Source organism: Pseudomonas sp. W17, assembly GCF_040268305.1.
GTDB classification, from domain to species: domain Bacteria; phylum Pseudomonadota; class Gammaproteobacteria; order Pseudomonadales; family Pseudomonadaceae; genus Aquipseudomonas; species Aquipseudomonas protegens.
On record NZ_CP158490.1, the window covers coordinates 4,237,147 to 4,294,817 of the forward strand.

General features: G+C 66.4%; 42 protein-coding genes (2 of these 42 only partly in view). 20 read left to right on the forward strand and 22 right to left on the reverse strand.

The features are described from left to right. The 8 genes in view from ABCR88_RS19535 to ABCR88_RS19570 are tightly spaced (at most 23 nt apart) and all read right to left on the reverse strand, a layout consistent with a single transcriptional unit that may run on beyond the window. Positions 1-76: the beginning of an isochorismate lyase gene (locus ABCR88_RS19535; RefSeq protein ID WP_325984838.1), read on the reverse strand. It extends 248 nt beyond the left edge of the window; the window shows 76 of its 324 coding nt (coding positions 1-76); its start codon is at positions 74-76; the stop codon falls past the left edge of the window. Positions 77-99: 23 nt separating this feature from the next. Then, positions 100-879: an alpha/beta fold hydrolase gene (locus ABCR88_RS19540; RefSeq protein ID WP_350403145.1), complete on the reverse strand. Its 780-nt coding sequence runs from the start codon at positions 877-879 to the stop codon at positions 100-102. After that, the gene (locus ABCR88_RS19545) at positions 876-1,991 is read right to left on the reverse strand and encodes a saccharopine dehydrogenase NADP-binding domain-containing protein (protein ID WP_350403146.1); all 1,116 of its coding nucleotides are present in this window, start codon (positions 1,989-1,991) and stop codon (positions 876-878) included. The genes ABCR88_RS19540 and ABCR88_RS19545 overlap by 4 nt, the downstream gene beginning before the upstream one ends. Continuing rightward, on the reverse strand, positions 1,988-7,411 hold the full coding sequence (locus ABCR88_RS19550) for an amino acid adenylation domain-containing protein (protein ID WP_350403147.1): 5,424 nt from the start codon (positions 7,409-7,411) through the stop codon (positions 1,988-1,990). Before ABCR88_RS19550 ends, ABCR88_RS19545 begins: the two co-directional genes overlap by 4 nt. Continuing rightward, positions 7,408-10,878 carry an amino acid adenylation domain-containing protein gene (locus ABCR88_RS19555; protein ID WP_350403148.1) on the reverse strand — a complete coding sequence of 1,157 codons (3,471 nt, stop codon included), beginning with the start codon at positions 10,876-10,878 and terminating at the stop codon, positions 7,408-7,410. The genes ABCR88_RS19550 and ABCR88_RS19555 overlap by 4 nt, the downstream gene beginning before the upstream one ends. Next, entirely contained in the window at positions 10,868-12,634 is a 1,767-nt protein-coding gene (locus ABCR88_RS19560; RefSeq protein ID WP_041118726.1) for an ABC transporter ATP-binding protein, read from the reverse strand. The genes ABCR88_RS19555 and ABCR88_RS19560 overlap by 11 nt, the downstream gene beginning before the upstream one ends. After that, entirely contained in the window at positions 12,631-14,376 is a 1,746-nt protein-coding gene (locus ABCR88_RS19565) for an ABC transporter ATP-binding protein (protein WP_325984842.1), read from the reverse strand. Before ABCR88_RS19565 ends, ABCR88_RS19560 begins: the two co-directional genes overlap by 4 nt. Continuing rightward, complete coding sequence (locus ABCR88_RS19570; RefSeq protein ID WP_350403151.1) at positions 14,369-16,036, reverse strand: AMP-binding protein; 1,668 nt, start codon at positions 16,034-16,036, stop codon at positions 14,369-14,371. The genes ABCR88_RS19565 and ABCR88_RS19570 overlap by 8 nt, the downstream gene beginning before the upstream one ends. Positions 16,037-16,410: 374 nt before the next feature. Here ABCR88_RS19570 and ABCR88_RS19575 point away from each other — a divergent pair, with 374 nt between their 5' ends. The 7 genes from ABCR88_RS19575 to ABCR88_RS19605 all read left to right on the forward strand — a co-directional run bounded on the left by ABCR88_RS19575 (position 16,411) and on the right by ABCR88_RS19605 (position 24,846). After that, a complete protein-coding gene (locus tag ABCR88_RS19575; RefSeq protein WP_011061777.1) occupies positions 16,411-17,313 on the forward strand; it encodes an AraC family transcriptional regulator in 903 nt (300 codons plus the stop codon). Between the two features lie 177 nt (positions 17,314-17,490). Continuing rightward, a complete protein-coding gene (locus ABCR88_RS19580; protein WP_350403154.1) occupies positions 17,491-19,722 on the forward strand; it encodes a TonB-dependent siderophore receptor in 2,232 nt (743 codons plus the stop codon). Between the two features lie 7 nt (positions 19,723-19,729). Further along, a complete protein-coding gene (locus ABCR88_RS19585) occupies positions 19,730-20,611 on the forward strand; it encodes a PepSY-associated TM helix domain-containing protein (protein ID WP_123430593.1) in 882 nt (293 codons plus the stop codon). Beyond that, positions 20,598-21,731: an ABC transporter substrate-binding protein gene (locus ABCR88_RS19590; RefSeq protein WP_103290086.1), complete on the forward strand. Its 1,134-nt coding sequence runs from the start codon at positions 20,598-20,600 to the stop codon at positions 21,729-21,731. Before ABCR88_RS19585 ends, ABCR88_RS19590 begins: the two co-directional genes overlap by 14 nt. After that, positions 21,728-22,795, forward strand: a complete 1,068-nt coding sequence (locus ABCR88_RS19595; RefSeq protein WP_053159148.1) for an iron ABC transporter permease — start codon at positions 21,728-21,730, stop codon at positions 22,793-22,795. Before ABCR88_RS19590 ends, ABCR88_RS19595 begins: the two co-directional genes overlap by 4 nt. A gap of 8 nt (positions 22,796-22,803) precedes the next feature. Next, entirely contained in the window at positions 22,804-23,622 is an 819-nt protein-coding gene (locus tag ABCR88_RS19600) for an ABC transporter ATP-binding protein (protein ID WP_350403157.1), read from the forward strand. Positions 23,623-23,625: 3 nt separating this feature from the next. Next, positions 23,626-24,846 carry an MFS transporter gene (locus ABCR88_RS19605; RefSeq protein WP_350403159.1) on the forward strand — a complete coding sequence of 407 codons (1,221 nt, stop codon included), beginning with the start codon at positions 23,626-23,628 and terminating at the stop codon, positions 24,844-24,846. A gap of 188 nt (positions 24,847-25,034) precedes the next feature. On the opposite strand, the gene ABCR88_RS19610 is transcribed toward ABCR88_RS19605, so the two are convergent. The 5 genes from ABCR88_RS19610 to ABCR88_RS19630 form a co-directional block, all read right to left on the reverse strand. Next, positions 25,035-26,213 carry a sugar transporter gene (locus tag ABCR88_RS19610; RefSeq protein WP_350403161.1) on the reverse strand — a complete coding sequence of 393 codons (1,179 nt, stop codon included), beginning with the start codon at positions 26,211-26,213 and terminating at the stop codon, positions 25,035-25,037. Positions 26,214-26,345: 132 nt separating this feature from the next. Then, a complete protein-coding gene (locus ABCR88_RS19615) occupies positions 26,346-26,945 on the reverse strand; it encodes a TetR/AcrR family transcriptional regulator (RefSeq protein ID WP_011061785.1) in 600 nt (199 codons plus the stop codon). Between the two features lie 144 nt (positions 26,946-27,089). Then, the gene (locus ABCR88_RS19620) at positions 27,090-27,977 is read right to left on the reverse strand and encodes an alpha/beta hydrolase (RefSeq protein ID WP_210694030.1); all 888 of its coding nucleotides are present in this window, start codon (positions 27,975-27,977) and stop codon (positions 27,090-27,092) included. Between the two features lie 20 nt (positions 27,978-27,997). Continuing rightward, positions 27,998-29,053 carry a sugar phosphate isomerase/epimerase family protein gene (locus tag ABCR88_RS19625; protein ID WP_011061787.1) on the reverse strand — a complete coding sequence of 352 codons (1,056 nt, stop codon included), beginning with the start codon at positions 29,051-29,053 and terminating at the stop codon, positions 27,998-28,000. Positions 29,054-29,255: 202 nt separating this feature from the next. Then, positions 29,256-30,995, reverse strand: coding sequence for an amidohydrolase (locus tag ABCR88_RS19630; protein WP_315869405.1), 1,740 nt, complete (start codon positions 30,993-30,995; stop codon positions 29,256-29,258). A gap of 106 nt (positions 30,996-31,101) precedes the next feature. Between ABCR88_RS19630 and ABCR88_RS19635 the strand changes: the two genes are divergently transcribed. The 4 genes from ABCR88_RS19635 (at position 31,102) to ABCR88_RS19650 (ending at position 35,031) form a co-directional block, all read left to right on the forward strand. Next, a complete protein-coding gene (locus tag ABCR88_RS19635) occupies positions 31,102-32,016 on the forward strand; it encodes a LysR family transcriptional regulator (RefSeq protein WP_011061789.1) in 915 nt (304 codons plus the stop codon). A 353-nt stretch (positions 32,017-32,369) separates the two neighbouring features. Further along, positions 32,370-33,353 (forward strand): DUF1852 domain-containing protein, encoded by a 984-nt coding sequence (locus ABCR88_RS19640; protein WP_015635975.1) that lies wholly within the window; start codon positions 32,370-32,372, stop codon positions 33,351-33,353. A 27-nt stretch (positions 33,354-33,380) separates the two neighbouring features. Next, positions 33,381-34,415 (forward strand): methionine synthase, encoded by a 1,035-nt coding sequence (locus ABCR88_RS19645; protein ID WP_350403166.1) that lies wholly within the window; start codon positions 33,381-33,383, stop codon positions 34,413-34,415. 106 nt (positions 34,416-34,521) lie between these two features. Beyond that, a complete protein-coding gene (locus tag ABCR88_RS19650) occupies positions 34,522-35,031 on the forward strand; it encodes a flavin reductase family protein (RefSeq protein WP_019094510.1) in 510 nt (169 codons plus the stop codon). An 87-nt stretch (positions 35,032-35,118) separates the two neighbouring features. Here ABCR88_RS19650 and ABCR88_RS19655 read toward each other — a convergent pair whose 3' ends face one another. After that, positions 35,119-35,589 (reverse strand): Lrp/AsnC family transcriptional regulator, encoded by a 471-nt coding sequence (locus ABCR88_RS19655; RefSeq protein ID WP_011061793.1) that lies wholly within the window; start codon positions 35,587-35,589, stop codon positions 35,119-35,121. Positions 35,590-35,713: 124 nt separating this feature from the next. Here ABCR88_RS19655 and ABCR88_RS19660 point away from each other — a divergent pair, with 124 nt between their 5' ends. The 7 genes from ABCR88_RS19660 to ABCR88_RS19690 all read left to right on the forward strand — a co-directional run bounded on the left by ABCR88_RS19660 (position 35,714) and on the right by ABCR88_RS19690 (position 45,920). Further along, the gene (locus ABCR88_RS19660) at positions 35,714-36,967 is read left to right on the forward strand and encodes a methionine gamma-lyase (protein WP_015635977.1); all 1,254 of its coding nucleotides are present in this window, start codon (positions 35,714-35,716) and stop codon (positions 36,965-36,967) included. Between the two features lie 120 nt (positions 36,968-37,087). Continuing rightward, a complete protein-coding gene (locus ABCR88_RS19665) occupies positions 37,088-38,221 on the forward strand; it encodes a branched-chain amino acid ABC transporter substrate-binding protein (RefSeq protein ID WP_011061795.1) in 1,134 nt (377 codons plus the stop codon). A 603-nt stretch (positions 38,222-38,824) separates the two neighbouring features. Then, positions 38,825-39,370 (forward strand): tail fiber protein, encoded by a 546-nt coding sequence (locus ABCR88_RS19670; protein WP_041118744.1) that lies wholly within the window; start codon positions 38,825-38,827, stop codon positions 39,368-39,370. A gap of 35 nt (positions 39,371-39,405) precedes the next feature. Continuing rightward, positions 39,406-39,981, forward strand: a complete 576-nt coding sequence (locus ABCR88_RS19675) for a tail fiber protein (protein ID WP_350403170.1) — start codon at positions 39,406-39,408, stop codon at positions 39,979-39,981. Positions 39,982-40,011: 30 nt separating this feature from the next. Beyond that, positions 40,012-40,560: a tail fiber protein gene (locus tag ABCR88_RS19680; protein ID WP_041118746.1), complete on the forward strand. Its 549-nt coding sequence runs from the start codon at positions 40,012-40,014 to the stop codon at positions 40,558-40,560. Next, complete coding sequence (locus ABCR88_RS19685) at positions 40,560-41,096, forward strand: GNAT family N-acetyltransferase (RefSeq protein ID WP_041118748.1); 537 nt, start codon at positions 40,560-40,562, stop codon at positions 41,094-41,096. The genes ABCR88_RS19680 and ABCR88_RS19685 overlap by 1 nt, the downstream gene beginning before the upstream one ends. A gap of 117 nt (positions 41,097-41,213) precedes the next feature. Continuing rightward, positions 41,214-45,920, forward strand: a complete 4,707-nt coding sequence (locus ABCR88_RS19690; RefSeq protein ID WP_350403173.1) for a putative Ig domain-containing protein — start codon at positions 41,214-41,216, stop codon at positions 45,918-45,920. Positions 45,921-46,073: 153 nt separating this feature from the next. Here ABCR88_RS19690 and ABCR88_RS19695 read toward each other — a convergent pair whose 3' ends face one another. The 7 genes from ABCR88_RS19695 to ABCR88_RS19725 form a co-directional block, all read right to left on the reverse strand. Beyond that, a complete protein-coding gene (locus ABCR88_RS19695; RefSeq protein WP_041118751.1) occupies positions 46,074-47,486 on the reverse strand; it encodes an aspartate aminotransferase family protein in 1,413 nt (470 codons plus the stop codon). A gap of 2 nt (positions 47,487-47,488) precedes the next feature. Then, positions 47,489-48,937 (reverse strand): APC family permease, encoded by a 1,449-nt coding sequence (locus ABCR88_RS19700; protein ID WP_350403176.1) that lies wholly within the window; start codon positions 48,935-48,937, stop codon positions 47,489-47,491. A 93-nt stretch (positions 48,938-49,030) separates the two neighbouring features. After that, a complete protein-coding gene (locus ABCR88_RS19705) occupies positions 49,031-50,521 on the reverse strand; it encodes an aldehyde dehydrogenase (RefSeq protein WP_350403178.1) in 1,491 nt (496 codons plus the stop codon). Between the two features lie 230 nt (positions 50,522-50,751). Continuing rightward, positions 50,752-51,915 (reverse strand): acetylornithine deacetylase, encoded by a 1,164-nt coding sequence (argE, locus tag ABCR88_RS19710; RefSeq protein ID WP_041118755.1) that lies wholly within the window; start codon positions 51,913-51,915, stop codon positions 50,752-50,754. After that, on the reverse strand, positions 51,908-52,585 hold the full coding sequence (locus tag ABCR88_RS19715; RefSeq protein ID WP_011061805.1) for a DUF1028 domain-containing protein: 678 nt from the start codon (positions 52,583-52,585) through the stop codon (positions 51,908-51,910). Before ABCR88_RS19715 ends, argE begins: the two co-directional genes overlap by 8 nt. 70 nt (positions 52,586-52,655) lie before the next feature. Continuing rightward, the gene (locus ABCR88_RS19720) at positions 52,656-53,066 is read right to left on the reverse strand and encodes a RidA family protein (RefSeq protein ID WP_011061806.1); all 411 of its coding nucleotides are present in this window, start codon (positions 53,064-53,066) and stop codon (positions 52,656-52,658) included. Continuing rightward, entirely contained in the window at positions 53,066-54,382 is a 1,317-nt protein-coding gene (locus ABCR88_RS19725; protein WP_350403182.1) for an NAD(P)/FAD-dependent oxidoreductase, read from the reverse strand. Before ABCR88_RS19725 ends, ABCR88_RS19720 begins: the two co-directional genes overlap by 1 nt. A gap of 440 nt (positions 54,383-54,822) precedes the next feature. On the opposite strand from ABCR88_RS19725, the gene ABCR88_RS19730 reads away from it, so the two are divergent. Further along, a complete protein-coding gene (locus ABCR88_RS19730; RefSeq protein ID WP_070100302.1) occupies positions 54,823-55,134 on the forward strand; it encodes a hypothetical protein in 312 nt (103 codons plus the stop codon). Positions 55,135-55,149: 15 nt separating this feature from the next. On the opposite strand, the gene ABCR88_RS19735 is transcribed toward ABCR88_RS19730, so the two are convergent. Further along, a complete protein-coding gene (locus ABCR88_RS19735; RefSeq protein WP_350403184.1) occupies positions 55,150-57,078 on the reverse strand; it encodes a PAS domain S-box protein in 1,929 nt (642 codons plus the stop codon). Positions 57,079-57,320: 242 nt separating this feature from the next. Here ABCR88_RS19735 and ABCR88_RS19740 point away from each other — a divergent pair, with 242 nt between their 5' ends. Further along, positions 57,321-57,671 carry the beginning of a carboxynorspermidine decarboxylase gene (locus ABCR88_RS19740; protein ID WP_232643286.1) on the forward strand. The gene runs 747 nt beyond the window's last position, so the window shows 351 of its 1,098 coding nt (coding positions 1-351); its start codon is at positions 57,321-57,323; the stop codon falls past the right edge of the window.

Genomic DNA, 57,671 nt, shown 5'->3' on the forward strand with positions numbered 1-57,671 from the left:
GGATGATCTGCTGGTCCATGGCGTCGATACCGCAGCGGACGTCGTCCAGGCCGCTGCACTGCTCGGGTGTCTTCATGTCGGGGTCTACCAAGGGAAAATTCATGGGGTCGAGGGCCAGCACTGCCACGGCTGCTCGCCGAGGCCCGCCAGCAGCCGGGTCAGGTGGCGCAGCAATTCGGCCTGTTGCTCGCGCAGGTAGAAGTGCCCGCCGGGAAAGGCCTGGAAGTCGGTGACCTGGGCGCTGACCTCGGCCCAGGCATAGGCTTCGTCCTGGTCCACCTCGGTGTCCCGGGCCCCCAGGCATACGCTCAGGGGCAGGTCCAGGGCGCGGCCGGGCGCACCGCGGTAGCACTCGATCAGCCGGTAGTCGTTGCGCAGCGCCGGCAGGTACAGGTCGCGCAGCGCCGGGTCATCCATGGGCGACGACGCACCGTCCGACAGGCGCCGCACATCCGCCAGCAGGTCCTCGTCCGGGCCCAGGTGCAGTTCGCCGCTGCGCTGGCGATGGGGCGCGGGGTGCGCGGACACGATCAACCGTTGTGGCGCCGAGCCCTGCTGCTGCATGCGCGCCGCCACCTCATAGGCCAGGGCCGCGCCCATGCTGTGACCGAACAGCACCAGGGGCCGGTCCACCAGGTCCGACAGGGCCCGGGTGATAGTGCCCGCCATCCACTCCAGGCTGCCGGGCCAGCTTTCGCTCAGGCGCTCTTCGCGCCCCGGGTACTGCACGCTGACCAGCTCGACATCCGCCGGCAACTGGCCACGCCAGTCGTTGAAAAAGCTCGCACTGCCACCGGCATGAGGCAGGCACACCAGGCGGCAGCGCGGCGGTTGCGGCTGCGGATAACGACGCAGCCAGGCACTGGGAACCTTTCTCACAGCACGCCCTCCTCTGGCTCGGCCAGCGCCACAGCGGCGAAGTCGGGCAGGTGCACCCGGGTATCCGGCAGCCAGCGCAGCAGTTGTTCCAGGCAGGCCGTCGCGTCCAGCACCTGGGCGGCGTAGTGCAGCCCCTCAGGCAGATGCGCCCACTGCAGTGCACAGAAGGCTGCGACGCTGCCGGTCAGGCGCGAGCCGTCGCTGGCCCGCAGCCAGGCGCTGGCCTGCTGCTGGCGGCCCTCGCGCAGGCCGTCGATTTCCACTGCCAGCAGTTGATAGGGCCGGCGCCCGGCCACATCCAGGGCGCTGGCCTGCACCAGCGCAGCGATGTTCTGCGCGCTGCTCCGCGCCTCTGGCGCCGAGCCCTGGATACGTTGCAGGGCCGCCGCCAGTTGGCCACCCTCGAACAGGTTGAAACCCTGACCGTGGCGCACCGGCACATCACCGAACAGGCGCTGCTGCTCGGTGCTCAGGTACGGATAGGCCTGCACCCCGGCCGGTGGCAGCCAGTCGCGTTGCAATGCCTGTTCGGCACTTGCCGTGCTGCGCACCACCTGCCCTTCGCACCAGCCGCACTGGGCCTGGCCGAAGCCGTTGCCCAGGCTCAGCAGGAAATCCTCGGCAGCCGTGGCGGACAAGCGCCCCAGCCCACCGGCATAGCAGCGCAAGGCATCGACCCGCTGGAAGGACTGCGCCAGCAGTTGCGGAAACAGCCCCGAGAGCCCCGGCAGCATGCCCGCCGACAACAGCACCCGATGCCCCGCCGGCAGCTGTCCCACCAGCCGCTCATGGAGTGGATCGTCGCCCCCCACATCCAGGTAGTCGGCGCCTGCGGCCAGGGCGGCCCGGGCCACCCGATCGAGAATCCGGTAGCTGGGCCCGGCGCAGTTGATCACCAGCGAACAACCAGCGCAGAAGTCCGCCAGGCTCTGTGGCTGCCACAGGTCCAGGGCGCGCACCTCGGCGCGCGCCCCCAACTGCTGGTTCAGTTGCTCGGCCTGCCGCGGATCGCGTCCACCCAGGCGCAGTGCCACCTTGCCGGCCAGCAACTGCGCGACCTGACGGCCGACGCTGCCGTAAGCGCCGACCAGCCCCATCACCCCTGCCCTCATGCCGCCACCTCGGTGGGTGCATCGAAGGCCTGGGCCACGGCTTGCACCTGGGGCTGCTGCATGCAACTGAAATGATCCCCGGGCACATCCACTACCCGCAGCTCACCCAGGCACAGGGCCTGCCAGTAGGCGCTCATGTCACGGTGCATGCCGGGCAGCACCTGCACCTCGCCGCTCTGGCGAATGAACAGCATGTCGCCCTGGTACGGCGTGGCCTCGTGCAGGGCTACCGCGGCCAGGCTGTGGCGCAATACCTGCAACTGCTCGCGCAGCCAGTGCAGGTCGCTCAGTTGCGAACCGGCGTGGCGCATGGCCTCGGCAATGGCCTGCAGGCGCTGCTCCGGGGTCTTGTGTGCCAGACGCCGCAGGCAGGCCAGGGCCGGGGCGCACTGGGCATCCTCGCTCAAGGCCAGCAGCGAACCCTGGGGCACGCGCCCCGGAGTCTGCGCCAGCACCCGGGCGATGGTGCGTTCCATGGCCTGTTCATCCTCGGGGTAACCCAGGGCCAGCGGATCGGCCTGCATCACCCGGGCGAACACGTACTCGGCCAAGAGGTCGTCCTCGATCATGAACGGCACCCGGTAGCTGCTGATCACGCTCAGTTGCAGCACCTCGATGGAGCGCGCCGCCAGGCACGCCGCCAGCTCGGTGGCCAGCAGCCCGCCCAGGCAGTAGCCGACGATGCTCACCTGGCGCCGGCCTTCGGCCTGCAGAGTGTCGGCATAACGCTCGGCCAACTGGCGGATCGCCGTGGCCGGCTCCAGGGCCAGGTAAGCCGGCACATCGTTGAGCACCAGCCCTTCCAGGGGCGCTTCTTCCCCCAGGGCGGCAAACAGGGCGCGGTACGGCGCCAGGGTGCCGCTGCCGTCGTGGACGAAGATCCGCGTCGGGCCCTGGGCCTTGTCGCTGATGCGCACCAGCGGCGAATCGCCCTCCACGCCCTGGCCTCGCAGGTAATCGGCCAGGGCCGCCACCGTGGGCTGGTTGATCAACTGGCGCAGCAGGTCACTCCAGGGCAACTGCCGGGCCTGGGGCAAGGCTTCACGCAGGCGGCCCACCACCTGGGCCACCAGCAGCGAGTCGCCGCCAAGCTCGAAGAAGCCCTGGTCACGGCCCACCGCCGGCACCCGCAACAGGGTCTGCCAGACCTCGGCAATGCTGCGTTCCAGCTCATCCACGGGAGCCGCGCCGCTGCTGGCCTGCTGCTCGGGGCCGGCCACGCCGATCCGCGCCAGGGCCTGGCGGTCGACCTTGCCGTTAGCGGTCAGGGGCATTTCATCGAGGATCTGCCAGTGGCTCGGGATCATGTACTCCGGCAGGTGCCGGGCCAGATGGGCCCGCATCTGCTCGGGCTCCAGGGCCTGGCGCTCGCTCTTAAAGCGGGTGATGAACAGGTGCTGGCCGATCTGCGACATGGCGTCATCGGCCCCGGGCAGGCACAGCGGGGTCTCGCCTCCGGCCTCCAGCAGCAACTGCTGCCACTGTTCGCGGCGGATGAAGGTGGTATCCAGTTCGGCCCGGAAATCCTCGAAGGCGGTGAGGCCCTCCTTGAACTCCATGGACGCCATGATCTGGTAGGTGTCGCGAGTGGCCTCGATGAAAATCAGCCAGCCGCCCGGGGCCAGCATCTCCCGCAGACGCGCCAGCACCCGGCTGGCGTGCCGCGAGTTGTGCAGCACGTTGGCGCAGAGGATCACGTCCAGGGAGTTGGCGGCCACGCCCTGGGCCCAATGGTCCTGGTTGAGGTCGAACAGCCCGTAGCTGACCCAGGGATAAGCGGCGAAATGCTCCCGGGCCTCGTTGAGGAAGAACTGCGACAGGTCGGTGAACTGGTAGTCCACCGCCAGCCCGTCCAGGGCCGGGATCAGGTCGGCGCTGGTACCGCCGACCCCGGCGCCGATTTCCAGCAGGCGCAGGCGCTGGCCGGCCGGACGCTGGCGGATGATCTCCTGCACCGCGGCGCACACCGCCTGGTTCAGGTACTGGCTGATCAGGTTCTTGCGGTAGGCGCCTTCGGCGGTATCGGTGCGGCCCTGGGGAAACAGCAGGTGCAGCGGGTCCAGTTGGTCGCTCATCAGCGCCGGCAGTTGCTCCTGGCTTTCGCGCAGGTAGCGCAGGACTTCGCCGCCCCAGCCCACGGACGGTTCCAGGACATCGATGCGCTGCCATTGCTGGCGGTATTCCTCGGCCGACACCTGCAGGCCCGAGTAACGACCCGTGTGCAGGTCCCGGTGCACCAGGCCTTCCCGGGCCAGGGCTTGCAGCCAACGGCGGATCAAGCGCTGGTTGCGCGGCGCCACCTCACAAGCCGCGACAATCTCGTCCAGGGCATGGCTCTGCCCGGCGCTCTCGAACAAGCCGGGGCGTTGCAGGGCCAGGCCCATGGACAGCAGTGCGGCGCGCTCGACACAGGCCGACATCTCGCTCACCAGGGCATCGCTCAAGCCGCCGCGCACGGCTTCGGCCGCCGCCTGGGTGCGCGCCTGCAACTGCGCCGGCCAGGCGATCGGCGTGTCCCGCAGGCTGGCCCGCAGGCAGGCTTGCAAGTGCCGCTCGAAGGCGCCCTCGCCCGCTGCCACCACCACCGCGGACTCCACATGGGGATGGCTGAGCAGCGCGCTTTCCACCTCCGCCAGTTCAATGCGGTGGCCACGGACCTTGACCTGGAAATCTTCGCGGCCGAGGAACTCGATCAGGCCGTCGTCCAGGTAGCGCCCCAGGTCGCCGGTGCGGTACAGGCGCTCGCCGCTGCGCGGATGGTCGACAAAGCGCTCGGCGGTTTTCTCGGCATCCCCCAGGTAACCCAGGGCCAGACCGCTACCGGCGATGTACAGCTCGCCGGCCACCCCTTGCGGTCGATCCCGGCCCTGCTCGTCGAGCACCATGAAGCGCTGGTTGGCCAGGGGCATGCCGTAGGGAATGCTGCGCCACTGGGGGTTGACCTGGGTAATCGGATAGTAGATCGACCAGATCGCCGCTTCGGTGGCGCCGCCGAGGCTGATCAGCCGCAGCCCGGGCAGTAGCTGGGCGGCCTCCGCCGGCAGGTTCAGGGGGATCCAGTCTCCAGACAGCAGCGCCAGGCGCAGGGAACCGGGGGCCATGGATGGCACGGCTTGCAGGTAGTGGGTGAGCATCTGCAATTGCGCCGGCACCGAGTTCCACAGGGTCACCCCGTGTTCCCGGACGCACTCGGCCCAGTGCGAAGGGTCGGCGCGGCGTTGCGGGTCCGGCAGCACCAGGGCGCCGCCCACCGCCAGCAGGCCGAAGATGTCGTACACCGACAGATCGAAGCCCAGGCTGGCCAGGGCCAGTACCCGGTCTTGGGCCTCGATGGCAAAGCGCTGGTTGATGTCGACGATGGTATTGAGGGCCGCCTGATGGTTGATCATCACGCCCTTGGGCACCCCGGTGGAGCCCGAGGTGTAGATCACGTAGGCCAGTTGCTGCGGGTCGATGTCCAGGCTCGGCAACGCCCGTTGTGCCGCCCGCGGGCCCTGGTCCACCGCGATCACCTGGGTCACCCGCGCCGGCCAGCACAGGCTGTCGCTCAGCCAGGACTGGCTGAGCACCCGGGCGACCTCGGCGTTATCCAGGATCAACTGGCGCCGGGCCTCGGGCTGGTTGGTGTCCAGGGGCAGGTAGGCGGCCCCGGCCCGCAGGATGCCGAGCACCGCGATCACCTGTTCCAGGCCTTTGTCCATGCACACCGCGACCCGCTCTCCAGGCTGGCAGCCGGCGTCGAGCAAGGCTTCGGCCACGGCTTCTGCGCGCCCGGCCAGTTCGCCATAGCTCAGTTGCGCGGCGCCCTGGATCAGCGCCACACGCTCGGGTGCAGCCGCGGCCTGGCGCCAGAACGGCTCATGCAGCAGGCCGGAGGGCAAAGGCGCGGCTGTCTGGTTCACCAGCTCGCGCTGCAGGCGCTGGGCCGCCGGCAACTCCAGGCAGTCATCCAGGGTCCAGGCCGAGGGTTCCCGAGCCAGGCGCTTGAGCAGGCGTTCGAAGGTGTCGAACAGCGCATCCAGCAGGCTCTCGCTGAACACCCCTTCGCGGATGTCCCAGTTGATCGCCAAGCCGTCGTCACGCTCGCTGACCTGGCAGTCGATCAGCACCTGGGGCGTCTGGCTGATGCCGAACACCAGCTCGGCACCGGGCATGAAGGCCCCGCCGCCGCTCTCGCCGCCGGCACCCAGGGTGCTGGTGAAGGCGTAGGGCATCAGCGCCGCGTCCTGGCCCTTGCGCCGCGCCAGCTCGCGCAGCACTTCGATACCCGAACACAGGCGATGGTCCATGTCCTGCCACAGGCGCTCCTGCAGCTGCTGGCTGCGCTGGCCGAAGCTACCGCCTTGCAGGGTCTGCACTTCCAGCAGTTCCACCGAGCTGAAGTCCCCCACCAGGCGATCCACCTGGGGGTGCAGGGACAGGCGATTGAGCAGGGTCAGGCTCAGGCAGAAGTGCCCGCGCCGGCTCCAGCGGCCCAGGGTTTCGGCATAGGCCGAGAGGATTGCCGCCGACACACCGACCCCGGCCGCCGCCGCGTTCAGGCGCAAGGCATTGCAGTCCCGGGCCTCCAGGCCCATGGCCCGGCGCTGGAAGCGCGGCCCGCTGGGCGGCCCCAGCAATGGCAGTTCCGGCGCTCCCGGCAGGCTGTCGACCCGCGCCCACCAGTAGTCGCGATCACGCTGGTAGCGCGGCTGCTCGCGCAGACGGCGCTCACCCAGCACATAGTCGCGAAAGCTGATCTGCGCCGGCGCCGGCAGGCTCTCGCCGCGATACAGCTGCTGCAGTTCGGCCAGCAGCATGCGCACGCTCTGGTAGTCGCACACCAGCAGGTCCACTGACAGATGCAAGCGCGAGGTGTCGCGGCCCTGGCTCACGCACAGCTCGATCAGCGGCCATTGCTGGGGCGGTGCACGGCGCAGTTCCATGCGTTCGCGCAAGGCCTGCAAGGCGCTGCCGTCGTCCCGGCTCAGGTCGTGGCGGGCGATGGAGTAATGCGGCACCTGGGGCAGGATGCGCTGGTAGCCCTCCTCCAGGACCACGGCCCGCAGCATCTCGTGACGCGCGATCAACTGGTTCCAGGCCTGCTCCAGGCGTACCGGGTCCAGGTCCTTCTGGGCGAACTCCAGGTAGCCGTGGCAGGCCACGCCGCCGTAGCTGAAAGCCGTGGTGCGGCCCAGCAGGTAGGCGGCCTGCACGTCGGTCAGCGGGAAGGGTTCTTCCCGGGCCGAATGGTCGGCCTCCAGGGTCGGCATCTGCGCCGCTTGCAGCTGTTGCAGCAGCGCCTCCTTGTGTTCGCGCAGCTGTTGCAGGCGCGCCTCGTCCATGACCCCGGCCGGGGCCCGATAGCGCAAGCGGCCCTGTTCTTCCCAGAGCTCCACACCCAGTTGTTGCAGATCCTGTTGCAGTTGCTGCAGCGTCATAACACGCCCTCCACCATTGCGTTCTGATTGACGGGCCGCTGTTCCCGGCGCGAGGCAAGCAACTGCCCCTGCAGGGCCACGGTGGCCGCGTTGAAAAAATCCTTGAGCGACAGTTCCAGCTGGAACTGCCGGGCGATGCGTTCGATCAACCGGGCCGCCAGCAGGCTGTTGCCGCCCAGGGCAAAAAAGCCCTGGTGCCGGCCCACCTGCGGCACCTCCAGCAGCTCCTGCCAGAGCGCGGCCACGGCCTCTTCCCATTCCCCTTGCGGCGGCTCGGCACTCTGCGGCTGGATGCCCCGGCGCTGCTCCTGCAGCAGCCACAGCAATGCCGCGCGATCGACCTTGCCGTTAGTGCTCAGGGGCAGTTCCGGCAGGCTCAGCCAGAGGTCCGGGAGCATGTGTTCGGGCAGCCATTGCCCCAGCCACTGGCGCAGGGCCTGGGGTTCGGGCAGCGGCTCCCGGGCCAGGAGCACCGCCGCCAGCTGCGCTTCGCTGCCGGGCAGCACCAGGCTCAGCGCGCGGTCGATGGCCGGGTGGCGCTCCAGGGCCACATCGATTTCTGCCAGCTCGATGCGAAAGCCGCGGACCTTGACCTGATGGTCCAGGCGCCCGAGAAACTCCAGGCTGGCGTCGGCCCAGTAGCGGCCCTGGTCGCCGGTGCGATACCAGCGCCGGCCCTCGTGCTCGACAAAGCGCTGGGCGCTGAGGGTCGGCAGGCCGCGATAGCCGGCGGCCACCCCGGCACCGCCGATCCACAGCTCGCCGGGCACCCAGTCCGGGCAGTCCCGGCCCTGGCTGTCCACCACCCGGAAACACTGGTTGTCCAGGGGCCGCCCGTAGGGGATCGAACGCCAGTGCCCGGGCACCTGCGCCACGTCCTGGTAGTTGGACCAGATCGCCGCCTCGGTGGCGCCGCCCAGGGCCACGAACGGCACGCGGTGGCCCGCCGCCCGCTCCAGGCGCCGTGGCAGGTCGAGGCCGACCCAGTCCCCGGAGACCATGGCCAGGCGCAAGGCTCCCAGGCCGCCGTCGTCGCGCACTTGCAGGGTCAGCATGTCCAGCAGCGCCGGCACCGAGTTCCACACACTCACCCGCTGCTCGCGGATCAGCCGCAGCCATTCCCGGGGCTCCTTGCGCAGCCCGTCCGCCGGCAGCACCAGGGCGCCGCCGACACTCAGCAGGCCGAACAGGTCGTACACCGACAGGTCGAAATCCAGGGCCGAGACCCCCAGCACCCGATCCTCGGCGCTCACCTGGTAGCGCCGGTTGATGGCGGTGATGGTGTTCATCGCCGCCTGGTGGGACAGTTCCACGCCCTTGGGTTCGCCGGTGGTGCCCGAGGTGAAGATCACGTAGGCCAGGGCATCCGCCGCCATCTCCAGGGGTTGCCCCAGCGCCGGTGCGACAAGCGCCTGGACCAGGGTCACCACCCGCAGTTCGGCGAGCCAGATGCCGCCCTCGCGGTGGGCCTGATCGGTGATCACCACCCGCGCCCCGGCGCGCTGGTAGATCATGTCGCGGCGCGCCGGCGGCTGCTCGATGCCCACCGGCACATAGACCGCCCCGGCGGCAAGAGTCCCCAGCACCGCGACCACCTGGTCGCGGCCCTTGGGCAAGGTGATCGCCACCGCGTCACCCGGCTGCACGCCCCACTCGCCCAAGGCCCCGGCCAGTTGCAGGGCCTGCCGGGCCAGCTCGGCGTAGCTCAGGCTGCCCTGCTCGCAGATCAGCGCCACGGCCTCGGGGTTCAGGCGCGCCTGCTGGAAAAAGCCCTGGTGCAACAGCTGCGCCGGGGTCGCGTGTGCGGTGGCATTGACCTGCTGGCGGCGCTGCTGTTGCGCTGCCGGCAGCGGCAAGGGCGCCACCTGCTGCCAGTCGTTGGCGCACAGCCACAACAGCAAGGCGCGGTAGGCGTCGAACATCTCGTCCAGCAGGCCTTCGGGGAACAGCGCCTCCACCGCGTCCCAGTTCAGCAGCAGGCCGTCGGCCAGCGGGTAGCTCTGGTGGTCGAGCCAGACCTGGGGCGTCTGCGACAGCGCCCAGCCCGGTTCGCCCAGTTGCTCGCGGCAGGTGGCGTCGACAAAGGCCGGGCCCAGGTTGCAGGCGAATACCACCGGCGCGCCCTGGCCACCGCCCTGGCGCAGCCGCGCCCGCTCGCGCAGCACTTCGACCCCGGGCCAGGCGCTGTGGGCAATGTCGCGGTGCAATTGAGCCTGCAACGCCAGGGCCTGCTGGCTGAAAGACGCGGGCTGGCGCTGGTCGACCTCCAGCAGCACCAGGTTGGAAAAGTCCGCCAGCAGATGAGGCACGCACGGGTGCAGTTCCTGGCGATTGAACAGCGGCACGTTGAGCAGGAAATGCTGGCTGGCGCTCCAGCGCCCCAGCACCTGGGCATAGGCGCAGGCCAGCACGCTGGCCAGGGTCAGCCCGTGCTGCCGGGCGCGCTGCTCCAGGGCCTGCAACTGGCCCTGGTCCAAACGCATGGCCAGGCGGCGAAAACGCGCAGTGCCGGCGTTCTGCGGTTCCTGGGCCAGGGGCAGTTGCGGGCCGTCCGGCAGCTCTTCCAGGCGCTCCAACCAATAGTCCCGGGCCGCCGCCAGCAGTGGTGCGCGCGCCGCCTGTTCGGCCCGCAGGTAGTCGGCGAAGTTCCAGTCCAGGGCCGGCAGGCTGTGCTCCTGGCCGGCATGGATCAGCGCCAGGTCGCGCAGCAGGATGCCAATGCTGAGCACGTCAGCCACCAGCAGGTCGATGTTCAGGTGCAGGCGGCTGCGACCTTCGGGCAGCAGGCTCAACTGCACATCGAACACCTGCCCACGGCTGACCTCCAGGCACCGGTGCGAGAGGTTTTCGCGGATCTGCTCCAGGGCCTCGGCAGCCCCGACGCAAGAAGCCTGGCGCAGGTCGTGGACGGTCAGCCCGGGCCAGGGGCTCTGGGGCAGGATGCGCTGGCAGGTGTCGCTGATAAAGCACGCCCGCAGCATCGGATGGCGCTGGCACAGGCGGCGCAGGGCCTGCTCCAGGCGCTGGGGCTCCAGGCCACGGCCGTCCAGTTCCTGGTACAGGTGGCAGCCGACGCCGCCCAGGGGCATGCCCGGATCGCGGCCGAACCAGTAGGCCTGTTGCAGTGGGGTCAGGGCGAAATCGCTGTTGGCAGGAGCGCTGGCCACAGCCTGCAGGCGCGGCGCCGCGAGGCCACGACGAGCCTCGATCAGCGCCCACCAGGCGTCCAGGGTCGGTTGCTGGATCAGTTCGGCGAAGCTCAGGGCCACGCCTTCGGCGGCCAGCAGCGCCGGTAGGCGCATGATGCTCACCGAGTCGAGCCCCTGCTCGATCAAGGAGGCCTGGGGTTCAAGATCCTCGGCGCTGTAGCCGAGCAGCCGGGCAATGCCTTCGCAGAGTCCTTGGGGTGAATGACTCAGGCTGGCGTGCGCTGGATGAGCGCGTGCCAGTGCTGGGTTATCGGTCATGGTGGACGTTCCTTTGGGGTACGGAAGGGGGTTGGCGCAGGCGCCAGCGATTGATCGCCTCGCGCTCGTGGAACAGCTCGCGATAACGGCCCGGGGCCGCCATCAGTTGGGCGTGGGTACCGCGCTGGGCCAGGTGGCCCTGCTCCAGCAGGAGGATCTGTCCGGCGCTGGGGGCCAGGGTCGGTTTGTGAGTCACCAGCAGCACCGTGTGCTTGCGCGCCAGTTGCAGCAGGCAACGGTTGACCCGGGCCTCGCTGATGGCATCGAGGGCCGCGGTGGGTTCGTCCAGCAGGATCAGGCTGGCGTCCTTGAGCAGCACCCGGGCCAGGGCCAGGCACTGGCGCTCGCCCCCGGAGAGGCTGACGCCGCCCTCGCCGACCCGGGTCTGCCAGCCCTGGGGCAGGCGCTGGGCCACAAGGTCCAGGCCGGTGGCGCGGGCAGCGTCCATCAGTTGGCTGTCGCTGGCCTCGGGGCCGCCCAGGCGCAGGTTGTCCAGCAGGCTCGCAGCCAGCGGCGGACAGTCCTGGAACATCAGGGCGATGGAACGATCGCGCTGCGCGGCGGACAGTTGGCGCAGGTCGACACCACCCAACAAAATGGCGCCGCTATCGACATCGCTGAACCGCGCCAGCAGGCGCAGCAGGCTCGACTTGCCGGAGCCGGAGGCGCCCACCAGCAGGTTCAGCGAGGCCGGCGCCAGCTCGAAGCTGATGCCCTGCAGGATCACCTGCTCCTGGCGCACCAGCCCCAGGTCGCGTACTTGCACCTGATGCCCCCGGGGTTCCTCGGGCTGGCTCGGCTCCGGCAGCGCCGGCAGGCGCAACAAGTGGCGCAAACGGTTCAGGCCATGGCGGGTCTGGCGCAAGGTCGTGCCGAGGTTGACCAGGGTGCTCATGGGCTCCACCAGGCAGGTGGCGAGCACCGCCAGCGCCAGGTACTGGGCCACTCCCAGGCTGCCACCGAGCACTGCATACAGGCCGCACAGCAGCATCGCGGTGTAGCCGGCCTGGAGCACCACCGCCAGCCCCAGGGCCGCCGGAAAGGTCCGCCAGTGGGCCCGACGCTGAGCCCGGCGCTGTTGCTGCAAGGCCTCGGTGAGCAGGCTGAAGCCTTCGCCGGTGCGGCCACTGGCACGTAGCAGCGGCTGCTGGCGCAGGAACTCCAGGACCCGCGCCGCCGCCTCGTTGGCCGCCGCCTCACTGCGGCTTTCGGCCTGGCCGCCCCAGCGCACGCCCCAGTGGTAGAACACCAGCAGCAGGGGCACGCTGGCCAGGGCCGCCAGGGCCATGGTGCGGTCATAGAAGAACAGCGCCACAAGCAGCGCCAGGGGCGTCAGCAAGGCGTTGGCCATGGGCTGCAACAGGTGCGCCGGGGTGCTCATGATCTGCAGTACGGTGTGGGTCACCAGCCGATTGAGCTCGGCGCTGCGGCGCTCGACGAACCACTCCAGGGGCAGGCGCACCAGTTGTTCGCCGATGCGCAGGTTCAACGACTGGGCCGCCGCAGCGCCCGCGCGGTAGCCCGCCAGTTGCGCATGCCGGCGCAACCCCAGGCACAGCAGCGCGAAACCGGCAAAGGCCCCGGCCCATCGCCACGGCGCCTGCCCGGCAGCGGCATCGAACAGGCTGGCAAAGGCCATGGGCAACAGGGCCAGCGCCGCGCCCTGGGCCAGGGCACTGGCGGCCATGGCCAGCAAGGCCCGGCGCAGCAGGCTGGCTTCGACCGGCTGCAAACTGCGTAACAGTGCGCCAATCATGCCTGCTCCCCCACCGTTTCCACGGCGCAGAACTGCTGCGCCGCCCACAGCCCGGCATACACCCCCTGCTGCTCCAGCAGGGCCTCGTGCCGGCCGCATTCAACCAGTTGCCCGGCCTGCAGCACGGCAATCTGGTCGGCATCCTGGATACTGCTCAAGCGATGGGCGATCACCAGCACCGTGCGCCCCGCCGCCAGCCGCGACAACGCCTGCTGGATCGCCGCTTCGGACTCCGGGTCGCTGGCGGCGGTGGCTTCGTCCAGCACCAGGATCGGTGCCTGGCTGAGCATCGCCCGGGCAATGCTCAGGCGCTGCACTTCACCCCCGGAGAGCTGCACGCCACTGCCCAGCTGGGTGTGATAACCCTGGGGCAAGGCGGTGATACGACTGTGGATCTGCGCCGCCCGGGCCGCCTCCTCGACCTCGGCCAGCGTGGCCTCGGGACGCCCCAGGCGCAGGTTGTCCAGAACGCTGCTGCGCAGCAGGCGCACGTCCTGGAAGACAAAGGCCACCTGGCGATAGAGGGTCGCGCTGTCCATGTCCCGCAGGTCGACGCCGCCGATGCGGATGGCCCCGGCGCTGACGTCGGCAAAGCGCGCCAGCAAGGTGGCCAGGGTCGACTTGCCAGCGCCCGAATCCCCCACCAGGGCAGTCAGGGAGCCCGGTTGCAGGCACAGGTCGATGCCGTGCAGCACCTGGGTGCCGTCGGGGTAGCTGAAAGCCACTTCATCAAAGATCACCTGATGCCCCTCGGGCTCCCGGGAAAATGCCGGCTGCGCCTGCACCGGGGTACTCAGCACAGTGCTGATGCGCTGCGCCGCCGCCCGGCCCTGGACCAGGGAATCGGCGCCATGCCCCAATGCCGCCACCGGCGCCGCCAGGGCCGGGCCAAGCAGGGCGAACGGCAACAGTTGCACCGGGTGCAGCCAGCCGGCCGCCGTCAGCGCCACCCCGGCCACCAGCACCAGGGCCAGCACCAGCAAGGGCGACAGCAGCACCTCGACACTCGCCCCCAGGCCCGCCCAGCGCTCCACCCACTGGGAGAAAAAACGCCCGAAACCCTGCACCGCGCTGACGAAATCCGCCTGCACCCGCTCGGCACGGCCGAACGACTTGACCATGGCGATGCTCTGCACAAAGTTCAGGGTCGCGGTGGACAGGTCGCCCAGGGCCGCCCCCAGGCGCTGGCGCTCGGCCTGATAGGCCGGGGTGCGCATGACCCTCAAGCGCCACAGCGCCAGCAGTGGTGGCAGCAGCACCACCAGGGTCATGGGCAGGCTCACCGTGAGCAGGTAGACCAGGCTGGCCAGGGGCACCACCAGCGCCGCCACCAGGTTGTTGGGCAGGTGCGCCACCAACTGGTGCAGAGCGCCGACATCATCCAGCAAGGCCCGTTCGGCGGTCTCCCGCTGCTGGCCGAACCAGGCCAGGGGCACCCGTGCCAGGTGCGCGGCGATGCGCTGGCGCAGTTGGCGTTGCAGGTCGCTGTCGGCCAGGTGGGTGATCTGCAATGCCGCCGCCAGCCCCAGCAGGCGCAGGAGCAAAGCGGCGGCGCCGGCCAGCAGCCAGAACTGCGCACGCTGCGCATCCAGCTCACCGGCCAGCAGCAGCGGCGCCAGTTCGGCCACGGCAATGAACGGCAACAGCCCCACCAGCGCCGCCAGGGCCTGCAACAGCATGGCCGCCAGCAGGCGCCCGCGCACCGGGTGCAACAGGTCGCAAAGTCCTTGTCGTTCAGCCACGGGCGCCACTTCCCTCCAGGGGTTCGGCCTGGGCGCCGAAGTACAGGGCCTGGATCGCCTCGCGCAGGTGCTTGCGGCTGACCTTGCCGACCCCGGTCTGGGGGAAGGCCGGGATGAACTCGAAGCGGTCCGGCAGCTTGAACGCCGCCAGGCCCTGGGCACTTAGGTGACGCAGCAGCTCCGGGGCCCGGGGCGCGGTGCCGCGAGGGATGACGAAGGCGCAGGTGCGTTCGCCCAGGAAGGCATCAGGCATCGCCACCAGGGCGATGTCGGCCACCGCCGGGTGGCTGAGCAGCAGGTTTTCCACTTCTTCGGCAGCGATCTTTTCGCCCCCGCGGTTGATCAGGTCCTTGTCGCGCCCTTCCACCATCAGGTAGCCGTCGGCGGTGAGCATGACCCGGTCGCCGGTGCGGTAGAAACCATCGGCCGTGAAGGCCTGGGCGTTGTGCTCGGGGTAACGGTAGTAACCGCGGATGGTGTAGGGGCCGCGGGTCAGCAACTGCCCCACCTGCCCCACCGGCACCGGCTGGTCGTGCTCGTTCACCACACGAATTTCGTCCGCCGGCGACAGCGGCCGGCCCTGGGTGTGCAGCACCCGCTGTGGCGGGTCCTCGGGGTCGGTGTAGCAGATCAGCCCCTCGGCCATGCCGAACACCTGCTGCAGGCGGCAGCCGAGCACCGGTTCGATGCGCCTTGCGGCCTCGTAGCTGAGTTTGGCGCCGCCCACTTGCAGCAGTTGCAACGGCGCCAGGCCACGCCCGCGGGCCTGGGCCGCTTCCAGCCAGACCAGGGCCAGGGGCGGCACCAGCGCGGTGTGGGTCACCCCCTGGCGCTCGATCAGTTCGAAGCAGACTTCCGGGCTCGGCGAGGGGCTCAGCACCACCCGCCCGCCCACCGAAAAGGTGCCGATGAACCCTGGGCAGCACATGGGAAAGTTGTGCGCCATGGGCAGCGCCACCAGGTACACACTGGCCTCGGACAGGCCGCAGCGCTCGGCACTGGCCCTCAGGTTGTAGAGGTATTCGTGGTGCCGGCGCGGGATCAGCTTGGGCACCCCGGTGGAGCCGCCGGAGAGCTGGAAACAGGCCACCGCGTCGGCGCTGGGGGACAGGAAGGTGCGCGCAGGCGCAGGCTCATACAGGCTGTGCAAGGCCGTGAATTCCTCAGCCTCGCCGGCGACTACCACCCACTCCAGCTGCGGGTTGCGGTCCTTGAGGTCGCGGGCCATGGCCCGATAGTCGAAGCTGGCGTCCCGGTCGGCGCAGAAGTAGGCCCGGGCCTGGGCAAACTCGCAGAAGCGGCCGATTTCCAGGTGCCGGTGAGCCGGCAGCGCGAAGATCGGCCGCACCCCGAGGCGGTAAAGGGCAAAGCAGACTTCGACGAAGGCTGCACTGTTGGGCAGTTGCAGCACCACGTTGTCGCCGGCCCGCAGCCCCAGCCGGTACAGGCCGGCGGCCAGTTGGTCGACCCGCAGGTCCAGTTGCCGGTAGCTCAGGTGCTGCTCGCCCTCGGTCAGCGCTTCACGCTCGGCAAAGGCCTGGGCGGCGCTGCGCAGCAGGTCGCCAAAGGTTTCGTCGCGCCAGTAGCCGGCCTGGCGGTAGCGCTGGGCGAAGTCTTCGGGCCAAGAGGGGCAATCCTTGAGGTCATCGAAAGTGGACATGCTGTCTCCTGAGTTTTTTACGCAAAAAGCGGCCCTGGACCCGAAAGATCAGGCCCCTGGAATGAGCTGGGAATCCGCCGTCAGGGTTGGCGGGAATGAAGAGTCGCCGGTGGTCCTGCGGCACTGTCGAGCAAGGGGTCGTCCATGGGAGGCTGCCGCGCCTGGAAATGAGAGTGATTATTAATAGGCAATTTGCCGGACCCGGCAATCGGCAGGACATTCGTTTGCGCGGCTTTTTCTTTTGATTGCGCGGCGTGCCCCGGAAAGAGCCAGGCACGACGGGGCTCGAAGGCTAAAGGATAATCATTCTTAATTACAGAAAGGCAATTTCCTGCTAGCGTATGGCCTCTTTTCAGGTCCACAGGGAGTTCGCCATGCTCAGCCCCAACGCTGCGCCGCAGCCTGTCAAAAGGGATTCCACCCTGCACTTTCCCAACCCGCAGCACACCGGGTCGGCCGCTGTAGTCCCGGAGGTCACCCTCTCCACCGGGACCGTGCTGATGGACAGCCAGATGTGGATGCAGGAGCCGCTCTGGGAAGGCCTGAAAATCATCCTGGTGCTCAGCGGCCAGCTCAATTGCCGGGTCGAAGGCCAGCCCGAAGTGGAGATCCGCGGGCCGACCCTGTGCGCCGTGGCCAACCAGGGCGAGCACTGCGGCGACCACCTGTTCGCCAGCGGCGTGCCGGTGCGCTACACCACGGTGCAGCTGGACTTCCCCTCGATCCGCAATGTCGGCCTGGAACCCGAGCGCCTGCTCGATCAGCGCGGCGGCGGCCCGATGCTGTTCTGCCAGCCGGCGAGCAAACCGCTGCTGGCCCTGGCGCAACAGATCTTCACCTGCCCGCTGCAGGGCCCGACCCGCTCCTTCTATCTGGGTGGCAAGGCCCTGGAACTCACCGCCCTGGGGGTCGAGGGGATTCTCGCCCAGGCCGAATCCAGGCCACTGCAGGACAGCCCGTGCAGCTCGGCGGACATCGAGCGCATCCATGCCGCCCGTGACCTGCTGCTCAACTCATTGCAGGATTCGCCTTCGCTGTCGGAGCTGTCACGCCAGGTGGGCCTGAACCCGCGCAAGCTCACCGCCGGTTTCCGTCAGGTGTTTGGCACCAGCGTCTATGCCTACCTGCAGGAGCAGCGCCTGGGCGAGGCCTATCGCTTGCTGGCCAGTGGCGAGACCAATGTCTCCAGCGCGGCTTATCGGGTCGGCTACAGTCCGGCGCATTTCTCCACGGCCTTTCGCAAGCGCTTCGGGGTGTCGCCCAAGTCCTTGCGTTGAGCCCGCTCCTGCTCGAGCCTGCTCCATCCAAAGCTGCGCCTGGTGATCCGGGCGCCCTCCCCGCGCCGCACCGCAAACGAAAGAAATGGTCGCTCAAGCCAAAGTTTTAGCCCGCAACCCAAGCTCACAAATGAGATACGTTTGCATTCTCATTTAATCCCCATCACGGAGTGAAGCATGGGTAGCCGCGTTGCGCACCGAAACACCTCAGGTTGTCCCGTCAATTGTGTGGTCTCGCGTCCGGCTCTGGGCCGCAACCCGCTGGCGTGCCTGATCCACGGCCTGGCCCTGGGCCTCTCGCTGACCCAGGCTGGCGCCGCGCTGGCCGCCGATGGCGATACCGACCAGGACCACGCCCTGACCTTGGACACCAGCGTGATCAGCGCCACCCAGCCCGACTCTGCCACCGGGCCGCAGGCCGGTTACGTGGCCAAGCGCAGCCTCAGCGGGACCAAGACCGATGCCAGCCTGAGCGAAATTCCCCAGTCGATTTCCGTGATCACCCGCGATCAGATGGATGCCCAGCAGGTGCAATCGGTGAACGAGGCGCTGCGCTACACCGCCGGGGTCCAGGCCAATACCACCGCCGCCAGCCAGCGCTTCGACACCATCTCGATCCGCGGTTTCGACGTCACCACCGGCATGCTCCGCGATGGCCTCAAGGGCAATACCGCCCAGGCCTGGCCCAAGGTCGAAGCCTATGGCCTGGAGCGCATCGATGTGCTCAAGGGCCCGGCCTCGGTGCTGTTCGGGCAGAATTCGCCGGGGGGCGTGGTCAACCAGATCAGCAAGCGCCCGCTGGACAAGCCCTTCCATGAAGTGCAGATCCAGGGGGGCAGCTTCGACCGGGCCCAAGGCCAGTTCGATTTCAGCGGGCCGCTGGATGATGAAGGGCAGTTCCTCTATCGCCTGGTGGGCCTGGAGCGCGACAGCGGCACCCAGTTCGATCACATCAAGGACGACAAGCAGTACTTCGCGCCCTCCTTTACCTGGAAGCCCAACGACGACACCAGCCTGACCCTCCTGGCCGACTACACCCAGGACAGGTTCGGCGCGCCGCGGGTGTTCCTGCCGGCCCGGGGCACCCTGCTTGGCAACCCCAATGGCAAGGTCAAGCACAACGTCTTCCTCGATGAACCGGGACTGGACAACGACCGCACCCAGTACTCCCTGGGCTACCTGCTGGAGCACCGCCTGAATGACGTCTGGAGCCTCAACTCCAGCGCCCGCTACGGCCACGTCAACCTGCTGACCAACACTGCCAGCGGTAGAGCTCTGGAGCCCGATCTGCGCACGTTGAAACGCGATGCCTATCGCTTTCGCATCGTCGGCGACACCTACTCCCTGGACAACAATGCCCAGGCCCGCTGGAACCTGGGCAGCACGCAGATGCTGTCGCTGCTGGGGATCGACTACCGGCGCACCCGCGAGGACTACTACCTGCGCGGCGGCTCGGCTTCGCCCATCGACATCTACAACCCGGTGCACGGCGGCGTGTTCGACCCCAGCACCCCCTTCACCAACACTGTGCAGCGCGCCGATCAGGTCGGGGTCTATGCCCAGCAGCAGTTCACCTTCGACGAGCACTGGGTGCTCACCGTCGGCGGACGCCAGGACCGCTCCAGCGCCCGTACCGACAATCGCCTGGAACACACCGGGAGCAAACAGAACGACGAGAAGTTCACCTACCGCACCGGCCTGGTGTACCTGGCGGACAACGGCCTGGCGCCCTACATCAGCTACTCCACCTCGTTCGACCCGGTGCTGGGCACCAACTTCTACGGCACGCCGTACAAGCCCACCAGCGCCAAGCAATCGGAAGTGGGGGTCAAGTACCAGCCGCCGGGCATCGACAGCTACATCACCCTGTCGCTGTTCGACCTGACCCAGGAAAACGTCCTGACCACCGACCCGGCCGAACGCCTGAACAAGATCCAGACCGGCGAGATCAACGTGCGCGGCATCGAGCTCGAAGGCAAGGCCAGCCTGGCCCGGGGCCTGGACCTGCTGGCGGCGCTGACCTACAACGACGCCGAGGTGAGCAAGAGCAACAACCCGCTGGAGAAGGGCAAACGCCCCACCGACACCCCGGAAAAAATGGCCTCGCTGTGGGCCGACTACACCTTGCCCGAAGGCCCCCTGAGCGGCCTGGGTTTTGGCGCCGGGGTGCGTTACATCGGCTCCACCGAGGCCGATGCCGCCAACACCCAGCGCGTGCCCTCCTACACCTTGCTGGACGCGGCGGTGCACTACGACTTCGACAAGCTGATCCCGGCGGCCAAGGGCCTGCGCCTGGCGGTGAATGCCACCAACCTCACCGACAAGCACTATTACGAAGGCTGCTCGCTGACCAATTGCAGCGCCGGTTATGACCGCAGTGTCATCGCCAGCCTGCGCTATCGCTGGTAAGCCGCCAATGCTGTCCATGCGTAATATCTGGCTCAGGCTGCACCGCTGGCTGGCCCTGTGCCTGGGGCTGTTCCTCGCGCTGCTGGGCCTCAGTGGTTCGCTGCTGGAGCTCAAGGGGCCGATCCTGCGCTGGGAGGTCGGTGCGCAGATGCTGCAACTGGCCCCTGGCGAGCATGGCACGCTGCTGCAACAGGACGCCTGGATCAGGGCCGCCTCCGACGCCTACCCGCAACTGCACAAGGTCTTCGGCGCAGCCCCACCGCGCCAGGGCTTTCTCGAATCGGACAATGTGATCGTCTTCGGGGCCCTCAAGGAGCGTCCCGGCACCGGCATCGCCATGATCGATCCTTATAGCGGCGAACCCCGGGGCTTCTTCGTCTTCGAGGACCTGTGGCTGGCCAAGCTGGTGGCGCTGCACCGCAGCCTGCTGCTGCCGCCAGCCTGGGGTTCGAACCTGGTGCTGCTCTGTGGCCTGGCGCTGCTGGGCTCCCTGGGCAGTGGCCTGTACCTGTGGTGGCCGGGCCGGCGCAGTTGGTGGAAGGCCGCCAGCCTGCGTCCCGGCAGCCGGGGCAACCGGCGCCTGCGGGAATGGCACAACGTGGCGGCGGCCTGGCTGTGCCTGCCGCTGCTGCTGATTGCCGGCAGCGGTGCCTGGCTGGCACGCCCGGACCTCTTCACCTGGCCCGGCGCCCAGCCGATGGCGATCAAGCCGCTGTTTTCCGCCGCCCATGGCCACTTGCTGCTGGGCACCCCCGGCGCCTGGCTGGCTTTTCTCTGCGGCATTTCGTTACCCCTTCTGTACCTCACCGGCCTGCTGCTGTGGTGGCGCAAGCGCGCTGCCCGCCGGGCCGTCCAATCGTTCAAGGAAACTAGCCATGACACACCGTGATTTCTTGCGCCGCGCCCAGCGCGGGCTCTTGCTCGGCCTGCTGCCCCTGGGCCTGCTATGGGCCGCCACGGCCAGCGCCGCGACCCTCACCGATCTGGCCGGACGCCAGGTCCAGGTGCCGGAGAAGGTCGAGCACATCCTGCTCGGCGAAGGCCGGATGATCTATTCCCTGTCGCTGCTCGAAGGCCAGAACCCGTTCGCCCGTCTCGCCGGTTGGCAAGGGGACTTTCGCGGCCTCGACGTGCAGGGCTACGAGGCCTATCACAAGGTCTTCCCCCAGGCCGACAAGGTGCCGCTGGTGGGCGGCACCTCGGCCGAGACCTTCAGCGTCGAAAAGGCCCTGGCGGTGCACCCGGACCTGGCGATCATGGCCCTGAGCGGCGGCCATGGGCCGAGCCCCGACAGCGAGGCGGTGAAACAGCTGGAGGCCGCCGGGGTGGCGGTGATCTTCGTCGACTTCAGCGACCATCCCCTGAGCAACACCGTGCCCAGCATGCGCCTGCTGGGCCAGGCCCTGGGCCGTGAGCAGCGGGCCGAGGAATTCATTGCCTTCTATCAACAGTCCCTGGCCAAGGTCACCCAGACCCTGGCCAAGGCCGGTACCGTCAAGCAGCCGAAGATCTTCATCGACATGCTCGCCGGGCTGCAGGACTGCTGCGGCTCGCCAGGCACCGGCAACTTCGGCGAGATGATCAAGCTGGCGGGCGGGCGCAACATTGCCGACGGGCGCATACCCGGGCCCATTGGTGTGCTCAACGTGGAGTACATTCTCTCCAGCGACCCGGACGTTTACGTGGCCACCGGGGTCTTTGCCGCCGGCCAGGGCGGCGTGACCCTGGGTTACTCCGCCACCCTGCAACAGGCTCGGGACAGCCTGCGCCAGGCCGCCCAGCGCCCACCGCTGAACGAGTTGCGGGCGGTGCGCGAGGGCAATGTGCACGGCTTGTGGCACATCTTCTACGACTCGCCGGAGCACCTGATCGCGGTCCAGGCCCTGGCCAAGTGGCTGCACCCTGAACTGTTCAAGGACCTGGACCCGGACCAGACCCGCCGCGAGCTGTACCAGCGCTTCATGCCGATTCCCGCCAGCGGCGTGTTTGCCACGAGTCTGGCGCCATGACCCAGGCTGCTACCGACGTGCAGGAGCGCGTTGCCTCAGGGCACTACCAAAGGCGCCATGGCCGCCGGGTGCTGCTGTTGGGCGGGCTGGCCCTGGCCCTGCTGCTGTCCCTGGCCCTGGACATCACCACCGGGCCTTCGGGGATGAGCCTGTCGCGCCTGCTGCAGGTGCTCTGGGACCCGGGCTCGATGCCCCGGGTGGAAGCGGTGATCGTGTGGAACGTGCGCCTGCCCTACGCCCTGATGGCGGTGCTGGTGGGGGCCGCCCTGGCCCTGGCCGGCGCGGAAATGCAGACCGTGCTCGACAACCCCCTGGCCAGCCCCTTCACCCTCGGTGTATCCGCCGCCGCGGCGTTTGGTGCAGCCCTGGCCATCGTCCTCGGCCTGGGCCTTCCCGGGGTGCCGGCGCAGTACCTGATCTCGGCCAACGCCTTCCTCTTCGCCCTGGCCTCGGTGGCCTTGCTGTACCTGCTGGCACGCTGGCGCGGCTTCGGCGTGGAAAGCCTGGTGCTGTTCGGCATCGCCCTGGTGTTCGCCTTCAACGCCCTGGTGGCGCTGCTGCAATTCGTCGCCACCCAGGACAGCCTGCAGCAACTGGTGTTCTGGACCCTGGGCAGCCTGGCCCGGGCCTCCTGGGAAAAGCTCGCGGTACTGGCCCTGGCGCTGTTGCTGTGCCTGCCCTTCTCCCTGCGCCAGAGCTGGGCCCTGACCGCCCTGACCCTGGGCGAGGAACGGGCCCGCAGCTTCGGCATCGACGTTGGCCGCCTGCGCCTGCTGTCACTGTTGCGCATCAGCCTGCTGTCGGCCCTGGCGGTGTCCTTTGTCGGCACCATCGGCTTTATCGGCCTGATCGCCCCGCACATCGCCCGCCTGCTGGTGGGCGAAGACCATCGGCTGTTCCTGCCGGCCAGCGTGCTCAGCGGCGGGCTGATCCTGTCCATGGCCTCCATCGCCAGCAAGGCGCTGATCCCCGGGGTGCTGATTCCGGTGGGTATCGTCACCGCCCTGGTGGGCATTCCCTTCTTCATGGCCATCGTCATGCGCAACCGTCGAGGTGTCCTGTGAAGCCGCTTGTGTCCTCCAACGCCGGCCTGTGCACCGCCGGCCTGAACATGCACTACGGCAACCGCCAGGTGCTGTGCGACGTGGCCCTGCCGCCCCTGGCCGGGGGCAGCGTGACCGCGCTGATCGGCCCCAACGCGGCGGGCAAGTCGACCCTGCTGCGGGGCATCGCCGGGTTGCACAAGACCTCGGGCCAGGTACTGCTGGACGGCGTCGACCTCAATCGCCTGCCCCAGGTGGAACGGGCGCAGCACATCGTCTACCTGCCCCAGAGCCTGCCGGAATGTACCCGCCTGTGCGCCTTCGAAGCAGTGCTCAGCGCTGCCATGGCCGGGCATCGCACTGGCGGTTTCGCCCCTGGCCGGCCCAGCGCGGCGGTGTTGCACGGGGTCGAACAAGTGCTGCAGGACCTGGACCTCACCGCCCTGGCCGACCGCCCGATCGACGCCCTCTCCGGTGGCCAGCGCCAACTGGTGGGCCTTGCCCAGGCCCTGGTGCGCCAGCCCCGGGTGCTGCTGCTGGACGAACCCACCAGCGCCCTGGACCTGTACCACCAGTGCCAGGTAGTGGAAGCCATCACCCGGGCCACCCACGAGCGCCAGTTGATCACCCTGGTGGTGGTCCACGACATCAACCTGGCCCTGGGTTTCAGCCAGCAGGTGGTGGTGCTGCACCATGGCCGCCTGGCCGCCGCCGGGCCGGCCCTGGAGGTGATCAACCCACAACTGCTGCGCGACGTCTACGGCGTCGACGCCAGCCTGGAACAGGTACGCGGTCGACCGCTGGTGATGGTCGACGGCCGCCTGCCCTCTCACTCAGCCCTGGGATAAACCATGACCAACGCTCAACAGTTGCCCCTCGACACCCTGGACACGCCCCAGGCCGCCCCGGCCTTCGACCTGCGCCCGCTGCTGGTGGCCAACCTGGCCTGCACCATGGCGATGATGGCGTTCGTTTCGCTGATCGGCCCCATTGCGCGGATTCTCGGCCTGGCCACCTGGCAGGCGGGGATGGCGGTGACCGTCTCCGGGGTGATCTGGATGCTCCTGGCCCGCCCCTGGGGCCGGGCCAGCGATCGCCTCGGTCGGCGGCGCATCCTGCTGCTGGGCACCGGCGGCTTCACCCTGGCCTTTCTCGCCCTCAGCCTGTTTATCGACGTGGCGCTGCACGCCCTGCCTTCGGCGCTGCTGGCGTTTGCCGGGTTGCTGCTGGGGCGAGGCCTGATCGGGGTGTTCTATGCGGCAATCCCGGTGGGCGGCTATGCGCTGATCGCCGACAACATCGAACCCGAGCATCGCGCCCGGGCCATGGCGTCCCTGGGGGCGGCCAACGCCTGCGGGCTGGTCCTGGGGCCGGCGCTTGCCGCATTGCTGGCGCACCACAGCCTGAGCCTGCCGTTCTATGCGCTGGCGGTGTTGCCGCTGCTGGGCTTCGCCTTCCTCAAGGCACGGCTGCCGCGCCAGGAACTGCACCTCAAGCAACCGCCCAAGTCGGTGAGCCTGGGCGACCCGCGCCTGCGCCGGCCGCTGGTGGTGGCGTTCGTCTCGATGCTGTGCGTGGCCATGGCGCAGATCACCGTGGGCTTCTTCGCCCTCGACCGCCTGGGCATGAGCCCGGCCGACGCGGCGCAGACCGCCGGCATTTCCCTGACCCTGGTGGGGGTGGCGCTGATCGCCTCGCAACTGGTGGTGCGCAAACTGGAATGGCCGCCGCTGCGGATGATCCGCATCGGCGCCCTGGTGGCGGCGCTGGGCTTTGTCACCAGCATTCTCGCGGCCCAGGCCCAGGCCTGGGTGCTGTGGCTGGGGTTCTTTGTTTCGGCCGCCGGCATGGGCTGGATCTTCCCCTCCTTCGCCGCCCTGGCCAGCAACTCGGTGGACGCCGCCGAACAAGGCGCCACGGCCGGCTCCATCGGCGCGGCCCAGGGCCTGGGGGTAGTGGTCGGGCCCCTGGCCGGGACCCTGATCTACGGGCTGGAGCCACGCCTGCCCTACCTGCTGGCGGCGCTGCTGCTCGTACTGGTGGCCTGCTGGCCCGTAGCCCGACGCCGGTAACCTTCGGGCGAACGACGCGCATTATCGAAACCCTGCGGCCCTGTAGCCGCTGCCGAGCCTGCGGCGAGGCTGCGAAAAGGTCCGCAGGACCTTGCTTGACGATCGACCGCCGAACCTCTATCGGCCTCAAGAGCGCCGCGCCCCTGCGACGGAGTGCCGCCCAGACCGTTCGCAGCCTGCGGCAGCGGCTACACGCTGGTGCGGCTCATGCGGCCCAGGGCCAAGCTGTACAACAGCAAGGCCAGGGTCGCCAGGGCGCCACCCGCCAGGCCGACATAGGCAAAGCCCAGCTGCCCGCCGACCCAACTGCCCAGCAGTGCACCGCCGCCAATGCCGATGTTGTAGATGCCGGAGAACATCGCCATGGCCACGTCGGTGGCGTCCGGCGCCAGCACCAGTACCTTGGATTGCAGGGCCAGGCCGAAGCCCATGATCGCCATGCCCCAGAACACACTCAGGGCCACCAGCGACCAGACGTGGCCATTGAGCGGCAACAGCAGGCTCAGGCACAGCGCCAGCAGCGCCACCGCGGTCAGTAGAAACCCCTGGGGGCTGTGGCGGTGCAGCCAGCTGAACAGCAGCGAGCCGATGATCCCGGCGCCGCCGAACACCAACAGGACCAGGGTCACCACTTCGCCCCCCAGGCCCGCCGCCACCTTGATGAAGGGCTCGATGTAGCTGTAGGCGGTGAACTGCGCCGTCACCACCAGGGCGGTAAGCACATAGATCGCCACCAGCGCCGGGCGCTTGAACAGCAGCGGCAGGCTGCGCAGGGAACCGGAGTTCTGGCTCGGCAGCAGCGGCAAGGTGCGGATCAGCCACAGCACCAGCAGGCCGGCCATGGCCGCGATCACGCTGAACGTGGTGCGCCAGCCCAGGGCCTCGCCCAGCAAGCTGCCCAGGGGAATGCCCAGGACCATGGCCAGTGAGGTGCCGGTGGCCAGCAGCCCGAGGGCCTGCACCTGCTTGCCCGGCGGCGCCAGGCGCACCGCCAGGGACGCGGTGATGGACCAGAACAGTGCATGGGCCAGGGCCACGCCGATGCGGCTGAGCATCAGCAGGCCGAAGTTGCTGGCCAGGCTGGAGAACACATGGCTGACGATAAACAGCCCGAACAGCACCGTGAGCAGCTTGCGTCGTTCGATGTTGCGGGTCAGCAGCATCACCGGCAGCGAGGTCAGGGACACGATCCAGGCGTAGATGGTGAGCATCAGACCGACCCGCTCGGTGGGCAGGTCGAAGCTGGCGCCAATGGCGCTGAGCAGGCCCACCGGCACAAACTCGGTGGTGTTGAAGACAAAGGCCGCCAACGCCAGCGCGATGACCGGCTGCCAGTTGCCTTGGGGTGTCGCCGCGGAATCACTCATGGGGGGGCGTCATACTCTTTCGATGATGGAACGGGTCCGGGACCCGCTGGAAAAATGCACAACCCGGGCCAGCATCGCTGCTCCCGGATTGCGGGCAAAGGCTCCCAGGCGGAGCCAGGGTGCAGCGCCGCTTCAATTCCCTTGGGCGGTTCGCGCAAAGACCTGCATGGCCAGCGCCACGCCCTGCAGCAGGCGCGCCGCACTGACGCCGTCGCGGGCTTGCACCGACAGCCCGTGGAGCACCGTAGAGTAATAATCGCCCAGGGAAGTTGCATCGCTGTGGCCGGGCAGTTCACCCGCCTGCTGCGCGGCTTCCAGGCGCTGGATAATGCTTGCGGTACGCGCCCGGCGATGTTCGGCCAGCCATTCGCGCACGCTGTCGTTGTCGCTTGAGCAGTTCACCGCCGAGGCCACCACCATGCAGCCACGGGGGCCGTCGGCCCGGGTGTAGAGTGCCACCGCTTCTTGCAGCATGCGCTCGATGGCGACGTAGGCGCAGGGCTCTTGCAGGGCCAGGTCGGCGAAACCGCCTTCCTGGCTTTCGTACAGCTCGATGGCCTCGCGAAACAACGCCTCCTTGGAGCCGAAGGCGGCATAGATGCGCGCCGAGGCGATGCCCAGGGCCGCCACCAGGTCGGCCATGGAGGTGGTTTCGAAACCACGGCGCCAGAACAGTTCGAGCGCCTGGCGCAGTGCCTGGTGACGGTCGAATTCGCGGGGTCTTCCAGCCATGGGGGTCGGGTATCTCGTCGGGACAGGGAAGGCGCTCGGTTGAGCCCGAACAGCCGGTTGGCGCAGGGCGCCGGGACGAAATGATATTAGATTTGCGCCGGCCGCGGCCAATTTCCGTGGCCGTGGCCTTGCCTGCGCCCTGCCTCAGTCACGGCCCTCCTGCAGAAACGGCAGCAGCAGCGCGAGAAATTCCTCCGGTGCCTCTTCCATGATGAAGTGCCCGCAGTCCTCGACAATGGCCCCGCGCAGGTCATTGGCATGGCCCTGCAGGGTCAGCAGAGGTGCATCGTTGGTGGCGTGCTCGGCACCAATGGCCAGCACCGGCATGGTCAGCGGCCGCTGCGCGCGCAGCTGATTCTGGCGCACCGTCTCGGGGATCGCCCGGTAATAGGCGAAGCCTGCGCGCAAACCGCCCGGGGCAGCGTAGGCCTCGATGTAGACTTCGGCGGCCACCGCCTCGCGGCGATGGGACCAGTGGTCGAAGATGTAATTCAGGTAGGCCCGCTCGCGCCCGGCGATCAAGGCTTCCGGCAAATCCCGCAGCTGGTTGAACATGAAGTGCCAGAGAAAGATGTTCTGCTGCGGCGCGACGAAAATCGGTGGTGCATCCGCCAGCCCGGGGATCACCGCCTCGGTCAGCGCCAGGCGCTCCACCGCCTGCGGATGGTCGCTGGCCAAGGCGTAGGCGATCCACATGCCGACGTCGTGGCCGACCACGCTGTAGCGCTCGAAACCCAGCTGCCCCATCACCTGGTGCAGCACCCCGGCCACATGGCCGGTGTCGTAGCCGTGCTCAGGGCGGTCGGACTGGCCGCTGCCCGGCGGGTCCACGGCAATGGCCTGGAAGCCTTGGGCAGCCAGGGCCTGGATCACCTGACGCCAGGCGTACCAGGTCTGCGGCCAGCCGGGAATCAGCAGCACCGGCCGGCCCGTGCCGGCGGTGACACAGTGGATGCGCTGGCCATCGACGCGCACATAGCGGTGAACCAGGTCGACGCTGTCGGCCTGGAGGGTGTCAGTCAAAGCGTTCATGGTGTGTTCTCGCTGAAGGGTCAGGCAATGCCGAGCATGGCGTTGATCTGTTGGCGGTCGATCTGCGCGCCGGCGAAGTCGTCGAAGATGCGCTGGGTGACCTGGATCATGTGCCGGTTGATGAACTCGACACCTTCCCGGGCACCGTCTTCCTGATCCTTGAGGCAGCACTCCCATTCCAGGGTCGCCCAGCCCGGGTAGTCGTATTGCGCCAGCTTGGAAAAGATCCCCTTGAAGTCCACCTGGCCATCGCCCAGGGAACGGAAGCGCCCGGCGCGCTCGACCCAGGCGCTGTAGCCGCCGTAGATGCCCTGGCGGCCGCTGGGATTGAACTCGGCATCCTTGACGTGAAACATGCGGATGCGCTCGTGGTAGATGTCCAGGTAACTCAGGTAGTCCAGCTGTTGCAGCACGAAGTGGCTGGGGTCGAAGAGGATGTTGCAACGCGGGTGATGGTCCACCAGTTCATGGAAGCGTTCGAAGCTGGTGCCGTCGTGCAGGTCCTCGCTGGGGTGGATCTCGTAGCACAGGTTGACCCCCTGCTCGTCGCAGGCATCGAGGATCGGCCGCCAGCGCCGCGCCAGCTCGTCGAACGCTGTCTCGATCAGGCCTTCGGGGCGCTGGGGAAAGGGAAACAGATAAGGCCAGGCCAGGGACCCGGAAAAGGTCCCCAGCTCACTCAGCCCCAGGCGTCGCGAAGCCTTGGCCGCCAGCTTCATCTGCTCCATGGCCCAGGCCGTTCTGGCTTGCGGATTGCCCCGCAGCGCTGGCGGGGCGAAGTTGTCGCACATCGCGTCGTAGGCCGGGTGCACCGCCACCAGCTGGCCGAAGATATGGCTGGTCAGCTCGCTGATCTGCAGGCCCTTCTGCGCCAGCTGGCCCTTGAGTTCATCGCAGTAGTCCTGGCTCTCGGCCGCCGTGGCGACGTCGAACAACCGCGCATCCCAGGCAGGGATCTGCAGCGCCTTGAAACCCAGGTCGGCGGCCCATTGGGCAATCGCCGGCAAATTGTGGAACGGCGCCGTCTCGGCGCTGAATTGCGCCAGATGCAGGCTGGGCCCCTTGAGGGTTTTCATCGAACTGCTCCCTATTCTTTGTTGGTCGACAAAGAATAGGGATACGCTCTGGCCGCGTCAATCATCGCCGTGCAGAAAAGTGTTTCGCCGTGAGGCCGTTCGCCCGTAGGCGCTGGCTTGCCAGCGAAGGCGTCGCAGCGGTCGACAAGGCAAAAAAAAGCCCGCGATGAAGATCGCGGGCCCGGCCGGCATCCATGCAGCATCACGGCCGGCTATACACCTCACGCCCGGCAAAGTAGGTCTTGAGCACCTGGGTTTGCGCCAGTTGCTCCTGGGGCACCTGGAACACATCGCGGTCAAGAACGATCAGGTCGGCCTGCTTGCCCGGGGCCAGGCTGCCGATCTGCTGCTCCAGGCCAATGGCCCGCGCGGCGTTGCGGGTGTAGGCGTAGAACATGGTTTCCCGGTCGATGCCTTCGTCCTTGTTCAACACGCCCTTGGGCCCCTTGCGGCTGATGGCCTGGGCGATGGCCTTCCAGGGTTCCGGGGTGCTTACCGGCCAGTCGCTGGCCCCGGCGATGGTGGCGCCGTTCTTCAGCAGCGAGCGTGCCGGGTACATGAACTGGAACTGCATGGCGCTGATGTAGGGCTGGAGCAAATCGATGCTCAGCTCATCGGCGGCGGCCCAGTACAGCTGCATGGAGGCGATCACGTCCAGTGGCTTGAAGCGGGCGAACTCCTTGGGGTTGACCATCTGCAAGTGGGTGATGGAGTGCACCACCCCACTCTGGCGATCACGCCGCGCCTGCTCGATGCCGTTGAGGGATTCGCGCACCGCGCGGTCGCCAATGGCATGCACATGCACCAGCCAGCCACGGGCATCGGCGGCGCTGACCAGCTCGCCGAAATGCGCCGGGTCGATCAGCAGTTCGCCGTCCTTCTTCGAGTTCTTGTAGGGGGTCAGCAGGGAAGCGGTCTGCGCCGGAAACTCGGCGACACCGTCGGCGAAGATCTTGATCCCCGGCAGGCTCAGGTTCGGCACCCCGAGGAACTGCTGGCGCACCTGCTCCAGCACCTCCAGGTCCGCCGGGCGGCTCTTGGGATTGGCCACCATCAGGGCCGCGACCCGCAGGGTCAGCTCGCCCTTCTGCGCCAGCGCCTTGTACACCGGCAGCACACCGACGGTCTGGGCCGTGGGATGCATGGCGAACAGCGCGTCGCCCGGGGTGGCGTTGGCCGCCGGGTCCATCAGCGCGGTGATGCCCAGGCTTAGGTTGAGGTCGCGGGCGGCGCGCCCGGCGTCGAGCAACTGCTCGAAGCTCGGCGGCGGCAGTTGCGAGGTCAGGGCCGAGAGCCCGGCATCGGCGACAAAACCGTTGGGGCTGCTGTCCGGGTGATGGCCGATGGTGGCCTGGGCCTCGCCCTGCAGCGCCTTGACCCGCGCGGCGTCTATGCCGCCGCGCTTGAGCATGGCGCGGTTGGCCCAGCCGGTGTGGTAGTCCCAGCCAACGAACAGAATCGGTACATCGGCCCATTCGCCCTGGTTGAAGCGCTGTTCCAGGGCGTCCACCTGGCTCCAGTAGGTCGAGGGAAAACCGCTGACGGTGAGGATCTCGCCATGCCGCGCCTTGCCGTCATCGCGCCAGCCGCGCAGGCGCTGTTCCAGCTCGTCCAGGGGCAGTTGCTGGGTTTCCAGGTCGGCGGCCTTGAGCTTCAGGCCCCCGAAGATGGCATGACTGTGGCTGTCGATGAACCCCGGCATCAGCACCTTGCCCTGCAGGTCGATGACCTGGGTGCCCGGGGCCTTCAGCGCCAGCACCTGGGCATCGCTGCCGACCATGACGATACGCCCCTGCTCCACCGCCACCGCCTGTTGCAGGGGCTGGCCCTGCTCGGCGGTGAACACCTTGGCGTTGTGCAGCACCAGGTCCACCGCGGCCTGGCTGTGCAGCGAGACCAGGGCCAGGGCCGAGGCCAGCGTGATATTCAGCGTCTTTTTCATGGTTGTTCGCACCCTTGGCTCAGAATGCGCCAGAGACTAGCCAAGTCACCGGTGCTTAAGAATACTGCTTCGCGCAACCCATCCTTTCCAAAGAGGCAAGACTGCAATGGACCAGCTGGGCGCCATCACCATGTTCGTGACCACGGTCGATCAGGGCAGCTTCACCCGCGCCGCCGCGTGCCTGGGCAAGACCACCTCGGCCCTGACCAAGGCAGTGAGCCACCTGGAGAGCCAGCTCGGCACCCGCTTGCTGGAGCGCTCCACACGCCGGATCGCCCTCACCGAGGCCGGGCATATCTACCTGGCCAGCGCCCGGCAGGTATTGCGCCAACTGCAACAGGCCGGGGAAGACATCGAGCGCCTGCAGCAGGAAATGTGCGGCACCCTGCGCCTGGTGGCGCCGCCCTCCTTCGCCCCGGCCTTTCTCAATGGCGCCTGCTACGGCTTTCTTGAGCAGTACCCGCAGATGCGCCTGGACGTGGAGCTCACCGACGAATTCGTCGACCTGCAAAGTGGCGGCTATGACCTGGCCGTGCGCGACGGGCCGGTGGAGCTGCCGGACCTGATCGCCCGCCCGCTGACGGCCAACCGCATCCTGCTCTGCGCCAGCCCGCGCTATCTGCAGCGCCAGCCCTTACCGGTGACCCCGGCGCATTTTGCCGAGCATGACTGGCTGATCTTCCGTCACCCGGCACTGAACCCGCATTTCTGGCGCTTCACCTTGAATGGCGAGCAGCAGCGTGTGCCCCAGCCGGTGCCGCGGCTGGCCAGTGACAATTACGATTTCCTGTTCGGTGCCCTACTGGCCGGGCTGGGCCTGCAACTGTGCCCGCAGTGGAGCGCCGCGCCCTACCTGCGTCGCGGCGAGCTGGTGCAACTGCTGCCCGAGGCGCAGCTGGACCCGGAGCAGTTCGGCCCGAGGATCCATGTGATCTACCCCGCCCACCGGCGCCAGACCCGCAAGCACCAGGCGTTCATCGAATGCCTGAACCGCTACCTGGACGAGCAGCAATTGCATTGATGGGCCAGCTCCCGGCCCATCTGGCACTGGCGGCCCTGTCGAGTGCTGCCGCAGCCACCACGGGTCGGACTGCGCCAGAGCCCAGGCACACCCTCAACCAGTGGTTTGGCCGGGCAATGAATACTGGGGCAAATAGGCTTTTGCGATTGAGTGAATATCTCATCATGAATGTGACTAAAGACCTGGTGAAATCAATTCATTAGTACTCAATTAATAGCTCGACATAAGATGCGCCTCAATAATAGACAACATAAAGACTACCGAGCAAAAGCAGCCAGGAACAAAACTGGAAAGCACTGAAAGCCAACAAACAAGTTCAGGACTTATCTCGGAAATCAGGATGCCAGATCACAATGAACAACGATTTCACATTCACCATCAAGAGCATTTGCTTCGACGAAGATTATCACCCGTCCGAGAATACGCGCATCACCACCAACTTTGCCAACCTGGCCAGGGGCAAGAGTCGCCAAGAGAACTTGCGCAATACCTTGAGGATGATTGACAACCGCTTCAATGCCTTGGCGCATTGGGATAACCCCAAGGGCGATCGTTATGCAGTCGAGCTTGAAATCATCTCCGTGGAGATGGACATCGACACTCGAAGCAGTGGCCATGCCATCCCCCTGATTGAAATATTGAAAACCAATATTTTCGATCGAAAGACCAACGAACGCTTTGAGGGCGTTGTAGGAAACAACTTTTCCTCTTACGTACGGGACTACGACTTCAGCGTGCTGTTGCCGGAGCACAACAGGGAGCGACCAAAGTTCAGCATTCCGGAAAACTTCGGAGAGCTGCATGGGAAGCTATTCAAGCACTTCATCAACTCCAGCACTTACAAGGAAAACTTCAACAAGCCACCGGTGATCTGCCTGAGCGTTTCGAGCAGCAAGACCTACCATCGGACTGAAAACCAGCACCCTGTACTGGGCATTGAATACCAGCAGGACGAATATTCTCTAACAGATGAATACTTCAACAAGATGGGGTTGAAAGTTCGCTACTTCATGCCGTCCAACAGCGTTGCGCCTTTGGCTTTCTACTTTGCCGGCGATTTGCTCAGTGATTACACCAACCTGGAACTGATCAGCACCATCAGCACGATGGACACCTTCCAGAAGATTTACCGGCCAGAGATCTACAATGCCAACTCTGCGGCAGGCAAATCCTATCAACCGAGCCTGAAGCACCAGGACTATTCATTGACTCGAATTGTCTATGACCGAGAAGAACGTAGCCGCCTGGCGATTGAGCAAGGGCAGTTTGTCGAGAACAACTTCATCAAGCCATACCAGACCATTCTTGAGCAGTGGTCCGCCAATTACGCTCTTTGACTCATCAAAAATACAAGGTCACCCATGATGAAAAAGTTGTTACCCACTTCAACTGCCGGCAGCTTGCCTAAACCTTCCTGGCTTGCACAACCTGAAACACTCTGGTCGCCCTGGAAGTTGCAAGAGGAAGAACTGGTTGAAGGCAAGCAGGACGCCTTGCGCTTGTCACTGCAAGAACAACAGCAAGCAGGCATTGATATCGTCAGTGATGGCGAGCAGACACGTCAGCACTTTGTCACGACGTTCATCGAACACCTCAGCGGCGTTGATTTTGCAAAACGTGAAACCGTCAGGATTCGTGATCGCTATGATGCGAGCGTCCCCACGGTGGTGGGGGCTGTCAGTCGCCAGAAGCCGGTTTTCGTGGAAGATGCCAAGTTTCTGCGCCAGCAGACCGAGCAACCCATAAAGTGGGCGCTGCCAGGCCCGATGACGATGATCGACACGCTTTATGACAGCCATTACAAAAGCCGCGAAAAACTGGCCTGGGAATTCGCCAAGATCCTCAACCAGGAAGCCAGGGAGCTGGAGGCGGCCGGCGTGGATATCATCCAGTTTGATGAGCCCGCCTTTAACGTCTTCTTCGATGAAGTGAATGACTGGGGAGTGGCCACCCTGGAAAGAGCCATTGAAGGTCTTAAATGCGAAACGGCGGTGCACATTTGCTATGGCTATGGCATCAAGGCCAATACGGACTGGAAAAAGACCCTGGGCTCAGAGTGGCGGCAATATGAAGAGGCGTTCCCCAAGCTGCAGAAATCCAGTATCGATATAGTCTCGCTGGAATGTCACAACTCTCATGTCCCAATGGATCTCATTGAACTCATCAGAGGCAAGAAGGTGATGGTCGGGGCCATTGATGTGGCCTCCAACACCATTGAAACACCCGAGGAAGTGGCCGACACCTTGCGCAAGGCATTGCAGTTCGTGGATGCCGACAAGCTCTATCCCTGCACCAACTGTGGCATGGCGCCCTTATCCCGTGGCGTGGCAAGGGGCAAGCTGAAGGCTTTGAGTGCCGGCGCAGAAATCATCCGAATAGAACTCTCGAACCTGCGCTGAGCTAAAGCCGCAAGTGGTGTGCCAGAGGGGTGAAGCGGTGGATTGAAAAGCCGCCGCTTCACCCCTCTGCGCGCTGTCGGACAGTACCCAATATTCAGGACCCGCCATGTCACTTCCCAGTACGGCTATCGAGCCAATGCGCTTTCGCGAAGCGCTCGGGCACTACGCATCCGGCATCACGGTGATTACCTCACAGGTTGATGGCGAGCCGCTCGGCTTCACGTGCCAGTCGTTCTATAGCGTGTCGATGAGCCCGCCGCTGGTGTCATTCAGCGTCATGTCCAGCTCGGCCAGCTACCCCAAGATTCGTCAGGCGGGCCGCTTCATGGTCAATATCCTCTCAGGCGAGCAGGTCAGGATTTCCAACCAGTTCGCAAGCAAAGGCACGGACAAGTGGCAGGGAGTTCAATGGCAGGAATCGCCGCTGGGCAACCCGATCATTGCCGGCAGCCTGCACTGGCTCGATTGTGAAATTCATGCCGAACACGTCGCCGGTGACCACCTGATCGTGATCGGTGAAGTCAAGGCGCTGAACCTGCAGCAAGCGACTGCTGCGCAGCCATTGCTGTATTTCAAAGGACAATATTGCAACCTCGCGGCCCCGGGCGCGGTGTGAACCCTGGCCGGCGCTCCTTCGCTGAGGGCCTGTTTCAGACAGCAAGGTTGCTTGTGAGTCGCAGGGACGCTGGCGCCCCGCCTGCGCTCACTCTTGTACCGGAATCTGCCGCAACGGCTTGACCGACTTGAAGGAAAAGCTCGAATAGATCTCCTTCACCGCCGGCAGGGTCTGCAACACTTCACGGGCGAATTCGCCGAAGGATTCCAGGTCCTTGGCCAGCACTTCGAGGAGAAAGTCGTAGCGCCCGGAGACGTTGTGGCAGGCGATGATTTCCGGGATCTCCAGCAGCCTCTGCTCGAAGGCCCGGGCGGTGTCCTGGGAGTGGGATTCCATCATCACGCTGACAAAGGCGGTGACCCCATAGCCCAGCGCCTTGGGCGAGAGGATCGCCTGGTAACCGGTAATCACCCCGCTCTCTTCGAGAATCTTCACCCGGCGCCAGCACGGCGAGGTGGTCAAGGCGACGCTGTCCGCCAGCTCGGCATTGGTCAGCCGGGCGTTGTCTTGCAGGGCGATCAGCAGGGCTTTGTCGATACGGTCCAGATCGAGGGGCATGTCTTACCTTTTTATCTTATTTTTATGGTTATTTATTCCAATTATTCGGTTCTAAAGGGCCGATATTGGAAATTATTGCGCCGGATTTGAGCATAGCATTAGAGCAAATCCGGGAGCGTTCACCATGAACAATAAAAACAGTGACCTTGGTTTTTCCACCCGTGCCATCCATCACGGCTACAACCCCCAGGAGCATCAGGGCGCGCTGATCCCGCCGATCTACCTGACCTCCACCTTCACCTTCGCCACCGCCGAATACGGCGCGGGCTGTTTTGCCGGTGAAGAACCCGGCTACTTCTATACCCGCATCGGCAACCCGACCCTGGCGTTGCTGGAAGCGCGCATGGCCGCCCTGGAAAACGGCGAAGCGGCCGTGGCGTTCGGCTCCGGCATGGGGGCGATTGCCGCGACCTTGTGGACCCTGCTGCGCCCGGGCGACGAGGTCATCGTCGGCCAGACTTTGTACGGTTGCACCTTTGCCCTGCTGCACCACGGCCTTGGCGAATTCGGCGTCAAGGTACGCCATGTCGACCTGACCGACCTGGGCGAGCTGCGGGCGGCCATCGGCCCGGCCACGCGGATGATCTATTTCGAAACCCCGGCCAACCCCAACATGCAACTGGTGGACATCGCCGCCGTGGCCCAGGTGGCCCGCCAGCATCCCGGCCTGCTCGTGGCGGTGGACAACACCTACTGCACACCTTACCTGCAGCGCCCGCTGGAACTGGGCGCCGACCTGGTGCTGCACTCGGCCACCAAGTACCTCAGCGGCCATGGCGACATCACCGCCGGCATCGTGGTCACCGGCCAGGCCCTGGCCGAACGCATCCGCCTGCAGGGCCTGAAGGACCTGACCGGCGCGGTGCTCTCGCCCCAGGACGCTTTTCTCCTGATGCGCGGCCTCAAGACCCTGGCCCTGCGCATGGATCGCCATTGCGCCAACGCCCAGGCCGTCGCCCAGTTCCTCCAGGACCACCCCGCCGTGGCCTGGGTCGCCTACCCGGGGCTGGCATCCTTTGCCCAACACGCCCTGGCCGCAAGACAGATGAAGCTGCCCGGCGGCATGATCGCCTTCGAACTCAAGGGCGGGCTGGCCAGCGGGCGACGCTTCATGAACGCCCTGGGGCTGTTCAGCCGCGCGGTCAGCCTGGGGGATGCCGAATCCCTGGCCCAGCACCCGGCGAGCATGACCCATTCCACCTACACCCAGGAGGAACGGGCCGAACACGGCATCGCCGAGGGCCTGGTACGGCTGTCGGTGGGGCTGGAAGACATCGCCGACCTGCTGGCCGACATCGCCCAGGCCCTGGACGCCAGCGCCGAACCCGCGCGCCCCACCCTGGAGGCCGTGGGCCGGATCGGCAAGGCCCTGCCTTGAGCAGGTCAGCACATCTGGCGGCAAAGCCGACTACAACACCCTGCCGGCGCCCGGGTGCCGGCAGTCCAGGCAACACCCGCAACACCCTTAGAACCGTAACCCACAGGAGTGGAACAACCCATGAGTCGTATCAATAACAAAGCCACCCAACTGCTCAGCGCCATGATCCTTGCCGGCCTGGCCTGCCATTCCATGGCAGCCGACAGCATCCGGATCGGCATCGCCGGGGCCAAGACCGGCCCGGTGGCGCAATACGGTGACATGCAGTTCAGCGGCGCGCGCATGGCCATCGAGCAGATCAACGCCAAGGGTGGCGTCGACGGCAAGCAACTGGTGGCCGTGGAATACGACGATGCCTGCGACCCCAAGCAAGCGGTAGCCGTGGCCAACAAGGTGGTCAACGACGGCGTCAAGTTCGTGGTCGGACACCTGTGCTCCAGCTCCACCCAGCCAGCGTCGGACATCTACGAAGACGAAGGCATCGTGATGATCACCCCGGCCGCCACCAGCCCAGAGCTGACCGCCCGTGGCTACAAGATGGTGTTCCGCACCATCGGCCTGGACAACGCCCAGGGCCCGGCGGCGGCACGCTACATCGCCCAGCTCAAGCCGACCAATGTGGCGGTGCTGCACGACAAGCAACAGTACGGCGAAGGCATTGCCAGCTCGGTCAAGGACATCCTCGGCAAGGAAGGCATCAAGGTGGCGATGTTCGAAGGCATCAACGTCGGCGAACGCGACTACTCCTCGATCCTGGCCAAGCTCAAGCAGGCCAATGTGGATTTCGTCTACTTCGGCGGCTACCACCCGGAAATGGGCCTGCTGTTGCGCCAGGCCAAGGAAAAGGGCCTGACCGCACGCTTCATGGGGCCTGAAGGCGTGGGCAACGACTCGATCTCGCAGATCGCCAAGGACGCTTCCGAAGGCATGCTGGTGACCCTGCCCAAGTCCTTCGACCAGGACCCGGCCAACAAGGCCCTGGTGGAGGCCTTCGAAGCCAAGAAGGAAAACCCCAGCGGCCCATTCGTGCTGCCGTCCTACTCGGCCGTGGAAGTGATTGCCGGAGGCATCGCCGCGGCCAAGAGCGAAGACCCGGAAAAAGTCGCCGAGGCGATCCACAAGGGCACCTTCAAGACCCCCACCGGCGACCTGAGCTTCGACGAGAAAGGCGACCTCAAGGACTTCAAGTTCGTGGTCTATGAATGGCACTACGGCAAGCCGAAAAGTGTAGCGGCGGAAAACGCCGGGCTGTAATCCGGTAACAGCGCGCCGCTCCTCCCCGGGGAGCGGCGTCCCGCCGGCGTCAAAAAAAAACCACAACAACTTCAAATAAAACATGACCTTAGAGAAAAAGACTCTGCCGCAACTCCCACGCGCCAAAAGAATAACCTACTTAGCAACTTGGGAATAACCACCCCAAGACGGTAACTAAGACATGTTACTGCCACACTTCAAGCACGCTGTAAATTCGCCAGACCCCAGTCTGGTAAACCCGTACTTTAGGCGTAGATCGTTAGCACGCTTAGTTCCTTGACAATAAACTTAGAATTCCGAAAAACCGAACTTCCAAGCCTATCCCCCCAAGCCTAGCAGCCACCCAACCCCCGCCCCTGTTGGACAAAGCGTCCTAGATCGAGCGTCAACCAGTAACACTCAGAAAGACTTCCCTCTTGAAATCTCTTAGCCACAGCGTCAACTAACTGCTAATAGACACCCCTCCGTTAGTTACCACAAAACAACTTGAAATAACGTTTGCACACTAAATTCACTTTTGTTTATTGTGCGCCTACGCACTTGCTAGCCTATTAGTGAGAAACGGATTCCTGGCGTCAGAAACTTGTTCAAGGAGAAAAGAACATGGATCCCTTTATCGGAGAAATTCGCTTGTTCCCCTGGGGTTGGGCACCCCAGGGTTGGCTGCCTTGCGAGGGCCAGGTTCTACCCATCAATAGCAATGTCGCACTGGCTTCCCTTCTGGGCAAAACCTATGGCGGTGACGGCACCACGACATTCGGCCTGCCGGATCTGCGTGGCCGGGTCGCCCTGGGACAAAACTACAAAGTCTCCACCGTCGATCCGATCATGGATGTGCACGCGCTGGGCACCAAAGGCGGTAGCGAAACCGTGACGATGCCGCAAAGCTCGGTGGCCCAGCATAACCATGCCACGCATGTCTCCAACGACCCGGGCAATGATGGTCCGTACGGCAACATTCCCGCTGTCAGCTCGAACTCCAAGGGGGTTGCGGCAAAACCGACCTACACCGCGGCAACCGGCACCCTGACCAGCCTCAACAGTGCCACCGTCACCCCAACCCAGGGCGCGGCCATGCCCAACATCCAGCCCTCCATCGTCGGCTACTTCTGCATCGCAACGACGGGTGTCTACCCGCCGCGCCAGTAACGGCCGTCCACAGACCCTCAAGTAAGGAAACTGACATGTCTGAAGCCTTTGTCGGAGAGATCCGCATGTTTGCCGGTAACTACGCGCCGGAAAATTGGGCGTTTTGTGACGGTTCGTTGCTGCCGATCAGCAGCTTTGAGGCCCTGTATTCATTGCTCGGCACCCTGTACGGCGGCAACGGCAGCACCAACTTCGGCCTGCCGGACTACCGAGGTCGCCTGCCGGTTGGCCAGGGCACCGGGATGGGCCTGACCCCCAGGGCGCTGAGCCAGAAATTCGGCGTGGAAACTGTGACCATGAGGCCGGAAAACACCGCGCCCCACACCCATGGCTTCATGGTGAGCGGCCAGGATGCCACGTCGCCGGCCCCCTCCCCTGCCGCGACGCCCAACAGCATGACCTTTGGCAAATTCACGGGCGCGGGGATCATCACCGGGCTGTACAGCGCAGGCACCGGAACATCCTCCGCCGTCCCGATGAACCCGCAGTTTCTCGACCCGGCACTGGGCACGCCCACTGGCGCCGTGGCCCCCCATAGCAACCTGATGGGCTCATTGGCGATCAACTACATCATTTGCCTGGTCGGCCTCTATCCGACCCGAAACCAGTGACCCTCTCTACTCAATCTGGAATGACCGATCATGGATGCGTTTACCGGTGAAATCAGACTGTTCCCCTACAACTTCGTCCCGCAGAACTGGGCGTATTGCGATGGATCGAGCATCACGGTCCAGCAGAATCCTGCGCTCTATTCGGTGATTGGCACCCTGTATGGCGGTACCCCCGGCCAGAACTTCAAGCTGCCCAATCTCAACGGGCGCGTGGCCATGGGTGCCGGGCTGGCGCCCGGGCTGACCGACAGGCCCGTTGGCACGGCCCTTGGAGCCGACCGGATAACCATGGGGCCCAGCAATTTCGCCCCGCATACCCATTCGGTGATGGTCAAGGACGGCAGCGAATCGGGTGCCGCTCTGGATATCCCCAACAACACCGCCTACCTGGCGCAGCCGCGCAACATACGCCTGTACAACAACACCGCACCAACGGCGACAAACCAGACACTGGCGGCCACCACAGTGGGCATCGCCGGTACTGGTGCAACGTCGACGGCCTTGCGTAACACCATGCAACCCTTCCAGACGCTGGCCTACTGCATCTGCCTGGATGGCGAATACCCGATCAGAGCCTAATGACCCACATCAGCCCTCTCCATTTACCGGCGGACAACGTGGCTGTACTGCGCAAGCAGAACGGCCACGACCTGGGATTTCTCCAGACGCTGTACGCCTCACGCCGCTGGGCCGAAGTCAGTGCAGTGCCGGGCTGGAACGACGCCCAGCGCCGGGCTTTCCTGCACACCCAGGCCGAACTGCAGCGCCAGCATTATGAAAAGCACTTTGCCACCGCGGATTTTCTGATCGTCGAGCAGGCCGGTAGCCCGATCGGGCGCCTGTGCGTGCAATACGCGGCCGACGATGTGCGCATAGTTGATATTGCTCTGCTGCCGGACTGGCATGGCCGGGGCATCGGCACCGAGTTGCTGCGCAGGGTACTGGCCAAGGCCGACGCCCAGGGTCAGACCTGCAGCCTGAGCGTCGAACTGGGTAGCCGTGCCCGCCAGCTGTATGAGCGGCTGGGCTTTCGCGCCGGCGCCGACACAGGCCTGTACACCCAGATGCAGCGTCCCGCGCGGCTAGACGCCCGGGAGGCAGTCGACAGTCCCTGACCACCGTTTATGACCAGCCCCCAAGGGGCCGGCTGTAGCCGTGCTGTAACCGCTGGACCTTTATCAACACTTACGCTGGATACGACCCTCAAACCGGTCGCAAGGCAGGAAGCCCTCATGAAAACAACACTGACCACGCTAGGTACCTGGCTGACACGCCCGCTGATTTCACTGTTCCTGCTCCTGGTCATGTTGACCGTGAGCAGCCAGACAATGGCCGCCGCTCCCGTGATCACCAACCCGGCTACGGGCAGTACCTTGCCCAGCGTGGCAGTGGGCCAGTCCATGAGTATCGTCATCAACTCCGTCGGTGGCGCGCAACCACTGGACAAATGGGTAGAGTGCGACGCCAATGACCCGGACTACGACGGCGTGACTCCCTGCCTGCCGCCGGGCCTGATCCTTGATCCGTCACCGGGCAGCTCGAACACCTTACTCCACGGCACTCCCACCACCGCCGGCACCTATACATTCAGCATCACCCTCAATGACGGCCTGAATCAGGGCGGTGTCGCCACCTATACCCTAGTGGTCACCAGCTCCGCGACCCCGACCCTGACCGCCGTCAACCCGAACAACGGCAGCACCGCAGGCGCCACCTCCGTCACCCTCACCGGCACCAACCTGACCGGTGCCACGGCGGTGAGCTTTGGCGGGACAGCCGCCACCGGTTACATCGTCAACAGTGCCACCACCATCACCGCCACCACCCCGGCCCACGCCGCAGGTGTGGTTAACGTAGTAGTCACCACCCCAGGGGGCACCGCGACCCTGACCAACGGCTATACCTACAACATTCCGCCCCCCACCGTCGGCCCGGTCAGCGCCACGGTGGCCGCCAACAGCAGTGCCAACCCGATCACCCTGAGCCTGAGCGGCGGCGCGGCCAGCAGCGTGGCCGTGGCCACTGCGGCCAGCCATGGCACCGCCACCGCCAGCGGCACCAGCATCACCTATACGCCAACTGCCGGTTACTCAGGCAGCGACAGCTTCACCTACACCGCCACCAACGCCAGCGGTACCTCCAGCCCGGCCACGGTGACCCTCACTGTCAGTGCGCCCACCCTGGCGATAACGCCGACGACACTGCCCGACGGCATCCAGGGTACGGCCTACAACCAGACCGTGACCGCCACCGGCGGCACCACGCCCTACACCTATGCAATCAGCGCCGGTAGCCTGCCGGCCGGCCTGAGCCTGAACACCAGCAGTGGCGTGATCAGCGGTACGCCGACTGTCAGTGGCACCTTCAACCTGACCGTCACCGCCACCGACGCCAACAGCGCCACCGGCTCCCGCGCCTACACCTTGCAGATGAACGGCCTGCCACCGGTGGCCAACGCCGTCAGCGCCACGGTGGCCGCCAACAGCAGCGCCAATCCGATCACCCTGAACATCACCGGTGGCGCCGCCAGCAGCGTGGCCATCGCCACTGCGGCCAGCCATGGCACCGCCACCGCCAGCGGCACCAGCATCACCTACACCCCAACTGCCGGTTACTCCGGCAGCGACAGCTTCACCTACACCGCCACCAATGCCAGCGGCACCTCCAGCCCGGCCACGGTGACCCTCACTGTCAGTGCGCCCACCCTGGCGATAACGCCGACCACACTGCCCGACGGCACCCAGGGTACGGCCTACAACCAGACCGTGACCGCCACCGGCGGCACCACGCCCTACACCTATGCAATCAGCGCCGGTAGCCTGCCGGCCGGCCTGAGCCTGAACACCAGCAGTGGCGTGATCAGCGGCACGCCGACTGTCAGTGGCACCTTCAACCTGACCGTCACCGTCACCGACGCCAACAGCGCCACCGGCTCCCGCGCCTACACCTTGCAGATGAACGCCCTACCACCAGTGGCCAACGCCGTCAGCGCCACGGTGGCCGCCAACAGCAGCGCCAACCCGATCACCCTGAACATCACCGGTGGCGCCGCCAGCAGCGTGGCCATCGCCACTGCGGCCAGCCATGGCACCGCCACCGCCAGCGGCACCAGCATCACCTACACCCCAACCGCCGGTTATTCCGGCAGCGACAGCTTCACCTACACCGCCACCAATGCCAGCGGCACCTCCAGCCCGGCTACCGTGACCATCACTGTCAGTGCGCCAAGCATTACCCTGACCCCCGGCTCCCTGAGCAACGGCAGCGTCGGCACGGCCTACCACCAGACCGTCACTGCCACCGGCGGCACCGCGCCCTACACCTACGCCATCACCGCCGGCAGCCTGCCGGCCGGGCTGATCCTGAACACCGCAACCGGCGCCATCAGTGGCACACCCATGGCCAGCGGCACCCTCAATCTGACCATCACCGCCACCGACGCCAACAGCGCCACCGGTTCCCAGGCCTACTCGATCACCATCGGCGTCCAGGCGCCGGTGGCCAACGCCGTCAGCGCCACCGTGGCCGCCAACAGCAGCGCCAACCCGATCACCCTGAACATCACCGGTGGCGCCGCCAGCAGCGTGGCCATCGCCACTGCGGCCAGCCATGGCACCGCCACCGCCAGCGGCACCAGCATCACCTACACCCCAACCGCCGGTTACTCCGGCAGCGACAGCTTCACCTACACCGCCACTAACGCCAGCGGCACCTCCAGCCCGGCAACCGTGAGCCTCTCCGTCAGCGCACCGGCCCTGAGCATTACCCCGGCCAGCCTGAGCAATGGCACCCAGGGCAGCGCCTATAGCGTGACCCTCAGCACCTCCGGCGGCACCGCGCCCTATACCTACAGCATCAGCAGCGGCGCCCTGCCCGCCGGCCTGAGCCTGAACATCGGCACCGGGCTCATCAGCGGTACACCCAGCGCCAGCGGCAGCAGCAACCTGACCATCACCAGCACCGACAACCTTGGCGCCACCGGTTCCCAGGCCTACAGCCTGCTGATCAACGGGTTGGCACCCGTGGCCAACGCGGTCAGCGCCACGGTAGCCGCCAATAGCAGCGCCAACCCCATCACCCTGAGCCTTGGTGGTGGCGCGGCCACCAGCGTTGCAGTATCCAGCGCCGCCGCTCACGGCGCCGCCACAGCCAGCGGCACCAGCATCACCTACACGCCAACTGCCGGTTACTCGGGCAGCGACAGCTTCACCTACACCGCCACCAACGCCGTCGGCACCTCCAGCCCGGCCACCGTGACCCTCACCATCAGCGCACCAAGCCTGAGCATCAACCCGGCCACTCTGGGCGCCGGCACCAGCGGAACGGCCTACAGCGCCACCCTCAGCAGCTCCGGAGGTACCGCGCCTTATACCTACAGCATCAGCAGCGGCAGCCTGCCCGCCGGGCTGACCCTGAATGCCAGCAGCGGGGTGATCAGCGGCACGCCCAGTGCCAGCGGCACCAGCAACCTGACCATCACCAGCACCGACAGCAACGGCGCCAGCGGCTCGCGCGCCTACTCGATCAGCATCAGCGCCGTGCCGATCAGCGTGCCGGCCTCCAGCCAGATACTCGCGGCCGGGCAGGAAGCCACTGTCGACCTGACCCAGGGCGCCACCGGCGGCCCCTTCACCCACACAACCCTGGGCAGTGTGACGCCAGCCTCGGCCGGACGGGTGATGATGCGCGGCCCGTTCTCGATGCGTTTCGTGCCCTCGGCGGCCTTTGCCGGTACCGCCATCGTCAACTTCAGCCTGTACAACGGCAGCGGCTCCAGCGCCGCCAGCACGGTCAGTTTTATCATCCAGGCCCGTCCGGACCCGTCCAAGGACGCCGAAGTGATTGGCCTGCTGAATGCCCAGAGCCGCACCGCCGAACGCTTTGCCAGCACCCAGATGGATAACTTCAACCATCGCCTGGAACAGCTGCATCAAATGCGCTGCGACCGCAACTCGTTCAATGCCAGCCTGCGCAAGGACGGCAGCGATGTACCCCTGGGCGAAATGGCCAAGGCCATCGAGCAGCAACTGGGCAGCTCGGCCGCCCAGACCCCGCAGCAAAAACGCGAAGCCGCAGCCGCTGCGGAACAGGGCGAGTGCCAGCAGGAAGCCCTGGCGTTCTGGAGCGACGGTTTCGTCAATACCGGCTCGACCCACGCCCGCGGCGCGCGCAACAGCAGCTTCACCACCATGGGCCTGAGTGCCGGTGCCGACTATCGCCTGTCGCCCACCGCGATTGCCGGTGTCGGTATCGGCTACGGCACGGATCGCAGCGAGATAGGCGAGCACAAGACCCGCAGCGATGCGGATGCCATAGGTATCGCCACCTACCTGAGCCTGAACCCAGCCTCGCAGTTCTACCTCGACGGTTTGCTGGGCTATAACCGCATCAGCTTCGATTCGCGCCGCTACATCACCGGCAGCGCCAATGACTACGCCCGTGGCTCGCGTGATGCCGACCAGCTGTTCGCCTCGCTGACCGCCAGCTATGAATACCGCCAGGGGCCGCTGTCGCTGACCCCCTATGGTCGCTTCAACGCCAGCACTACCCGGCTGGATGCCTTCCGTGAAAGCGGCGGCGGCATCTTCGGCCTGTCCTACGAGGAACAACGGCAGCAAAACTTCACCTCCTACCTGGGCGTGCGCAGCGGCTACGACCTGATGACCCGGGTCGGCGTGGTCACGCCCAAGGTTGGCCTGGCCTGGGGTCACAACTTCAGCGACAGCAGCGACTACAAGATGCGCTACACCGACCAGGGCGACGAGGGCATCCTCTATCGCCTCAAGCCCGATGCACAGGACAGCGACTTCGCCAGCCTGGACATGGGGGTGGATTTCAATCTTGGCCGTGCCTGGCAATTGGGCTTCTCCTACAAGACTGCCCTGGGCTCCGATGAGCGCAACGACAGCTTCCGCCTCGGCCTGAACGGCAAGTTCTAGGCCCTGTTCGCAGGCTATTGGCAGTGGCTTGAACGGTGCAGCGGGAAAGCTTTCCCCTGCACCGGACGATAAAACCGACACCCCGCCAGAGTCTGACTCTAGCGGGGTGTCGGTTTATTCAGCCCAGGCTGTCAGGGCGAGCCGTGGCTGCGATCAGGCCGTGGGCAGCGTGCCGCTGGCTATCTCCCCGACGGTGCGTTCCACCGCACGCCGGGTCTTGTCCACCAGCTCGTCGATATCGCCACGGGTCGCCACCAGGGCCGGGGCCATGATCATCCGCCCGAAGGTCGAGCGAATGATCACCCCCTCTTCGAAGCCCAGGGTGCGGCAGCGCCAGGCGATGTCGTTCTCGTTGGCGAAACGCTTGCGGCTGGCCTTGTCCTCGGCGAACTGCAAAGCCGCCACCAGCCCGGTGCCCTGGATCTCGCCGATCAGCGGGTGGTTGCCGAACACTTCCCGCAGGCACTGCTGCAGGTAGGGGCCGGTATCGTTCTTGACCTGGCTCACCACCCCTTCATCGCGCAGGGCCTTGAGGTTGGCGATGGCCACGGCCGCTGCCACCGGGTGCCCGGAATAGGTCAGGCCGTGGGCGAACACCCCGCCCTGCTCCACCAGCACCTGGGCGATGCGCTTGCTCAGCACCAGCCCGCCCATGGGGATGTAGCCGGAGGTCAGGCCCTTGGCGATGGACAGGGTGTCGGGCTCGAAGCCGAAATGCTGGTGGGCGAACCATTCGCCGGTGCGGCCGAAACCACCGATCACTTCATCGGCGCACAGCAGCACGTCGTACTGGCGGCAGATGCGCTGGATCTCCGGCCAGTAGCTGTCTGGCGGGAAGATCATGCCACCCGCGCCCTGGAACGGCTCGGCAATGAAACCGGCAACGTTCTCGGCCCCCAGTTCGAGGATTTTCTGCTCCAGCTGGCGAGCGCAACGCAGGCCGAACTCCTCGGGCGTGAAGTCGCCTTCGTGGGCGAACCAGTAGGGTTCGTCGATGTGCGCCACGTCCGGGATCAGCCCGCCCATGTCGTGCATGAACTTCATTCCGCCCAGGGCCGTGGCCGCCAGGGTCGAGCCGTGGTAACCGTTCCAGCGGCCGATCATCACCTTCTTCTGCGGCTGGCCGAGGATCTGCCAATAACGACGCACGCTGCGGATCAGCACCTCGTTGGCCTCGGAACCGGAGTTGGTGTAGATGGCGTGGCTGTAGTGCCCGGGCAGCAGGCTGAACAGCAACTCGGACAGCTCCACCACCGCCGGGTGGGTGGTGTGGAAGAACATGTTGTAGTACGGCAATTGCTCCAGCTGTGCGCTGGCGGCAGCGGCCAGGTCCTTGCGGCCATAGCCCAGGTTGGTGCACCACAGGCCGGACATGCCGTCCAGGTAGCGCTTGCCGTCGTTGTCCCACAGGTGCAGGCCCTCACCACGGACGATCACCCGCGGTCCCTCGGCGTTCAGCGCCTTCTGGTCGAGGAAGGCATGGATATGGTGCGCGGCATCGGCGGCCTGGTAGTCCTGGGTGCTGCGGGGCGCGGCCGGTTGCGGCTGTTGGTTGGAGGTGCTCATGGTCATTCTCCTGCACGGTAGGCGGGTTCAAGGGAAGGTTGGGTTGCCAGGGTCGGTTCGCCGGGCAGCAGCGGCTCGGGAACGAACAGCGGCTTGCGCATCACCAGCTTGATCCAGACCACGGCGATCAGCGAAATCACCCCCAGCACCACGCCGGCACTGCCGAAGATCCGCGCGGTCATCTCGGGGGATGGGGAAACGTGGTAGATCGCAAACAGCATGCCGACGATACCCAGCACCTGGGGCCAGGGGTAGAACGGCGAGCGGAACGGCCGTGGCGCATCGGGGTAGCGACGGCGCAGGGCGATCACGTCGATGTGCACGACGATATAGGCCAGTAGCCACGCCAGGGCGGCGGCCAACAGCAGCAGGCTGATGGAATCCGGGTCCTGGCCCAGCAGCAGGATCGGCAGCCCGGTCAGCGCCGCCACGAACAGCACCGCCACCCAGGGTGTACGGCCACGGGGGCTCAAGCGCTTGAACTGGGGAAAGGCCTGGCCGTTCTGGGCCATGCCGTAGAGCATCCGCGGCAGCGCCGCCAGGGACGAGTTGACCGTGCTGCAGGTGGCAGTGATCACCGCCCCCACCAGGAACAGCTTGCCGGCCTCGCCGAACACCGTGGTGGCGAACAGGAAATGCGGCAGCGGATCGCTGGCCAGTTGCGCCCGCGGCACACAGAGCAAGGCACCCAGGCAATAGAGGGTTATCACCAGGAAGATCACGCTCAGGCCGATGATCATCGAACGCGGGATATTGCGCTCCGGGTTGCGGGTTTCCTCCACCAGCGGGCAGACGAACTCGGCACCGACAAAGCCCCAGATGGCCATTGCCGCCAGCGCCAGGGCGCCGACTTGCAAGGGGTTCCAGCCCTGGCCCAGGGGCAGTTGCAGGTCGGCCTGGGCACTGCTCACGGCGCCCAGGCCCAGGGTCAGCAGGATCACCACCATCACCACCGCCAGCACCGTCTGCAGCTTGGCGAAGACGTCGATGCCCAACAGGTTGAGCAAGGTGAACACCCCGAGTACCCCATAGGCCACCAGCATCGGCGGCAACGCGCCGGGGTAGACCTTGCCGATGATCAGGTCCAGAAGCAGCAGCTCGGCGGACAGGGCGAACATCGCCACCACCATGTAGCCGGAGAAGGTCGCGAGGATCGCCGGGAAATGCCCGATGGCCACCTCGGTGTAGCTGCTCAGGCTGCCGGCCCGGGGCACCATCAGCGCCAGTTCGGAAAACGACAGGGCATAGGTCAGGGCCAGCAGGTAGGCCAGCAGCAGCGGGATGAAGAAGCCCAGCCCCGCCATCCCCGCCCCTTGCAGCATAAGCACCATCACCCCCTGGGACACCACCAGGCCGACAGCCACCGAGACCAGTGAACCCAGGCCCAGGACCCGGCGCAGGCCGCCCTTGCTGGTGGGGCTCAAGGCCCCCGTGGAGAGATTTGCAGTCATGGCACGCACTCCGTTCTTATTGTTGTTGTGGGCCTGCCGCCGGGGCGGCAGGTGCAGCGGCGCCAGCCCGGCGCCGCAGAGGGTTCACAGCGCTCAGCGCAGCTGGAACCAGGTGGTTTTCAGTTGGGTGTACTTGTCAAAGGCATGCAGCGACAGGTCGCGACCGAACCCCGACTGCCGGCCACCGCCAAACGGCACGGTGACGTCCAGGGCATCCACGGTATTGACCGACACCGTGCCGGCCCGCAAGCGCCCGGCGACCCGGTGGGCGCGGTTGAGGTCGTCGCTCCACAGCGAGGCTGCCAGGCCGTAGACGCTGTCATTGGCCAGCGCAATGGCCTGCTCCTCGTCGTCGAACGGCGTCACCGCCAGCACCGGGCCGAACACTTCTTCCCGGGCGATGGCCATCGTCGGGCCCACGCCGGTGAGGATGGTTGGCTCGATGTAGTTGTCGCTGCCATCGATGCTCAGTTGCCGGCCGCCACAGGCCAGTTGCGCGCCCTGCTCCAGGGCCGACGCGATATGCCCCATGACGCTGGCGGTCTGGCGCGCGTCGACCATGGCCCCGGCACGGCTGGCCGGGTCCAGCGGGTTGCCCGGCCGCCAGTCCCGGGCCTTGGCCTTGAGGCGTTCCACAAACTGTTCATGGATGCTGCGCTGCACCAGCAGCCGCGAGTTGGCGGAACACACCTCGCCCTGGTTGAAGAAGATGCCGAAGGCGGCCTTCTCTGCGGCCAGGTCCAGGTCCTGGCAGTCGTCGAACACCAGGTTCGGGCTCTTGCCACCGCATTCGAGCCAGACCTGCTTGAGGTTGGACTGCGCCGAATACTGCATGAAGAACTTGCCCACCTCGGTGGAGCCGGTGAACACCAGGCAATCCACGTCCGGGTGCAGGCCCAGGGCCCTTCCGGCTTCGCTGCCCAGGCCCGGCACCACGTTGAGCACCCCTTCCGGCAAACCGGCTTCCAGGGCCAGTTCGGCCAGGCGCAACGCCGAGAACGGCGACTGCTCGGCGGGCTTGAGCACCACCGAGTTGCCCACCGCCAGGGCCGGCGCCAGCTTCCAGGCGGCCATGTCCAGGGGGAAGTTCCAGGGCACCACCGCGCCGATCACCCCCAGGGGCACGCGGCTGATGCTGGCGTGGCTGTTGCGGGCGCCGGGGGCCACCTGATCGTAGAGCTTGTCGATGCTTTCGGCGTACCAGGCGAAGACATTGGCCGCGCCGGGCACGTCGATGTTCCAGGCGTCCATCACCGGCTTGCCCATGTTCAGGCTGTCCAGCAGGGCCAGTTCCTCGCGGTGGGCCAGCATCAGTTCGGCCAGGCGCAGCAGGACCTTCTTGCGCTCCACCGGGGCCATGCGCGCCCAGGGCCCATGCTCGAAGGCCCGGCGCGCGGCGGCTACCGCCAGTTCCACCTCGGCTGCGCCACAGGCGCTGACCCGGGCCAGCACCTGGCGGGTGGCCGGGTTGATGGCATCGAAGGTAGCGCCGGACTCGGCGGACAACCGCTGGCCGCTGATCAGCGCCTGGTCAATGAATGTTTGTCGGGCAGCCCGCTGCTGCCAGTAACCGAGATCGAACACGCTGCATTCCCTCGTCGGCCGTTGCGACGGCCTGCTGGTTATTGGGTCCAGAGCGATGGTGCGTCACAGCGGGCCAGAGGAAAAATACTAAAAATATGTTCGAGTCCCATGAAAAAGCTCTGCAACCAGACGGCCTGGCGCCCCACGCAAAACGCCGCCATCCGGAGGTCCGGATGGCGGCGAATGGGCACTGCCCCATGGCGAGGGAGCCTGGATGGAGCGCATCCGGTTCAGGCCGGGTGCTCCAGCCAGTCGCCCAGGCGCAGCAACAGGGCGTCGCAGGCGTGCAGTTGCTCAAGGCTGATGAACTCGTCGGGCTTGTGGCCCTGGTCCATGCTGCCCGGGCCGCAGACCACCGTGGGAATCCCGGCCTGGTGGAACAGCCCGCCCTCGGTGCCGAAGGCCACGGTGCCGAAATCCCGCGAGCCGCTGAGCAGCGCCAGCAGTTCGGCGGCCTCGCTGTCGGCAGCGGTGGCCAGCCCCGGGTAGGCACTCAGAGGTTGCAGGACGATCCCGGTGTCGGCCTGCACCGCCTGCATCTGCGGCAGCAGCTGGTCCCGGGCATAGCCTTGCAACTGGTCCACCACTGCCTGCGCGTCATAGCCCGGCAGGGTGCGCACCTCGAAATCGAACTGGCACTCGGCCGGCACAATGTTCAGGGCCCGGCCGCCCTGGATGGTGCCGGTCTGCACCGTGGAGAACGGCGGATCGAAACGTGGGTCGTGGTGCTCGGGTTGCGCCAAGCGGCTGCCGATCTCCCCCAGCTTGCCGATCAGCCGCGCCGCGTACTCGATGGCATTGACCCCATAGGGCGCATAGGCGGAATGGCAGGCCGCGCCGCGCACCTGGCAGCGCATGGCCAGCTTGCCCTTGTGGCCGAGCACCGGGCGCAGCTCGGTGGGCTCGCCGATCAGGCACAGCAGCGGTTTGTGCGGCCGCTGCTGCATTCGTTCAAGCATCGGCCGCACCCCCAGGCACCCCACTTCCTCGTCATAGGAAAAGGCCAGGTGCACAGGCAGCCGCAAGCGGCGCCGGGTCAGGCCCGGCACCGCAGCCAGCACCGAGGCGATGAAACCTTTCATGTCGGCGGTACCGCGGCCGTACAGGCGCCCTTCGCGCTCGCTGAGGACAAAGGGCTCGACACTCCAGGCCTGGCCGTCCACTGGCACCACGTCGGTGTGGCCGGACAGCACCACACCGCCACGATCCTCGGGGCCGATGCTGGCAAACAGGTTGGCCTTGGTCCGCTCCGGGTTGTAGATCAGCTCGCTGTGCACGCCATGGCTGGCCAGGTAATCGCGGATGAAGCCGATCAGCTCCAGGTTGGAGTCGCGGCTGACCGTGGCAAAGCCCACCAGCCGCGCCAACAACTCGCGGCTCGATTGTTCACTCATTGCCCGGCACTCCGTAGCTGGGCGCCGCCGTCGGGTCCAGGGCGCGGGTCAGGTAGTCCTGCATCTGCGGCCGGTAGGCCTGCCACAGGCCGGCGAGCTGGCCGATGGGGTCGGCGTCGGCCCAGTCCACCCGCAAGTCGACGATGGGCCAGGTCAGGTCGTCCACCACGCTCAGCGCCGCCGAATGCACCGGCCCCGCCTCGCCCCCCGCCGCCATCGCTGCCTGCATCGCCGCCAGCAGGCGCTCCACCAGCATGCCCGGGGTGTTTTCAAAGGCCTGGACCATGGCCTCGATCACCTGCGGGCCTGCCAGCAGGTTGCCGGCCGCCACGCACTGCTCCCCCGCCACCGCGTTGTGCTGGCCCAGGGCTTCCTGGCCGCTGAACAACGCGGTGCGGCCCTGGCTGTCGATCACCGTGACCTGGCGATACTGGCTCCAGCCGTTGCTGCCCAGGGCCCGGTCCAGGGCGCTGGCCGGGTCGAGCTTCTGGCCCTCCAGCAGGTCGAGGATCTGCGGGCCCAGGGCCGGCAATGTGACGTTCTGGGTCGCCACCGCGCCCACTCCGGCCCGCACCCAGGGGCAGCGTGCGCCCACGGCGATGCTGGAAGAACTGATGGCGATGCCCAGCTGGCCGGTTTCGGCGCAGCGTCCAACGATGGAAAAAGTCATGCAAACTCCCTGGCCCACAGGGCCTTGTGGCAAGCGCGGCACAAGGCCGCCGGAACCTTCGGCCCCCCCCTCACTCGGGGATCACCGCGATCACGTCGATCTCCATCAGCCACTGCGGCTGGCCGAGGGCCGAGACCACCAGCCCGGTGGAGATCGGGAACACCCCCTTGAGCCACTTGCCCACCTCCTGGTACACCGGCTCGCGGTAGCGCGGGTCGGTGAGGTAGGTGGTGGTCTTGACGATGTGGCTCAGATCGCTGCCGGCCTCTTCCAGCAGTTGCTTGACGTTTTTCATCGCCTGCTCGGCCTGGGCCCGCGGGTCGCCGAGGCCGACCAGCCGGCCGTCGAAGTCGGTGCCGACCTGGCCGCGCACATACACCGTGTTGCCGGCGCGCACGGCCTGGCACAGGTCGTTGTCCAGGGACTGGTTGGGGTAGGTGTCCTTGGTGTTGAACATGCGGATGCGAGTATGAGTAGGCATCAGTGGGCTCCCACGGGGCTGAGGTTGAGGGCCGGTGCTTCGGCGGTAGCCACCGGCTGCCGGGCGTCGCTGTAGGCCTGGTACTTGCGCTGGGTGGCGATATGGTCGGCGACATGCTTGGCGTCGTGCCACACCCCCCAGATAAACGAGGAGCCACGGCGCGACAGCCAGGGCAGGCCGAGGAAGTAGACCCCCGGCTCGCGGGACACGCCGCGCTGGTGCAGGGGCTTGCCCTGTTCGCTGAAGGTGTCGACCTGCAGCCAGGAAAAGTCCAAGGCGTAGCCGGTAGCCCAGATGATCGAGGTGATGCCGGCCTGTTGCAGGTCGAGTTCGAGGATCGGCTGCTTGACGCAGTCCGGGTCCGGCAGGCGCCGGCGGGCTTCGGGCTCCAGGGGCAGGTCGAGGCCGTTGCGGGCAATGTAGGCATCCGCCGCGTCCAGCAATGCCAGGTAGTTCTCGTCGCCCCGGGCCAGGTTGTCCAGCAGGTCGGCCTGGAAGGTCACGTGCTCGCCGGCAAAGGCCTGGGTCAGCCCCACCAGAGTGATGCCCTGGTGCGCCAGGGCGCGGAAGTCGATGGTCTGGCCGCCGCGGGCGCCGCTGACGGCAATGGTCACGTGCTCGCGCCCCGGCTTGGCGATCTCGGCGTCCCACTCTCCCAGCACCCCGAGCCACCAGCAGAAATCCCGGTTGCGATAGGAGCGCGGTGGCCGGTCGTGAGCCCCCACCGACAGGTAGACCCGGCGCCCCGCGCGCTGCAGCTCATCGGCGATCTGCACCCCGGACGACCCCGCGCCCACCACCAGCACCGCGCCCTCGGGCAGTTGCTGCGGGTTGCGGTACTCGGCGGAGTGGATCTGCGTCAGCCGGTCATTGGCCGGGGCAATCGGCGGGATCACCGGACGCTGGAACGGCCCGGTGGCGGCCACCACCCGTTGGGCCTGGATCAGCCCCTCGGAGGTTTCCACGGTGAAGCCCGGGCGGCCGACATTGCGCAGTACCTTGCGCACTTCCACGCCGGTGCGGATCGGCGCATTGAACTTGCGCGCATAGGCTTCGAAATAGTCCGCCACCTGGTCCTTGGCCGGGAAGGCATCGGCGGCGACATCGAATTCCATCCCGGGAAAGCGGTCGTGCCAGGCCGGCCCGTTGGCCACCAGGGAATCCCAGCGCCCGGTGCGCCAGGCCTCGGCCACCCGGCTGCGCTCCAGCACCAGGTGCGGCACCTCGAGCTTGCTCAGGTGCTCGCTCATGGCCACGCCGGCCTGGCCTGCGCCCACCACCAGGGTGTCCACTTGTATGGGTTGTTCTACGGTCATGTCTGTGTCCTTCTGCGAGACGAATGGCGCCGGCCGGAAGGCTGGGCGCACGCTGTTCAGAACCCGGGGGTAAGTCGGATGCCACAGATGGTGCGACAGACGCCTGCGAAGGAAAAATATTAAAAATGTGCTCGCTGGATAAGAAAAAGCGAGGCAGCGCGCGAGCACGCTAAACCACGGCTGCCGCGGCCTGCCGCAGGTTGTCGGGACAGTGACAGGGCACTGGAGCACGCCACGAAATAGCCCATCGATGCTCAGCGATCGATCAAAAAAGATGATTTTTCAACCCGCCGGGCCGGCTTCAATCCAACAAATTTTCAGCTGCGTTTTTTTGCAGTCCCTGCCACCCGGGGCGAGTCAGATGGTTAACGGCGACATGCCAGCCGACAGCGCTGCGAGGCCGGCGCTTTTCGTCACCACCTGAACCAGGGATGTGCACCATGACCACCAGCACCCACCAGCGTTTCCAGATCCGCGCCTGCAGGAAGTTCGCCCTCGAACAGAATCAGCGCCTGTTTCGCCAGGCCCAGGCGCTTGATAGCCAGGCCTATGGATTGCTTGACCAGGAACACTTGGAAATCGACACCTTCGAGCGCTATCGCCTCTTGCGCAACAAGGCCCAGGCCAAGTACCAGGAGGCCGTCGAGCACCTGCGCCTGATCAATCGCGAGTTCGTCGACCCGCAAAGCCCCCAGGACCACTCCACCTTCGCGGACACCGCGCAACCGCTGCTGCGGCTCAGCGGACGCTAGGCAGCCTGCCGCCAGTCAGACCGCCGCAGACTGCGCCAGGACCTGGGCCAGGGCGTCCCTCAACTGCGCCTGGCTGAAGGGCTTGAAGATCCGTGGCAGCTCCGGCACCGGGCCGTCCTGGCGCTGGGCATAACCGCTGGCCAGGATGATCGGCAACTGCGGGTGCAGGCGCCGTACCGCTTCGGCCAACTGGCGGCCATCCATGTGTGGCATGGCCATGTCGCTGATCATCAGCTGGATGTCCGGGTGCTGCTCAAGACACTGCAGCGCCTGGGCCCCACTGGCGGCGCGGATGACTCGATGGCCCAGGTCCTCCAGCAGCAGCGTGGTGCTGTCCAGGACCAGGCTGTCGTCATCCACCAGCAGCAGGCACAGCGGCGGGTGGTCCGGGCCCTGGGCCGGCATGGCCTCAGTGCCCGGCGAACCCTTGGCCGCGCTCGCCAGGGGCAGCCACAGCTCGGCGCGGGTGCCCTGGCCCAGGCGGCTCTGGAGCACCAGGCGCCCGCCCAGTTGCTCGGCCAGGCCGTGGACCATCGACAGGCCCAGGCCGGTGCCCTTGCCCAGGCCCTTGGTGGTGAAGAACGGATCGGCGGCGCAGGCCAGGGTCTGTTCGTCCATGCCCTGGCCATCGTCAATCACTGCCAGGCAGACGTACTGCCCCCGGGCCAGGTTGCCCGTGGCCCCGCGCAATTGCGCCTCGATCAGGATCGAACCGCCCTCGGGCATGGCATCCCGGGCATTGCTCACCAGGTTCAGCAGCGCCAGTTCCAGCTGGTTGAGATCAGCCTGCACCGCCGGCAGGTCCGGCGCCATCTCCACCCGCAGGGCAATCCTGGGCCCCACCGAACTGCACAGCAGGCCGCTGAGGCTGGTCACCAGTTGGCCCAGGTCCAGGGCCTGGGATTTCAACTCCTGGCGCCGGGCGAAGGCCAGCATGCGCTGGGTCAGGGTCACGCCGCGCTCGGTGCCCTGCAGCGCGTTGTCCAGCAGGCGCCGCAGCCTGGGGTCATCGCCGACCCGTTTGTGCAGCAGCTCCAGGTTGCCGCGGATCACCGTCAGCAGGTTGTTGAAGTCATGGGCGATGCCGCCGCTGAGCTGGCCGATGGCCTGGAGCTTCTGCGACTGGAACAGCGCTTCGCGGGCGACCTCCAGTTCCTTCTGCGCCTGGACCACTTCGGTGATGTCGCGGGTGATCTTGGCGAAACCGATGATGGCCCCGGAGTCGGCGCGGATCGGGTCGACAATCACATGGGCCAGGAACCGCGTACCGTCCTTGCGCAGGCGCCAGCCCTGCTTCTCGAAACGGCCTTCGCGAGCGGCGGCTTCCAGGGCCTTGCGCGGCTCATCGCTGGCCCGGTCCTCGGCGGTATAGAACAGTGAAAAGTGCTGGCCGATGACTTCCTCTGGGGCATAGCCCTTGATCCGTTGCGCCCCCAGGTTCCAGCTGCTGACCCGGCCCTGTGCATCGAGCATGTAGATCGCGTAGTCGGTCACGCTCTGCACCAGCAGGCGGAACTGCTGTTCGCTCTGTTTCAGGGTCTGCTCGGCGGCCCGCTGCTCGGTCATGTCCCGGGTGACCTTGGCAAAGCCGATCAGCCCGCCGGCGCTGTCGCGGATCGGGTCGATCACCACATGGCACCAGAACCGCGTGCCATCCTTGCGCAGGCGCCAGCCCTCGCCTTCGAAACGCCCGCACTGCGCGGCACTGTCCAGCGCCCTCTGGGGCAAACCGGCCTGGCGATCCTCGGGGGTATAGAAGCAGGAAAAGTGCCGACCCAGCACTTCCTCCTCCCGGTAGCCCTTGAAGCGCCGGGCACCGCTGTTCCAACTGGCGACCCGGCCCTGGGCGTCGAGCATGTAGATCGCGTAGTCCACCACCGCATCGACCAGCAGGCGGAACCGATCGTCAGTAAGAGGGTGGTACGGCTCGGGCAGATCAGGCATGGCAGTTTCCGTCGGGGATTTTTTTCATCGAATCGGCGAAACGTTGCAGCGCCGCAGCATTCATCGACCGAGGCTCGGGCCAGTGTGCACCGCCTGCAGCTGTCTGTGTGGAATCGCATGCCTGGCTCGACAACGCAAGGGACAGACGGTTGACCATGGAAAATATATTTCCGAGCTTTCGATCTAGTGGCACTGCGGGCACAATGCGTACCTTTTTGGCTGGCCCTGCCGGAGACCCTGAAATGATCAAGACGCCGTACTACCTCATCGACAAGCAGAAGCTTTTGAGCAACATGCAGAAGATCGCCTACGTGCGCGAGCAGTCCGGCGCCAAGGCCCTGCTGGCCCTCAAGTGCTTCGCCACCTGGTCGGTGTTCGACCTGATGCAGCAGTACATGGACGGCACCACCTCCTCGTCGCTCTACGAGCTCAAGCTCGGCCGACAGAAGTTCGAAGGCGAGACCCACGCCTACAGCGTGGCCTGGGCCGACGACGAGATCGAGGAGATGCTCGCCAACTGCGACAAGATCATCTTCAACTCCATCAGCCAGCTGCAGCGCTTTGCCGACGCCAGCGCGGGCAAGGTGCGCGGC

Bases quoted from the DNA above. Each gene is read 5' to 3' on its own strand.
- ABCR88_RS19545 (WP_350403146.1), bottom strand. From the start codon at position 1,991: ATGAGGGCAGGGGTGATGGGGCTGGTCGGCGCTTACGGCAGCGTCGGC.
- ABCR88_RS19550 (WP_350403147.1), bottom strand. From the start codon at position 7,411: ATGACGCTGCAGCAACTGCAACAGGATCTGCAACAACTGGGTGTGGAG.
- ABCR88_RS19555 (WP_350403148.1), bottom strand. From the start codon at position 10,878: ATGACCGATAACCCAGCACTGGCACGCGCTCATCCAGCGCACGCCAGC.
- ABCR88_RS19560 (WP_041118726.1), bottom strand. From the start codon at position 12,634: ATGATTGGCGCACTGTTACGCAGTTTGCAGCCGGTCGAAGCCAGCCTG.
- ABCR88_RS19570 (WP_350403151.1), bottom strand. From the start codon at position 16,036: ATGTCCACTTTCGATGACCTCAAGGATTGCCCCTCTTGGCCCGAAGAC.
- ABCR88_RS19575 (WP_011061777.1), top strand. From the start codon at position 16,411: ATGCTCAGCCCCAACGCTGCGCCGCAGCCTGTCAAAAGGGATTCCACC.
- ABCR88_RS19580 (WP_350403154.1), top strand. From the start codon at position 17,491: ATGGGTAGCCGCGTTGCGCACCGAAACACCTCAGGTTGTCCCGTCAAT.
- ABCR88_RS19585 (WP_123430593.1), top strand. From the start codon at position 19,730: ATGCTGTCCATGCGTAATATCTGGCTCAGGCTGCACCGCTGGCTGGCC.
- ABCR88_RS19590 (WP_103290086.1), top strand. From the start codon at position 20,598: ATGACACACCGTGATTTCTTGCGCCGCGCCCAGCGCGGGCTCTTGCTC.
- ABCR88_RS19595 (WP_053159148.1), top strand. From the start codon at position 21,728: ATGACCCAGGCTGCTACCGACGTGCAGGAGCGCGTTGCCTCAGGGCAC.
- ABCR88_RS19605 (WP_350403159.1), top strand. From the start codon at position 23,626: ATGACCAACGCTCAACAGTTGCCCCTCGACACCCTGGACACGCCCCAG.
- ABCR88_RS19610 (WP_350403161.1), bottom strand. From the start codon at position 26,213: ATGAGTGATTCCGCGGCGACACCCCAAGGCAACTGGCAGCCGGTCATC.
- ABCR88_RS19615 (WP_011061785.1), bottom strand. From the start codon at position 26,945: ATGGCTGGAAGACCCCGCGAATTCGACCGTCACCAGGCACTGCGCCAG.
- ABCR88_RS19620 (WP_210694030.1), bottom strand. From the start codon at position 27,977: ATGAACGCTTTGACTGACACCCTCCAGGCCGACAGCGTCGACCTGGTT.
- ABCR88_RS19625 (WP_011061787.1), bottom strand. From the start codon at position 29,053: ATGAAAACCCTCAAGGGGCCCAGCCTGCATCTGGCGCAATTCAGCGCC.
- ABCR88_RS19630 (WP_315869405.1), bottom strand. From the start codon at position 30,995: ATGAAAAAGACGCTGAATATCACGCTGGCCTCGGCCCTGGCCCTGGTC.
- ABCR88_RS19635 (WP_011061789.1), top strand. From the start codon at position 31,102: ATGGACCAGCTGGGCGCCATCACCATGTTCGTGACCACGGTCGATCAG.
- ABCR88_RS19640 (WP_015635975.1), top strand. From the start codon at position 32,370: ATGAACAACGATTTCACATTCACCATCAAGAGCATTTGCTTCGACGAA.
- ABCR88_RS19645 (WP_350403166.1), top strand. From the start codon at position 33,381: ATGAAAAAGTTGTTACCCACTTCAACTGCCGGCAGCTTGCCTAAACCT.
- ABCR88_RS19650 (WP_019094510.1), top strand. From the start codon at position 34,522: ATGTCACTTCCCAGTACGGCTATCGAGCCAATGCGCTTTCGCGAAGCG.
- ABCR88_RS19655 (WP_011061793.1), bottom strand. From the start codon at position 35,589: ATGCCCCTCGATCTGGACCGTATCGACAAAGCCCTGCTGATCGCCCTG.
- ABCR88_RS19660 (WP_015635977.1), top strand. From the start codon at position 35,714: ATGAACAATAAAAACAGTGACCTTGGTTTTTCCACCCGTGCCATCCAT.
- ABCR88_RS19665 (WP_011061795.1), top strand. From the start codon at position 37,088: ATGAGTCGTATCAATAACAAAGCCACCCAACTGCTCAGCGCCATGATC.
- ABCR88_RS19670 (WP_041118744.1), top strand. From the start codon at position 38,825: ATGGATCCCTTTATCGGAGAAATTCGCTTGTTCCCCTGGGGTTGGGCA.
- ABCR88_RS19675 (WP_350403170.1), top strand. From the start codon at position 39,406: ATGTCTGAAGCCTTTGTCGGAGAGATCCGCATGTTTGCCGGTAACTAC.
- ABCR88_RS19680 (WP_041118746.1), top strand. From the start codon at position 40,012: ATGGATGCGTTTACCGGTGAAATCAGACTGTTCCCCTACAACTTCGTC.
- ABCR88_RS19685 (WP_041118748.1), top strand. From the start codon at position 40,560: ATGACCCACATCAGCCCTCTCCATTTACCGGCGGACAACGTGGCTGTA.
- ABCR88_RS19690 (WP_350403173.1), top strand. From the start codon at position 41,214: ATGAAAACAACACTGACCACGCTAGGTACCTGGCTGACACGCCCGCTG.
- ABCR88_RS19695 (WP_041118751.1), bottom strand. From the start codon at position 47,486: ATGAGCACCTCCAACCAACAGCCGCAACCGGCCGCGCCCCGCAGCACC.
- ABCR88_RS19700 (WP_350403176.1), bottom strand. From the start codon at position 48,937: ATGACTGCAAATCTCTCCACGGGGGCCTTGAGCCCCACCAGCAAGGGC.
- argE (WP_041118755.1), bottom strand. From the start codon at position 51,915: ATGAGTGAACAATCGAGCCGCGAGTTGTTGGCGCGGCTGGTGGGCTTT.
- ABCR88_RS19715 (WP_011061805.1), bottom strand. From the start codon at position 52,585: ATGACTTTTTCCATCGTTGGACGCTGCGCCGAAACCGGCCAGCTGGGC.
- ABCR88_RS19720 (WP_011061806.1), bottom strand. From the start codon at position 53,066: ATGCCTACTCATACTCGCATCCGCATGTTCAACACCAAGGACACCTAC.
- ABCR88_RS19725 (WP_350403182.1), bottom strand. From the start codon at position 54,382: ATGACCGTAGAACAACCCATACAAGTGGACACCCTGGTGGTGGGCGCA.
- ABCR88_RS19730 (WP_070100302.1), top strand. From the start codon at position 54,823: ATGACCACCAGCACCCACCAGCGTTTCCAGATCCGCGCCTGCAGGAAG.
- ABCR88_RS19735 (WP_350403184.1), bottom strand. From the start codon at position 57,078: ATGCCTGATCTGCCCGAGCCGTACCACCCTCTTACTGACGATCGGTTC.